Here is a 55,908-nt window from a genome sequence, read left to right as displayed (position 1 = left end):
GGAACAGGCCTGCTGGATCGGCGGCATCGGCCTGCTGATGGGTGCCGTGGCCAGCGCGCTGCTGCTGTGGGTGGCTTCGCGCTACGACGTGCCGGTGAGCATGAACTGGACCGTCGCCATCGGCTGCGCGGTGCTGGTGATGGGCCTGGCCGTGATTTCCGGACTGTTCGCCGTGCGCGGCCTCCAACGGGCCGAGCCGGCCATGCTGCTGCGATGAAAAGCCCGGCCCGTCCCCACGCCAGCCCCAGCCTGGAAGCTCGCCAGGTGAGCAAGTCCTTTCTCTCGGGCATGGTGCGCGTGCACGTGCTGCAGAGCCTGTCGATCGACATCTACGGCGGCGAACTGACGCTGATCTCCGGCCCTTCGGGCTGCGGCAAGAGCACGCTGCTGTCGCTGCTCAGCGGCCTGCAGTCGCCCGACGCCGGCCAGGCCTGGGCGCTGGGCGAAGACCTGGGCACCATGACCAAGCGCCAGCTCGAGCATTTCCGCCTGCAGCACACCGGCTTCGTGTTCCAGGGCTTCAACCTGTTCGCGGCGCTCACCGCCCACGAACAGGTGCAGCTGCCGCTGGGCTACCTGGGCCTGGACAAGCGCCGCTCGGCCGCGCTCGCGCTGCAGGCGCTCGACGAGGTCGGCATGGCGCACCGGGCCGGCGCCTACCCCGCGCAGATGTCGGGCGGCGAGAAGCAGCGCGTCGCCATCGCCCGCGCGCTGGCGAAAGAGCCGCAGCTGCTGTTCGCCGACGAACCCACCAGCGCCCTCGACGCCGAGAACGGCCAGAAGATCATCGACATCCTGCACCGCATCGCCCGCAACCACGGCACCACCGTGCTGTGCGTGAGCCATGACCCGCGCCTGGTGCGGCACGCCGACCGCGTGCTGACCATGGAAGACGGCCTGATACGCAACGACTGGCAGTCCGCCGGCACCCCTCTTTCCGCCGTGCCCACGGCAGTCTCCGCATGAAGTCCTCCCTGTCCCGATACGCCCTGCCGGCCTCGATGCTGGCCCTGGCCCTGGCCATCGCCGGCTGCTCGGACCACGGCAGCACCAGCGTGGCCGCCGCCGCGCCGGCCCCGGGCCCGCGCGACGTGGCCATGGCGCGCGGCAAGGTCGAGGTCCAGGGCGGCCTCCTCGATCTGCTGCCGCAGCAGGACGGCGTGGTCGAGAGCGTGGGCGTGCGCGAGGGCGACGAGGTCAAGCGCGGCCAGGTGCTGCTGAAGCTGGCCTCCGACCAGGCCCGGCTCGATGTGGACATGGCCCAAGCCGAACTGAAGCTGGTCCAGGCGCGCCAGCGCGCCCAGTCGGCCCGTCTGCCCGCGGCCCGCCAGCTGGCGCTGCGCACCGGCGAGGCCGCCAAGGCCGGCGCGCTCGACCCGCAGCGCGCCGACGAGGCGCTGCAGGCCCGCAGCGACATCGAATCCGCGGTCGCCGTGCTCGAGGCCGAGGCCGCGGTGGCACGCCAGAAGCTCGCGCAGGCCGAACGCGCGGTCCAGCGCCAGACGCTGACCGCGCCGATCGACGCCCGCGTGCTCCGGCTGCAGGTGCAGACCGGCTCGCGCGTGTCCTCGCAATCCACGCGGCCGGCGCTGGTGCTGCTGCCGCACCGGCCGCTGACCGTGCGCGCCGAGCTCAGCGAAGCCTATGTCGCCAACGTCAAGCCCGGCATGCGCGCCAGCGTGCGCCTCGACGGCGACACGCAGGGCGCCGCCGCGCAGGCCGCCTACCCCGCGCGCGTGCTGCGCGTCAGCCAGGCCTACGGCACCAGCCGGCTCGACGACGACGCGACCGCGCGCAACGTGCGGGTGGTGGAGTGTTTTCTGGAATTCGACCCGCCGGTGCCTGTGCTGCGCCTGGGTCAGAACGTGAGGGTGAGTTTTCATGAATAAGGTCATCAAGATCCGGCCATCGGCCACGACCCTGCATCGCAACGCCCCGTCCCCGGGCTGGACGGTGCAATGCGACTTCGACGGCACCATCGCCGTCGACGACGTCACCGACACGCTGCTGCAGCGCTTCGGCCGCCCCGGCTGGGAAGCGCTGGAAGCCGCCTGGGAAGCCGGCGAGATCGGCTCGCGCGAATGCATGAAGGGCCAGGTCGCGCTGCTCGACATGAGCGCCGCCGAACTCGACGCCCACCTCGACGCGCTGCCCATCGACCCGCATTTCGCCGCCTTCGTCGAAGCGGCCCAGCGCCGCGGCATGCCGGTGCAAGTGGTCAGCGACGGCATCGACTACGCGATCCGCCGCATCCTCGGCCACCATGGCCTGGGCACGCTGCCGGTGATGGCCAACCACCTGGTGCAGACCGGCGAGCGCAGCTGGCAGCTGCAGTCGCCCCACGCCAGCGCGGCCTGCGTGCGCGCCAGCGGCAATTGCAAGTGCGAGCGCCTGGCCGAGCAGCGCCCGGTGCACGGCAAGGTGCTGTTCGTGGGCGACGGCAGCTCCGACTTCTGCGTCTCGGGCAAGGCCGACTTCGTGCTGGCCAAGGCCCGCCTGATCACGTACTGCCAGGAACAGCACATCGCCCACGCGCCCTACGCGCATTTCGGCGAGGCCCTGGCGCTGATGGAAGACATCACGGCGCCGGCCCGCATGACGGCATAGCGGCAGGCGCGCGGCGCCGGGCCGGCCTCGCGCCCGCCCGCCCGTCCTGCGCCGCACGAAGGTATTTCCATGAGCCCGGACATCTGCATCACCCCCCACGAATTCTTCCTCCCCGGTCACGGCGCCCATGCGTCCACCGGGGTCCTGCTGGTGCACGGCCTGACCGGCACGCCCAACGAGATGCGACTGCTGGGCAAGGGCCTGCAACGCGCCGGCTTCACGGTCTACGGCGTGCAGCTGGCCGGCCACTGCGGCACGCAGGAGGACCTGGTGCGCACCCGCTGGCAGGACTGGGCCGCCACCGTGCACGCCGGCGCCGACCGGCTGCGCACGCAGGTCGATCGCCTGGTGGTGATGGGCCTGTCGATGGGCGCGGTGCTGGCGCTGGAGCTGGCCGAGGAACGGCCGGAAGTGGTCGATGGCGTGGGCGCGCTGTCCACCATGTTCTGGCACGACGGCTGGAGCATCCCCTTCTACACGCGGCTGTCCTTCCTGCTGCGGCCGTTCCGCGCGCTGGGCATCGGCCGCGACCGGCTGTTCATGGAGCAACCACCCTACGGCATCAAGGACGAAGCGCTGCGCAAGCGCGTGGTCGAGCAGATGCAGTCCGGCGACAGCGCCGCCGCGGGCCTGCCCGGCAACCCCTGGTACTCGATCATCGAGATGCGCGCGCTGTCGGACCAGGTGCGGCGCCAGCTGGGCCGCGTGCGCGCGCCCTGCCTGGTGGTGCACGCCACCCACGACGACATCTCGAGCCTGGCCAACGCCCGGCTGATCGAGCGCAAGGTCCAGGGCCCGGTCGAGATGGTGCTGCTGCAGGACAGCTACCACATGATCACCATCGACCGCGAACGGCGCACCGTGACCGCGCGGGCCGTGGACTTCGCCACCCGCATCGCCGCGGCGCGCGGCGCCACCCTGCCGCAGGCGGCCGACACCTACGCCCACGGCGCCAACGACGGCTCGCTGGCCACATGAGCAGCGAACTGACGCCGCTGGTGCTCACGCTCTGGGTGCTGAACGTGCTGGTCGACAGCGGGGGCCAGCTGGCCTTCAAGGCCGCCGCCGGCGACCCGCGCGCGGGCGACGGCCTCGCGCGCTGGGCCTTCATGGCGCGCCGCCCCTGGCTGTGGGTGGGCGTGGGCTGCTATGTGGCCGAGTTCGTGCTGTGGCTGGCCTTCCTGTCGCTGGTGCCGCTGTCCGAAGGCGTGCTGCTCGGCTCGATCAACATCGTCGCGATCATGATCGCCGGCCGCTACCTGTTCGCCGAGAAGCTCTCTCGCATGCGCGTCGCAGGCATCCTGCTGATTTCGATCGGCGTCACCATCGTCGGCTGGCACGGAGGCTGAAGTGGCTGACAAACGACGTTTCTATGTGATCGGCTTCCTGATGCTGATGGCCTTCGACACGCTGGCGCAGATCAGCTTCAAGGTCGCCGGCACCCAGGCCCTACCGCTGGAGTTCAGCGCCGACTGGCTGCTGCGGGTGTTCGGCCAGCCCTGGATCTACGGCGCCTTCATCGGCTACATCGGCGCCTTCTTCGCCTGGATGACGCTGCTCAAGCACGCGCCCATCGGCCCGGCCTTCGCCGCGTCGCACCTGGAGATCGTGTCTGTGCTGGCGCTGTCCTGGCTGCTGTTCGACGAGCGCATCGGCTGGCCGCAGATCACCGGCGGCCTGTTCATCATCGCGGGCATCGTCTGCTTGGCCTTCAGCGAAGAGCAGGACGCCGCGCCCGAGACCCTGCACGCGACGCCCCCGGACATCCTGGCCGGCGCCGCGCGCGGCCCGCATGGCTGAACGCCTGGCCGACGTACCGCCCACGGCGGGCCTGCCGCTGCGCGCGGGCGATCTCGCCTGGCCCGGCACCGACGCCGACCTGGCATCGGCGCTCGCCCGCTTCCTCGGCGTGCCGCAGGTGCAGATCGAATGCTCGGGCACGGCCTGCATGGTGGTGGCGCTGACCGCGCTGAAGCGGCTGGCGCCCACGCGCACCGAGGTGGTCGTGCCGGCCTACACCTGCCCGCTGGTGGCGCTGGCGGTCGCGCATTGCGGCCTGCAGCTGCGGGTGTGCGACCTGCAACCCGGCACGCTGGACCTGGACCCCGTGCACCTGCGCCAGCTCTGCGGCCCGCACACACTGGCGGTGGTGCCCACGCACCTGGGCGGACGCCTCACCGATGTGGCCACGGCCCAGGCCTGCGCGCGCGCGGTCGGCGCCTGGACGCTCGAGGACGCGGCGCAGGCGCTGGGCGCGCGCGTCGGCGACCGGAGCGTGGGCGCCCACAGCGACATGGTCTTCTTCAGCCTGGCCGTGGGCAAGGGCCTGACGCTGTTCGAGGGCGGCGCACTGGTGGTGCACGACCCTGCCTTGCGGCAGGCCTGCGCGCAGGCCAGCGCCGAGACCGTGCCACGGCATCGGGGCTGGGAACTGCGCCGCTCGATCGAACTGCTGGGCTATGCGCTGTGCTACCGGCCCGCCGGCCTGGGCCTGGTCTATGGGCGCCCGCTGCGCCAGGCGCTGAAGCGCGGCGACTGGGTGGCGGCCGCGGGCGACGATTTCGATCCGGAGATCCCGCTGCACCGCGTGGGCCGCTGGCGCCAGGCGGTGGGCGTGCGCGCGCTGGCACGCCTGCCCGATTTCCTGGCCCAGGGCACGGCGCGCGCGCTGCGGCGCCGTGCACAGCTGACGCGCATCACCGGCCTGCCGGTGCTGGGCGACAGCCCTTCGGTGCCCGGCGCGGCCGGCACCTGGCCGGTGCTGATGGTGTGGATGCCGAGCACCGCGCAGCGCGACGCGGCCATCCGCGCGCTCTGGGGCGCGGGCTGCGGCCTGAGCCTGCCCTTCGTGCACGCCCTGCCCGACTACCCCCGCTATGCCCGCGTGGTGCCGGCCGCCGAAACTGGGGCGCTGCCCCATGCACGCGCGCTCGCGGGCCGCCTGCTGGCCATCAGCAACAGCCCCTGGCTCGACGATGCGCGCTTCGAACAGGTGTGCGCGGCGCTGGCCCGCTTCAGCCGCTGAGCGCGGCCTCGCGCGCGCGCAACGCGGCCTTGCGTTCCTCGATGTAGTTGCGCGTCAGGGGCACGGCCTCCTGCCGGCGCGCCAGCTGGATCTGGAAGATCGCGATGTCCTGGTAGCGGAAGGCGGTCTCCGACATCGAAAGATAGAACTCCCACATGCGGCAGAAGCGCTCGTCGTAGAGCGCCAGCGCCTCGTCGCGCCGGGCCATGAAACGTTCGCGCCACAGCCGCAGCGTGCGCGCGTAGTGCAGCCGCAGCACCTCGATGTCGGTCACCACCAGGCCCGCGCGCTCGATGGCCGGCGTGCACTCCGACAGCGAGGGCAGGCTGCCGCCGGGAAAGATGTACTTCTCGATCCACGGGTTGTTGAAGTCCGGCACGTCGGAGTTGCCGATGAAGTGCAGCAGCATCACGCCGTCCTCGGTCAGCAGCTCGCGGCACTGCCGGAAGAAGGCGTCGTGGTTGCCCCGGCCCACGTGCTCGAACATGCCCACCGAGACGATGCGCTCGAAGGGCCCCTGGGTGGCGCGGTAGTCCTCGAGCCGGTAGTCGAGCGCGGCGGCCGCGGGCGACGCGGCGCCCAGCCGCTGCGCGGCCTCGAGCTGTTCGGTCGACAGCGTGACGCCGCTCACATGGCCCGCGCCGGCCACCTCCGCCAGGTAGCGCGCCAGGCCGCCCCAGCCGCAGCCGATGTCGAGCACGCGCTGGCCGGGCTCGACCAGCAGCTTGGCCGCGATGTGTCGTTTCTTGGCCAGCTGCGCGGCCTCGAGGCTCTCGTCGCCGGTCTCGAAATAGGCGCAGGAGTACTGCCGGTCGCTGTCGAGGAACAGGCGGTAGAGCCGGTCGTCGAGGTCGTAGTGATGGGCCACGTTGGCGCGCGACCGGTTCGGCCGGTTGCGCTGCAGCAGCGGGCGCAACGCCATGCGCCAGCGATCGAGCAGCTGCACGAAGGGGCCGGGCGGTACGCCCTTGGCGTCGCGCAGGAACAGCTCCAGCACGTCGTAGACCGTGCCCTCCTCCACCTGCAGCCGTCCCTGCATGAACAGCTCGCCAAACTGCAGGTCGGGGTCGCGCAGCAGGGCCCAGACGGCGCGCCGTTCGGTGAAGCGGACGCCGGCGCGGGGCAGGCCCCCGTCGCCGAAGACCAGCGTCTGGCCGTCCGGCAGTCGCACGCTCAGGTGGCCTCGGCGCACCAGCGGGCCGAAGGCCCGGCGCAACAGGGCCGCGGTCGATCGATCGAACATGAATGCCTCCCGATGTCTGGGGTGGAGGATGCCACCGCGCCGGCTCCGGGCCGGCATTCTTCGCAAAGCCTACCCGACGCGCGCCATGTGCTCCAGCAGACGCTGGTTGAACGCATGCTGGCCGGCCTGCCAGTCCGCGAGCTGCACCGGGTCGATGGCCGTGTCCTGACCGTCCTGCGCGCTGAGCCAGCGCTTCCAGGCCGTGCGGTAGCGGTAGGCCGAGACCTCGCCGGTGACGTCGCTGCCCACGATCTGCCCGCCCAGGGCCTCGAGGATGCGCAGGGCCTGCGATTCCAGCAGCCGCCCCTGGTCCCAGTTGGTCCGCACGACCTCGGGGGCGAACACGTCCTTGTCGATCGAGAGATAGGTCGGTGCGGGCTGCTCGCGCAGATGCCGCGCCAGCGCCTCGCTCAGGGCTTCGGTGTCGGCGAAGGTGCGGAAGGCGGCGCCCAGGCCCAGCCAGCGCGACCAGCCGGTGTCCACGCCCACGCTCCAGTACTGCAGCTTGCCGGCGCGCAGCGGCTTGAGCTGGTTCTCCCACGCATGGCGCCAGCCGATGTCGCCCGAGGTGATGCCCACCACCAGCACCTGGCGGACCTCGGGCAGCAGCGCCACGCGCCGCACCCAGGAGCCGCAGTGCACGCCGAAGGGGAAGCGCATGTTGTCGGGATGGTTGTCGAACACCACCACCCGCAGGCTCCCGCGCTCGCGGCCGCGCGCGCTGCGCGCCACCAGCGGCCAGCTCAGGTGGTGGAAGTCGCCGCTGCCCATGAACACCGTGCCGTGACGCTCGAAGGCCGGCAGCCGCGCGTCGAGCGTCTCGGCCAGCCCGCGCATCACGCCCAGGCCGCAGCCGAAGCGCAGCGCCTCCTGCCGCTCCTGCAGGGGAATGCGCAGCTCGCCGGCCAGCGGGCCGATCGAGTCGTCGAGGTCCAGCACCACGGGCGGCAGTGCATTCATGGCGTGCCCTCGTGCCATTGGCGGTCGCTTTCGAAGTGCCCCGCGAAGCGCTTCGCGAGCCGGCGCAGCAGCGGGTTGCGCACGTACACCGCATGGCGGGTGAAGGTGAAGCGCGCGCCGAGCTGGGCCTTGACCTCGGGATCGGTCCAGCCCGCGACGTAGTGCGTGAGACCGCGCTCGATCGCGTATTCGAGGTTGACCATCCAGCTCACGAAGTACAGGTTGCACTCGCGCGCCGCCGGGTAGGAAAAGCCGATGTACTTGTCGACCAGCTTGCCGCCGGCCTCGAAGCAGAGGTTCCAGCCGACCAGCACGCCGGCCTGCCGGTATTCGAACACGATGCCGCCGGCCGACGCGTCACGCAGCACGCGCGCGAAGAAGGCGCGCGTGAGTCGGTCGAAATGCACTTCGCTCTGGGCGTAGACGGCTTCGTAGAGCCGGTAGTAGTCATCGATCGCGGCCTCGCTCTCGAAGGCCGCGCCGCCCGTGGGCAGGCGGCGAATCTCCAGACCGGCGCGGCTGCGCAGCTTGCGCCGCAGGTTCTGCCGCCGGCTCGACGAGAGCCGTCCGAGGTAGGCATTGATATCGGGAAAGTCGATGGGCACATAGGCCAGCGCCTGCCCTTCGACCAGCACGCAGCCGGCCGCCACGCAGACCTGCACCAGCGCCTCGGCCTGCCGGTTCTCGGCCTCGTCGAGCAGCGGCGATGCGGCCGGGATGTCCTTGACGATCAGCAGGCGGTAGCGCGAGCCCCAGCGTTGCAGCAGGCCGATCAGCCAGGCGGCCGGCGCCGCGTCGCGCGGCACCAGCGCGTACTCCGACACCGTGGTGCCGACGAAGACCGTCCGGATGCGCAGCCAGCGCGACCAGAAGCGAAACAGCGGCAGCCCCTTGGCGCGCTGCTTGAGCGCATCGTCGGCGGTGGTCAGCAGGTCGAAGGCGGCGGTGAACACCGGCGCCTGCGGCACGCTCTCGACCACCGCGAAGCCTTCGGGCGGATGCGCGGCGAAGGCCGCGATCAGTGCGTCGGGTTCGAGTTGATGGGCGAACTGCACAGGCGCCGGAAACCCGTCAACTGCGCTTGGCGCGCGTCAGCAGCTGGTCGAGCAGCACCATGGCCTGGTCGATCTCGGCGCGCGAGATCTCGAGCGAAGGCGCGAAGGTGATCACGTTCTTGTAGTAGCCGCCCACGTCCAGCACCAGGCCCATCTTGCGGCCTTCGAATTCCAGGTCGCCCGACAGGCCGATGTCGACCATCTTGTCGAGCAGCGCGCGGTTGGGCGTGAAGCCGTCCTCGGTGCAGATCTCGGCGCGCAGCGCCAGGCCCATGCCGTCGACGTCGCCGATTTCCTTGTGGCGCTTCTGCAGCTCCTTCAGGCCTTCGAGGAAGTAGGCGCCGCTGTCGCAGACCTGCTTGCCGTAGTCGATCTCGGCCGTCATGCGCAGCACTTCCAGGCCCAGCGCCGTGCCCAGCGGATTGGCGGCGAAGGTGGAGTGCGTCGAGCCCGGCGGGAACACCTGCGGGTTGATCAGCTCTTCGCGCGCCCACAGGCCGCTGAGCGCGTTCAGGCCGTTGGTCAGCGCCTTGGCGAAGACCAGCACGTCGGGCTGCACGCCGAAGTTCTCGATCGCCCAGAGCTTGCCGGTGCGCCAGAAGCCCATCTGGATCTCGTCGACCACCAGCAGGATGCCGTGCTCGTCGAGCACCTTCTTCAGGCCCTTGTAGAAGTTCGGCGGCGGCACGACGTAGCCGCCCGTGCCCTGGATCGGTTCGACATAGAAGGCCGCGTATTCGCACTGGCCGGTCTTCGGGTCCCAGACCGCGTGGTACTCGTTCTCGAACTTGCGCGCGAACTCGCGCACGATCGAATCCGAGTACTCCTCGGCCGTCATGCCCTTGGGGCGGCGGAAGGGGTACGGGAAGGGGATGAACTGCGCGCGGTCACCGAAGTGGCCGAAGCGGCGGCGGTAGCGGTAGCTGGAGGTGATGCTCGAGGCGCCCAGCGTGCGGCCGTGGTAGCCGCCCTCGAAGGCGAACATCAGGCTCTTGCCGTTGCTGGCGTTGCGCACCACCTTGAGCGAGTCCTCGATGGCCTGCGCGCCGCCGACGTTGAAGTGCACGCGGCCGGCGCGGCCCCACTTCTTCTCGGCGTCCTGCGCGATCCACTTCGCCAGTTCGATCTTGGTCGGGTGCAGGTACTGGCTGGCCACCTGCGGCAGCGTCTCGAGCTGGCGCTTCATCACGTCTTCGAGGCGCTTGTTCTTGTAGCCGAAGTTCACGGCCGAGTACCACATCTGCAGGTCGAGGTAGGGCGTGCCCTCGGCGTCGTACATGTAGCTGCCATCGCAGCCGGAGAAGATCTTGGGCGGGTTCACGTAGTGAACGGTATCGCCAAAAGAACAATATTTCGCCTCGTCAGCCAGCAGCTGTGCACTCATGGAAAAGGAACTCCAGAACTCGGAACATTCGGCGGCGGTGTCACGGCCCATGCCGTGGCGCCGAACGCCGTCAGGCCATTCCGGGCGGGACGCACCGGTGATGGATGACGGGAGTCTGCGCGGGCAACCTTGAAGGACTGTTGCGCGTTTGTGTGCGGCTTGTGGAGAGGCTCAGCCGGCCGCCGCCTGCAGCGCGTCGAAGGACTCGATCTCGATGCGCCCGTAGCCCACCGTGAGCACGCCCTGCCCGGCCAGCGCGTGCAGCTCCTTCGACAGCGTCTGGCGGGTCACGCCCAGCATCATCGCGATCGCCTCCTGCGGCAGCGCGATCTCCCGGCGCATCTGCGGCGACTGGGTCACATCGCCCCGGGCCAGCGCCAGCAGCCGACGCGCCACGCGCGAGCGCAGGTCGCGCAGCGTGGCGTTCTCCATCAGGTCGTAGAGGCCGCGCACGCGGTGGGCCAGCAGCAAGGCCATCGCCTGGGCGAAGGCCAGCTCGCGCATCTGGCGATCGAAGGCGGCGCGCGGCACCACCAGCACCTCGGCGTCGGCCAGCGCCGTGGCGTCGTGGGAGCGCAGCGAGCCGTCGATCAGCGCGATCTCGCCGAACCAGTTGCCGGGTTCGAGCAGCGCGAGGATCGCCTCGCGGCCGTCCTGGCGCAGGGTCGAGACCTTGATGAAGCCGCTGGCCAGCCCGTAGAAGCCGCCCGAGAGGCCGTCGCCGCCGTCGCCCTGCCGGTAGAGCATGGCGCCGCGCGCCAGGTGGTGCACCTCGGCCACGGACAGCAGGGCGTCGCGCTGCGCGCGCGGCAGCGCGGCGAACCAGGGGTTGGCCTCCATCGCGTCGCGGTGGGCGGCGGTCACGTGGGTCGGGGCGCGCATGGCCATGGTGGCGGGGCGGTGGGGTGCCGCCCGGGGGTAAACGAGAGGGTCAATTGTTCTCCATTTGACAGTTGAATGGCACCCGCCTGCCTAAAGTGAGCCTCGGCCCCCACGGCCCCAAGGAGACATACGAATGAATCAACGAGCGACCTTCGTCCGCATGCAGGACAGCACGCGCGAAGACTGGCAGACCATCGGCGGCGAATTCATGCAGTTCGCGGGCAGCCTGCCGCAGCGCGTGGTGCGGCACCTGCAGATCCTGCAGGGCGACTACGGCGGCTTCCCGGTCGACCGCTACACCCACTCGCTGCAGACCGCCACCCGCGCGCTGCGCGACGGCCGCGACGAGGAGTACGTGGTGTGCGCGCTGCTGCACGACATCGGCGACACGCTGGGCACCTTCAACCACCCGGACATCGCGGCCGCGATCCTGCAGCCCTTCGTGAGCGAGGCCAACCACTGGATGGTGCAGCACCACGGCATCTTCCAGGGCCACTACTTCTTCCACCACCTGGGCATGGACCGCGACCTGCGCGAGCGCTACCGGCAGAGCCCGCACTACGAGCGCACGGCCGAGTTCTGCGAGCTCTACGACAACCCCGCCTTCGACCCGCAGGGCGAAACGCTGCCGATCGAGGAATTCATGCCCATGCTGCAACGCCTGATGGCGCAGCCGCGCCAGAGCATCTACAAGTCGGTGCTGCAGAAGCCCGCCGACGCCATCGCCTGAACCCGCACGTAGGAACCCACCATGAACGCCACCACCCCCTCCGAAATCCAGCAGCTCGTGTCCGCCGAGGAATGGCAGCTGCGCGTCGACCTCGCCGCCTGCTACCGCCTGGTCGCGCTGTACGGCTGGAGCGACCTGGTCTTCACCCACATCAGCGCGCGCGTGCCCGGCCCCGAGCACCACTTCCTGATCAACCCCTACGGCCTGATGTTCGACGAGATCACGGCCTCCAGCCTGGTCAAGGTCGACCAGCAGTGCAACAAGGTGATCGAGTCGCCCTATCCGGTCAACCCGGCCGGCTTCGTGATCCACAGCGCGGTGCACGCGGTGCGCGAGGACGCGCAGTGCGTGCTGCACACCCACACCCGCGCCGGCATCGCGGTCAGCGCGCAGAAGAACGGCGTGCTGCCGATCAGCCAGCAGTCGACCTTCGTGCTGGCCTCGCTGGCCTACCACGGCTACGAGGGCGTGGCGATCCGCGACGACGAGAAGGCGCGGCTGCAGGCCAACCTGGGCGAAGCCAATTTCCTGATGCTGCGCAACCACGGCCTGCTGACCATCGGCAAGAGCGTGGCCGATGCCTTCCTCTCGATGTACACCTTCGAGAACACCTGCCAGATCCAGATCGCCGCGCAATCGGGCGGTGGCGAGCTCACCCAGGTCGACCCGCGCATCGTCGAGGGCGTGGGCCACGCGATGAAGGTGCAGACCGGCGGGCTCGGCGGCGCCTTCGTCTGGCCCTCGCTGATCCGCAAGCTCGACCGCATCGACCCCGGCTACCGGAACTGAGCGCCGCATGGACGGCACCGTCGTCATCACCCGCGCGCTGTTCGGCGCGCTGGCGCTGGTCATGTTCGGCCTGGGCCTGTCGCTGTCGCTGGCCGATTTCCGGTGGCTCGCGCAGCACCCCAAGGCGGTGGCCATCGCGCTGCTGCTGCAGGTGGTGGGCCTGCCGCTGGCCTGCTACGCCATCGTGCTCGCCTTCGGCATGCCGCCGGTGTTCGCGGTCGGCCTGATGCTGCTGGCCGCCTCGCCGGGCGGCATTTCGGCCAACCTGTTCTCGCACCTGTTCGGCGGCAACGTGGCGATGAACATCTCGCTCACCGCGGCCAACACGGTGCTGTCGATCTTCACGCTGCCGCTGATCGCCAACTGGGCCATCGCGCACTTCATCCAGAGCGGCCAGCTGGTACCCATGCAGACCGGCAAGCTGCTGGAGGTGGTCGCGATCGTGCTGGTGCCGGTGCTGATCGGGATGGCGGTCGCCTCGCGCCGGCCCGCTTTCGCGGCCCGCATGGAGAAGCCGTTCAAGGTGTTCAGCGCCGGGGTGCTGGCAGTGGTCGCGGTGCTGGCCATCGCCAAGGAATGGAGTTCGATCTCGGTCGCCTTTGCCCAGATCGGCCCGGCCGTGCTGCTGTTCAACCTGCTGAGCCTGGGTGCGGGCTACGGCCTGAGCCGCGCGGCCGGGCTCGACCGGCCGCTGGCCACCGCCATCAGCTACGAGATCGGCATCCACAACTCGACGCTCGCGATCTTCGTCGCGCTCAGCGTGCTGGGCAGCTACCAGCTCGCGCTGCCGGCCGCGATCTACTCGGTCGTGATGTACCTGACGGCGCCGCTGTTCGGTCTGCTGCTGCGGCGCGGCGCACGCGCGGCGCGAACGGCCCCGGCGGCGGTCGCGCCGAACTGAGCCGCCGTTTCAGCGGTACAGCGGCGAGACCGTCTCCTCGTTCGGGATGCCCTCGATGGGCGCCTCGGCCGTACCGACCGTGCGGCGGGTGAAGGACTCGACCTTCTCGCGCGCGCCCTGCGGGTCGGCAATCCACTCCGCATAGAACGCATAGGGGCAATCGGCTACGCCCTGGTCGCCCTCGTGCGAGTTGATCAGCCCGGTGTAGCCGCGGTGCAGCAGCTTGAAGAGGTGGTTCTCCGACTGGCCGTGCCGGCGGAAATCACGGATCAGCGACTTGCTCAGCGCGGCGTACTGCACGCCCATCTCCTCCTCGCCGCATTCGCCCAGCGTGCGGCCGTCGAAGCCGATCAGCGCCGAGTGGCCGAAGTACGAGTACACGCCGTCGAAGCCGGCCGCATTGGCCACCGCGACGTAGCTGTTGTTGGCGAAGGCCATGGCTTTCGACATCAGGATCTGCTGCTCCTTGGCCGGGTACATGTAGCCCTGGCAACGCACGATGAGCTCGGCCCCCTTCATCGCGCAGTCGCGCCAGATCTCGGGATAGTTGCCGTCGTCGCAGATGATGAGGCTGATCTTCAGCCCCTTGGGGCCCTCGCTCACGTAGGTGCGGTCGCCCGGGTACCAGCCCTCGATCGGCACCCACGGCATGATCTTGCGGTACTTCTGGACGATCTCGCCCTGGTCGTTCATCAGGATCAGCGTGTTGTACGGCGCCTTGTGCGGGTGCTCTTCATGGCGCTCGCCGGTCAGCGAGAACACGCCCCACACCTTGGCCTCGCGGCAGGCCGCGGCGAAGATCTCGGTCTCGGCGCCGGGCACGGTGGCCGCGTTCTCGAACATCTCCGCGCGGTCGTACATGATCCCGTGCGTGCTGTATTCCGGGAAGATCACCAGGTCCATTCCGGGCAGCCCGGACTTCATGCCCACCACCATCCTGGCGATGGCGCGGCAGTTGTCGAGCACTTCGGCCCTGGTATGGAGGCGCGGCATCCTGTAGTTGACGACCGCGACACCGACGGTGTCCTTGCTGCTGGAAATGTCGCCGTGGATCATGGCGTGGCTCCTGTGGATGGATCGGGTGCTGCTGCGATGCGCCGATTCTGCGAAGCGGTCCCGCCGGCTTGAATACGTCGATTGACGTAGCGCTGCAGGGACTTGGGGCCTGTCCTAAGCTCGGGCGGTTCGTCAATTTCTTTGCGCAACCGCCTGCGCACACGGAGCATCCACACGTGACCGATCCATCCGAATACAGTCCGCCCAAAGTCTGGACCTGGGACAAGGCCAGCGGCGGCAAGTTCGCCAACATCAACCGCCCGATCGCCGGGCCGACGCACGACAAGGAACTGCCCGTCGGCCGGCATCCCCTGCAGCTCTACTCGCTGGCCACGCCCAACGGCGTCAAGGTCACGGTGATGCTGGAAGAACTGCTCGCGCTCGGGCATGCGGGCGCGGAGTACGACGCCTGGCTCATCAGGATCGGCGAAGGCGACCAGTTCGGCAGCGGCTTCGTCGGCGTCAATCCCAATTCGAAGATCCCGGCGCTGCTGGACCGCAGCGGACCGGCGCCGGTCCGCGTGTTCGAGTCGGGCGCGATCCTGGTCTACCTGGCCGAGAAGTTCGGCGGTGCCTTGCTGCCGACCGAGTCCGCGAAGCGGGCCGAATGCCTGTCTTGGCTGTTCTGGCAGATGGGCAGCGCGCCCTACCTCGGCGGCGGCTTCGGCCATTTCTACGCCTACGCGCCGACGAAGATCGAATACGCGATCGACCGCTTCGCGATGGAGGTCAAGCGCCAGCTCGACGTGCTCGACCGGCGCCTGGCCGAATCGCCCTATCTGGCGGGCGAGGACTACACCATCGCCGACATCGCGGTGTGGTCCTGGTACGGCGCGCTCGCCAAGGGCCTGCTCTACGAGGCGGGCGAGTTCCTGCAGGTGCAGGCGTACACCCATGTGCAGCGCTGGACCGAGGCCATCGCCGCACGGCCCGCGGTGCAGCGCGGCCGGCGCGTCAACCGCACCTGGGGCGATGCGGCCAGCCAGCTGCCCGAGCGGCACGCGGCCAGCGATTTCGACGCCCCGCCGCCGCAGGCCTGAGCGCCGCGCGCCGGCTCAGGCCCGGCGCTTGAACAGGGCCGACGCCCCGCTCGCCAGCGCGAGTTCGTGGGTGGTGCGCAGCAGGGCCGGCCCGAGTTCGAGCATGCGCGCCTCGCTCAGGCGCACCAGCGGCCCGGCGATGGTCACCACGCCGATCACGGCACCGTTGCCGCTGCGGATGGGCGCGGCCATCGCGGTCATGGCCGGTGCGAACACCTCGACGATCATGCTGAAGCCGCGCTGCCGTGCGGCCTTCAGGAAGCCGAGCAGGGCCTTCACGGTGGTGGGCGCCTTCGGTCCGAAATCCTCCGGCTTGCCGAAGCCCTGCTTCGAGACCAGGGCCAGCGCCTCTTCGTCGCTCAGCGTCGACAGCCAGGCGTGGCCGGCCGAACTGCAGGACAGGTTGACCGACAGGCCCATGTCCGGGTCGTAGCGCAGCCCGCGCATCGCGCCCTGCGCCTTCGCGACGAAGGTGAGCTCGTCGCCGTCGACGACCGCGAGCCGCACGAGCTCGCCGGACTCCGCCGCCAGCCGGTCCAGCAGCGGCTGCGCGATGTCCACGATGCCGCTGGTGCTGAGGAAGCCGAGCCCCAGCGAGACCAGCTTGATGGTCAGCATGTAGTCGCCGTGGCTCTGGTCCTGCCGCACGTAGCCGCAGCGCACCAGCTCCGCGAGCAGGCGGTGCGTGGCGCTCAGCGGCATGTCCAGCTCGGAGGCCAGGGCCGACAGCGGCTTGCCTTCGGGATGCTTCGCCAGGTGCTCCAGGACGTTGAAGCTGCGTTCGAGGATGCTGCTCATGGGCGGTTCGGGTGGTCGGTGAGAGAAGGGCCGGGTGCCCGCGACTCCCGGAATCTACCAAATTTCGCCAAAGGGTTTCCACTATGGAAATGATTTCCACTTTTTAAATAGCATCCATCGGTCGGCGCCCTGCGGGTCGTCACGTCCTGTTCGCCTTTTGATGGAGATCCCCGTGAAGCCCACCGCCCGTATCCTGGCCGCCGCCGGCCTGTGCCTGCTCCTCGCCCTGCCCGCCGCCGCCCAGCAGGAGCGCGTCATCCGCTTCGGCCACCTCAACAACGCCGACCATCCGGTGAGCTTCGGCGTCAAGCGCTTCGCCGAGCTGCTGGCCGCCAAGAGCGGCGGCAAGCTCAAGGTGCAGGAGTTCCCGGCCTCGCAGCTGGGCAACGAGATGCAGCAGCAATCGGCCCTGCAGGGCGGCGTGCAGCAGATGTCGGCACCGGCCACCACCTCGCTGGCGGGCATCGTGAAGGAATTCGGGCTGGTGGACTTCCCCTTCGCCGTCGGCAGCTTCGCGCAGGCCGACGCCCTGCTCGACGGGCCGCTGGGCCAGGCGCTGATCGCCAAGCTGCCCGAGAAGGGCCTGGTGGCGCTGGGCTACTGGGACCTGGGCTTTCGCAACGTGACCAACAGCAAGCGCCCGATCACCAGGGCCGAGGATTTCGACGGGCTCAAGCTGCGCGTGATCCCGAACCCGGTGTTCCTCGAGACCTTCAAGGCCTTCAAGGCCAACCCGGTGCCGATGCCCTTCGCCGAGCTGTACGGCGCGCTGGAAGCCAAGGCGGTCGACGGCCAGGAGAACCCCTTCGCCGTGATCCTGTCGAACAAGTTCTTCGAGGTGCAGAAGTTCCTGAGCGCGACCAACCACGTGTATGCCGCGAACATCGTGCTGGTCAGCAAGAAGTTCTGGGATTCGCTCACGCCCGCCGAACAGAAGATGATGAACGACGCCGCCAACGAGGCGCGCGGCTACCAGCGCCAGGTGAGCCGCGCCGCGGCGCAGCGCTCGGTCGGCGACCTGCAGGCCAAGGGCATGCAGTTCAACGAGGTGGCGCCCGCCGAGCAGGCGCGCATGCGCCAGATCGCCAAGCCGGTCATCGACAAGTTCTCGGCCAGCTACGACCCCGCGATCGTGAAGCTCTACAACGACGAACTCGCGCGCATCCGCAAGTGATGCGGGCCCAGGCGAACACCACCATGCGCATCCTCGTCCTCCACGGCCCGAACCTCAACCTCTTCGGCCGCCGCGAACCCCACATCTACGGCAGGACCACGCTGCCCGAAATCAACGCCCGCCTCGAGGCGCTGGCCGCCGAGCTGCAGGTCGAGCTGGCCACCGTGCAGTCGAACCACGAAGGCACGCTGATCGACTTCCTGCACGAGCACATCGACAGCGCCCAGGGCGCCCTGGTCAACCCCGCCGGGCTGACGCAGCACGGCGTGCCGCTGCACGACGCGATCAAGGCCATGCCTTTCCCGGTGATCGAGGTGCACATGTCGAACATCGCGGCCCGCGAGGCCTGGCGCGCGCACTCGATCATCTCGCCGGCCGTTAAGGCCACGGTGCAGGGCTTCGGTCCGCACTCCTATCTCGCGGCGCTGCGCGCGCTGGTCGAGAGCCTGCGCGAGAGCGCGCCCGAGCACGGCGCGAGCCGGCCATGAACCGCTGGCTCGACGGCATCTGCCGCGGCATCGAGGCGCTCATCGCCTTCATGCTCGCGGTGATGGTGGTGCTGGTGTTCGGCAACGTGGTGCTGCGCTACGGCTTCAACTCCGGCATCACGGTGTCGGAGGAAGTGTCGCGCTGGCTCTTCATCTGGATGACCTTCCTGGGCGCGGTCGTCGCGCTCAAGGAGCACGGCCACCTGGGCGTCGACATGGTGGTGCAGAAGCTGCCGCCGGCCGGCAAGAAGGCCTGCCTGGCGCTGAGCCATGCGGTGATGCTCTACATCGTCTGGCTGCTGTTCGAAGGCAGCCTCGCGCAGGCGCGCATCAACTGGGACGTGAGCGCGCCCACCACCGGCGCCTCGATGGCGATCGTCTATGCCTCGGGCATCGTGTTCTCGGTCTGCGCGGCCTTCATCCTCGCGCTCGACCTGTACCGGTTGTTGACCGGAAAGATCGCCGACGAGCATTTGGTCATGGTGCAGGAGTCCGAAGAGGCGGTGCAGCTGCAGCAGATCCTCGGCGCGGCGCGCGAGCCCGGGAGCCGGACATGACCATCGCCGTCTTCGTCGGCTCGCTGCTGCTGGCCATGGCGGCCGGCATCCCGATCGCGTTCTCGCTGCTGGCCAGCGGCGTCGCGCTGATGTGGCACCTGGACCTCTTCGATGCGCAGATCCTGGCGCAGAACGTGATCGGCGGCGCCGACAGCTTCCCGCTGCTCGCCGTGCCCTTCTTCATGCTGGCCGGCGAGATCATGAACGTCGGCGGCCTGTCCAAGCGCATCGTCGACTTCGCGCTCGCGCTGGTCGGCCATGTCAAGGGCGGCCTGGGCTACGTGACCATCATGGCGGGCTGCCTGCTCTCGGCCCTGTCGGGTTCGGCGGTGGCCGATGCGGCAGCGCTCACCGCCCTGCTGCTGCCGATGATGGTCAAGGCCGGCCACGACAAGGCGCGCGCCGGCGGGCTGATCGCGGCCACGGGCGTGATCGGTCCGGTGATCCCGCCCAGCATCGGGCTGGTGATCTTCGGCGTGGCCGCCAACGTCTCGATCTCGAAGCTGTTCCTGGCCGCCATCGTGCCGGGCATCCTCATCGGCGCGGCGCTGTGGCTCACCTGGGCCTACCTGGTGCGGCGCGAGAAGATCGTGCCGCCGCCGCGCAAGTCGGCGGCCGAGATCGCCACTGCCTTCCGCAAGGCGCTGTGGGCGCTGATGCTGCCGGTCATCATCCTCGTGGGCCTGCGCATGGGCGTCTTCACGCCGACCGAGGCCGCGGTGGTGGCGGCGGTGTATGCGCTCTTCGTGTCGACCGTGATCTACCGCGAGATCAGCTGGGCCGACCTCTACGGCATCTTCGTCGCGGCCGCCAAGACCAGCGCGATCGTGATGTTCCTGATCGCCGCGGCGATGGTGAGCGCCTGGCTCATCACCGTGGCCGACCTGCCGTCCAAGGTGATCGGCCTGCTCGAGCCTTTCATGGGCAACAAGATCCTGCTGATGGCCGCGATCATGGTGCTGGTGATGGTGGTCGGCACCGCGATGGACATGACGCCGACCATCCTGATCCTCACGCCGGTGCTGATGCCGGTGGTGCGCGCGGCGGAGATCGACCCGGTCTACTTCGGCGTGATGTTCATCATCAACAACTCGATCGGGCTGGTGACACCGCCGGTGGGCACGGTGCTCAACGTGGTGGCGGGCGTCGGGCGGATCTCGATGGACGACGTGACCAAGGGCGTCGTGCCTTTCATGATCGCCGAGTTCGCGATCATGTTCGTGATGGTGCTCTTCCCCTGGCTCGTGACCTGGCCGGCCAAGCTGTTCCATGGTTGACACACAAAAGAAGGAGACCTCATGACCGCATCCCTCGTTCGACAGCTCACCGTCGCGGCCCTCGCTGCGCTCGCCATGCTCGGCGCCCAGGCGCAGGTCAAGGAGCGCACGCTCAAGTTCGCGTTCCAGAACCAGGCCGGCCACCCGCAGGCGCAGGGGGCGCAGAAGTTCGCCGACCTGGTGGCGGAGAAATCCGGCAGGAAGATCACGATCAAGCTCTTCCCCGGCGGCGCGCTGGGCGGCGACCTGCAGACGGTCTCCGCGCTGCAGGGCGGCACGGTCGAGATGACGGTGCTGAACGCCGGCATCCTGAGCGCGCAGGTCAAGGAGTTCGCGGCCTACGACCTGCCCTTCCTGTTCGCCAACGCGCAGGAAGCCGACGCCGTCACCGACGGCGCCTTCGGCAGGAAGCTGCTCGCCCGGCTGGAAGAGAAGAGCCTGCACGGGCTGGGCTACTGGGACCTGGGCTTCCGCAACCTGACCAACAGCAAGCGCCCCATCGCAAAGGCCGAGGACATCGCCGGGCTCAAGATCCGCGTGATCCAGTCGCCGCTGTACATCGACCTGTTCAGCACGCTTGGCGCGAACGCCACGCCGCTGCCCTTCCCGGAACTCTACGCCGCGCTGGACCAGAAGGCGGTCGACGGCCAGGAGAACCCCAACACCACCATCCTGGCCTCGAAGTTCGCCGAGGTGCAGAAGTACATCACCCAGACGCGCCACATCTACAACCCGCAGGCGCTGCTCATCGGCCGCAAGACCTGGGACGGCATGAGCGCGGAGGAACGCAGGATCATCGAGGACGCGGCGCGCGAAGCGACGCAGTTCCAGCGCGGCGTGTCCAGGGGCGAAGCCGACAAGGCGCTCGAAGCGCTCAAGGCCGCCGGCATGGTGGTGTCGGAACTGCCGCCGGCCGAGATGGCGAAGCTGCGCGAGAAGGTGAAGCCGGTGGTCGAGAAGTACGCGGCCGCGGTCGGCGCCGAGACGGTCAAGGAACTGAACGCCGAGATCGCCCGGGCGCGCAAGTAGCGGCCCCCGGGCGCCCGTCGCTCAGTGGCTGATCATCCAGGGCCGGCGCCCCGGCGCGCTCTTCGCGCCGTTGGGCGCGGTCACCGTGGCGCCCCGCTTGGCGCCGCTGCAGCAGCCGCAGCCCGAGGGATGCTTCAGCCGCGCATAGTCGCCCGAGCGCACCGGCTCGTGCGCCGCGCGCTCGTTGCCCGCGATGGCGCGGCGCGTGCCGTCGGCCATCAGCGCCAGGCGCGGCGCGCCCGACATCACGCGCGGTGCATCGGCGCCGCAGTCGGGGCAGATCGCCGGCACATCGCGCTGGCTCACGCTGCGGATGGCATCGAAGCCGCCGCAGCCGGCGCATCGGTAGTCGTAGGTCGGCATCGCGGCGCGGCCTTCAGCGCAGGTCCGGCGACAGCGGCATGTCGATGCTGCCGTCGATGAACTTCGTCGGCCCGCTGGCGTTCGGGTTGATGTCGAAGTCGAAGATCTCGGTCGGCAGCCACAGCGTGGCGCAGGAGTTGGGCACGTCGACCACGCCGCTGATGTGGCCCTGCACCGGGGCCGTGCCCAGGATCGAATAGGCCTGCGCGCCCGAGTAGCCGAACTTCTTCAGGTACTCGATGGCGTTCAGGCAGGCCTGGCGGTAGGCCACGTTGACGTCCAGGTAGTGCTGCTTGCCCGACTCGTCGACCGAGATGCCTTCGAAGATCAGGAAGTCCTTGTAGTTGGGCGTCATCACGCTGGGCTTGAAGATCGGGTTCTTGATGCCGTACTTGGCCATGCCGCCCTTGATCAGCGTGACCTTCATGTGCACCCAGCCGGCCATCTCGATCGCGCCGCAGAAGGTGATCTCGCCGTCGCCCTGGCTGAAGTGCAGGTCGCCCACCGAGAGGCCCGCGCCGTCGACGTAGACCGGGAAGAACACCTTGGAGCCGCGCGACAGGTCCTTGATGTCGCAGTTGCCGCCATGCTCGCGCGGCGGCACCGTGCGCGCGCCCTCGGCCGCGGCCTTGGCGCGGGCCTCGCCGGTCATCTTGCCCATGTGGGCGGTGCCGGCCGAGGGCGGGTTGGCCAGGCCGGGCACGCGGTGCGGGTCGGTGTCGATGAGCTTCTGCTCGCGCTCGTTCCACATGTCGAGCATGGGCTTGTCGGGCAGGCAGCCGATCAGGCCCGGATGGATCAGGCCCGCGAAGTTCACGCCCGGGATGTGGCGCGAGCTGGTGAACATGCCCTTGAAGTCCCAGATCGACTTCTGCGCCTGCGGGAAGTGGTCGGTCAGGAAGCCGCCGCCGTTCTTCTTGGAGAAGAAGCCGTTGAAGCCCCAGAGCGAATCCTGCTTGGCGCCGATGTCGAGCAGGTCGACCACCAGCAGGTCGCCCGGCTCGGCGCCCTTCACGCCCACCGGGCCCGACAGGTAGTGCACCGTCGTCAGGTCGATGTCGCGCACGTCGTCGGCGCTGTCGTTGTTCTGGATGAAGCCGCCGGTCCAGTCGAAGGTCTCGAGGATGAAGTCGTCGCCCGGGTTGACCCAGCAGGCCATCGGAATGTCCGGGTGCCAGCGGTTGTGGATCATCTCGTTCTCGGTGGGCGACTTCGTCAGGTCGACCTTGATCAGCGTGTCTGTCATTTGCAATGGCTCCTGGAGTGGTGGTTAAACGGAGAGATAGGTCTTGATGTGGGCTACGTCCGTCTTGTCGCGCGCGGTCTCGTGCACCAGACGGCCGCCCTCGATCACGAACAGCCGGTCGGCCACGTCCATGGCGAAGCTCAACACCTGCTCCGACACGACGATCGTGATGCCGCGCATCTTGCGGATCTCGTTGAGCGCCTTGGCGATGTCCTTGATGATCGAAGGCTGGATGCCCTCGGTGGGCTCGTCGAGCAGCAGCACCTTGGGGTCGGTGACCAGTGCGCGCGCGATGGCCAGCTGCTGCTGCTGGCCGCCCGACAGGTTGCCGCCCTTGCGCCGCTTCATGTCCCAGAGCACCGGGAACAGCGCGTAGATTTCCTCTGGGATGCGCTTGGCCTTGGCGTTCTCCAGGCCGGTCTGGATGTTCTCTTCCACCGTCAGCGTGGGGAAGATCATCCGGCCCTGCGGCACATAGGCGATGCCCTTGGCCACGCGCCTGAAGCTCTCGTCGTGCGACACGTCCTGGCCCGCGACGCTGATGCGGCCGCTCCTGATCGGCAGCACGCCCATCAGGCTCTTGAACAGCGTGGTCTTGCCCATGCCGTTGCGGCCCATGATGGCGACCGTCTCGTTGGGCCTGGCCTCGAAGGAGATGCCGTGCAGCGCCTCGCTCTGGCCGTAGGCGGTGTGCAGGTCGGTGACTTTCAACATGTCGTGGGTTCCTTGGAGGCGGCTGAATACGGACTTCCGGACGCAGAGGACGCAGAGGTTTCGCAGAAGACGCCAAAGAAAACATCCAAAAGATCCGGTACTTTCTTCGCGTTTCTTTTTGGCGTCCTTTGCGAAATCTCTGCGTCCTCTGCGTCCGGTGTTGGTCTTGGTCTTCCAAACTCGCTCATGGTCAATGCCCCAGATACACGTCGATGACGCGTTCATCCGCCTGCACCTTGTCCATCGGCCCTTCGGCCAGGATCTTTCCCTGGTGCATCACCGTGACCTTGTGCGCGATCTGCTTGACGAATTCCATGTCGTGCTCGATCACGATCACCGCACGGTCGGTGCAGATGCGCTGGAGCAGTTCGGCCGTGAGCTCGCGCTCGCGCGCGCTCATGCCGGCGATGGGCTCGTCGAGCATCAGCAGTTCGGGCTCCTGCATCAGCAGCATGCCGATCTCCAGCCACTGCTTCTGGCCGTGCGACAGCAGGCCGGCCTCGGTGTCGAGCCGGTCGGCCAGGCGCACGTCGGTCGCGACTTCCTGCACCTTGGCCTTCACCGCCTCGGTGCACTGGAAGGCCAGCGCGCCGAACACCGAGCGGCCCGCGGGGTAGGACACTTCGAGGTTCTGGAACACGCTGAGGTTCTCGTAGATCGAGGGTGTCTGGAACTTGCGGCCGATGCCCAGGCGCACCCGCTTGTGCTCGGCCATGCGGGTGAGCTCGGTGTTCTTGAACTTGATGCTGCCGCCGCTGGCCTTGGTCTTGCCGCAGATCAGGTCGAGCAGCGTGGTCTTGCCGGCGCCGTTGGGCCCGATGATCACGCGCAGTTCGTTCCTGTCGATGTAGAGCGTCAGCTTGTCGATGGCCTTGAAGCCGTCGAAGGAGACCGTGAGGTCTTCCACGGCGAGGGCGAAGTCGGTGTTGCTCATGGCGTGCTTCCCTGGTTCAGATGCGCTGGCTGCTCACGCCTTCGGGCAGGCTGGCCTCGTCGGCGCGAGCCGCAGCGACCGGTGCGGCCGGTGCCGGCGCGGCGGCCTCGCGCAGCGCCTGCCGGCGGCCTTTCCACCAGGGCACGATGTGGCTCTCCCACAGGCCGGCCAGCCCCATCGGGAAGGCCATGGTCACGCCAATGAACAGCGCCGCCATCAGGAACAGCCAGAGATCGGGGAAGCTTTCGGAGAACAGCGTCTTGCCCGCGTTCACCAGCAGCGTGCCGTAGACCGCGCCGACCAGGCTCATGCGCCCGCCCACCGCGGCGAAGATCACCATCTCGATCGAGGGCACGATGCCCACGAAGCTGGGCGACATGAACCCCACCTGCAGCGAGAACAGCGCGCCGCCGATGCCCGAGAGCGCGGCCGCCAGGCAGAAGGTGAAGACCTTGAAGTTCGACACGTCGTAGCCCGAGAAGCGCACCCGGTCTTCCTTGTCGCGCATGGCCAGCAGCAGCGTGCCCAGCTTGCTGACCTGGATCCAGCGGCACAGCAGGATGCTGGCCACCAGCAGCGCGACGCAGACGTAGTAGAGGATGTACTTGGCGCTGTCGGTGCGCGTGTCCCAGCCGGCCAGGGTCTTGAGGTCGGTCATGCCGTTGACGCCGCCGGTGTAGCCCTGCTGGCCGATGATCAGCACCGTCACGATCAGCGCCACCGCCTGCGTGATGATCGCGAAGTACACGCCGCCCACGCGCCGCTTGAACATCGCGTAGCTGATGATCCAGGCCAGCAGCGTCGGCACCGCGATCACCAGGATCAGCGTGAGCGTGAGGCTCTTGAAGGGCAGCCACATCAGCGGCAGCGCGGTGATCTGGTTCCAGTCCATGAAGTCGGGGATGCCCGGCGTCGACTGGATCTTGGTGGTGACGGGGTCCGAGGCCTCGAGCTTGAGGAACATCGCCATCGCGTAGCCGCCCAGGCCGAAGAACACGCCCTGCCCCAGGCTCAGCACGCCGCCGTAGCCCCATACCATCACCAGCCCGACGGCGACGAAGGCGTAGGTGAGGTACTTGCCCACCAGGTTGAGGCGGAAGATGTCGAGCGTGAGCGGCAGCACCACGGCCAGCAGCAGCACCAGCAGCGCGAGGCTCCAGAGCTTGTAGCGCAGGATCGAGGCCTTGATGAAATTCATCGATGACTCCAAAGCAGACAGAGGAAGTTGAAGGTGTGCAGCAGGTTCATGCGTGCCTTCAACGGCGGACCTTGGAGGCGAACAAGCCCTGCGGCCGCATCATCAGGATCAACACGATCAGCGACAGCGTCAGCACCTTGGCCATCGAGCCGGTCATGAAGAACTCCGCGATCGACTGCGTCTGGGCGATGCCGAAGGCCGAGACCACGGTGCCCAGCAGGCTGGCCGCGCCGCCGAAGGTGACGACCAGGAAGGCGTCGACGATGTAGAGCTGGCCCGAGGTCGGCCCGGTCGAGCCGATGGTGGTGAAGGCCGCGCCCGCCATGCCCGCGATGCCGCAGCCGATGGCGAAGGTCAGACGGTCGGTTTTCTTGGTGTCGATGCCGGTGGCGTTGGCCATCACGCGGTTGGCGACCGTGGCGCGCACCCGCAGGCCCCAGCGGCTGTGGTGCAGCGCCAGCAGCACGGCGGCGGTGGTGAAGAGCGTCAGTGCCAGCACGAACAGGCCGTTGATCGGAATGTCCAGCCCTTCGGCCGGCGACCACGAACCCATCAGCCACTCGGGCAGCGTGGGGCTCACCTCCTTCGGCCCGATGAAGGTGCGGAAGATCTGCTGCAGCCCGAGGCTGATGCCGAAGGTGGCCAGCAAGGTGTCGAGCGGCCGCTTGTAGAGGTGCCGGATCAGCGCCCACTCCACGCCCCAGCCGACGATGAACGCGAACAGGAAGGCCAGCCCGATCGCGAAAGGAAAGTAATAGGGCATCCACGTGGGCGCGAGGCTTTCGGTCAGCCGCGCCGCCATGTAGATGGTGTAGGCCCCGATGGTCATGAACTCGCCATGCGCCATGTTGATGACGCCCATCTGGCCGAAGATGATGGCCAGGCCCAGGCCCATCAGCAGCAGCACCGCGAACAGGCTCAGCCCCGCGAAGCCCTGCATCAGGCCGATGTTCCACATGTCTGAAATGCTCATGAGCAAGGCTCCTTGGGTGTTGCGCCTTCCCCCTCTGGGGGAAGGTTGGGATGGGGGCCAGCGCCGCACGGTGGCGCCGCGTGCCCCACCCCTGCCCTCCCCCGGAGGGGGAGGGAGTCAGATCACTGGTAGCCTTTGGGGAACGGATCAGGCTTGATCAGCTCGGCCGATTCCGCCACCACCTTGAACGTGCCATCCAGCTGCCCCTGCCCGATGCGCGCCTTGCTCCACAGATGGTGGTTGGCGTCCAGCTTCACGTAGCCTTCGGGCGCGGTCTTGAGCTCGATGCCCGGCGAGGCGGCCACCACCTTGTCGATGTCGAAGCTGCCGGCCTTCTCGACCGCGGCCTTCCAGAGCCAGGGGCCCAGGTAGCCGGCCTGCGTCACGTCGCCGATCACCGCGTCCTTGCCGTACTTGGCCTTGAAGGCCTCGACGAACTTCTTGTTGTTCGCGTTGTCCAGCGACTGGAAGTACTTCATCGACGAATAGAAGCCGGCGAAGTTCTCGCCGCCCACGCCGGTCATCTCGTCCTCGGTCACGGCCAGCGTCAGCAGGAACTGCTTGTCGCCGGTGATGCCCGCGGCCTTGAGCTGCTTGTAGAAGGCCACGTTGGAGCCGCCCACCACGGCCGCGAAGATGCAGTCCGGCTTGGCGACCTTGATCTTGTTGATCAGCGAGTTGAAGTTGGTGTGGCCCAGCGGGTAGTACTCCTCGCCCTTCACCGTGCCCAGCTTGCCCACGGTCTCGATGTGCTTGCGCGCGATCTTCATCGAGGTGCGCGGCCAGATGTAGTCGGAGCCGACCAGGAAGAAGGTCTTGGCCTTCTTCTCCTTCGCGCCCCAGTCCAGGCCCCAGATGATCTGCTGGGTGGCTTCCTGGCCGGTGTAGATCACGTTCTTGCTCTGCTCCAGGCCTTCGTAGAAGGTCGGGTAGTACAGGAGGCCGTTCTCCTTCTCGAAGATCGGCAGCACCGCCTTGCGCGAGGCGCTGGTCCAGCAGCCGAAGACCGCGGCGCAGTGGTCGTTGACCAGCAGCTTCTTCGACTTCTCGGCGAAGGTGGGCCAGTCGGAGGCGCCGTCCTCCTTGATCACCTTGATCTTGCGGCCCAGGATGCCGCCCATGGCGTTGATCTGGTCGATGGCGAGCTGCTCGGCCTGGATCGAGCCGGTCTCGGAGATCGCCATGGTGCCGCTGGACGAATGCAGCTGGCCGACCGTGACCTCGGTGTCGGTCACCGCCAGCTTGGTCGTGTTGACCTTGGCGGTGGGGAACTGCTGGCCGAAGCTCAGGCCGCTCAGGCCCATCACCGGCAGCACGGCCGCGCCCTGCAGCAGGCGGCGGCGGCGCAGCGCGAGCTGCTGCTGCGGCAGCATCGAATCGAGGGACGGGTCTTGGTCGCGGTCATGGGCCATTGAGGATCTCCAGTCAAGGATGGAAGGGTGGAAGGACGAACGGGCCACGGGGCGGCGGTGCACCAACGCTGTGCGGCGCTTGGCACACCGAGCACCATGGCCGTGACTGTAGGAAGGCAGGCCGCATCGCCGAATACGTCAATCAACGTAGCCGAGCCGCGGCCCACAGCGGCGAGACTGGCCGACCGGTTTTCCATCGCCGGACGGACAAGGAGCGCTTCTTGCAACGTGACGGCCATTCCCCCTTCCCGAAAGAACGGAACATGCCGCCCGTCACCGGTCAGAAGATCTTTCGCATCCGCCGCGAATACAACACCTGGGTCGCCAACGAGACGCTGGAGGACTACGCGTTGCGCTACACGCCGCGCAGCTTCCGCAAGTGGTCGGAGTTCCGCGTGGCCAACGCGGCCTTCGGCGCCACCTCCTTCCTCGCACTGGAGGCCATCGGCGGCGCCATCGCGCTGAGCTACGGCTTCGAGAACGCGCTGTGGGCGATCCTGGTGGTGGGGCTGATCACCTTTCTCACCGGGCTGCCGATCTGCTTCTACGCCGCCAAGTACGGCGTGGACATGGACCTGCTCACGCGCGGCGCCGGCTTCGGCTACCTGGGCTCCACCCTCACCTCGCTGATCTACGCCAGCTTCACCTTCCTCTTCTTCGCGCTCGAGGCCGCGATCCTGGCGCTGGCGCTGCAGATGTACTTCGACTGGTCGCTGGCGGTGTGCTACCTGGTGTCGTCGATCGTCATCATCCCGCTGGTGATGCGCGGCGTCACCATGATCTCGGCGCTGCAGCTGTGGACCCAGCCGGTCTGGCTGCTGCTGTTCGTCTGCCCCTTCGTGGCGGTGCTGTGGAAGAACCCGCAGGCCTTCGTCGACTTCACCGGCCTGGTCGGCCGCCTCTCGGGCAGCAACACCTTCGACCCGCTGATGTTCGGCGCCGGCGCCACCGTGGCCTTCGCGCTGGTGGTGCAGATCGGCGAGCAGGTCGACTACCTGCGCTTCCTGCCCGAGAAGACCGCCGCCAACCGCGGCCGCTGGTGGGCCGCGGTGCTGGTGGCCGGGCCGGGCTGGATCGTGCCGGGCATGCTCAAGATGATGGGCGGCGCCTTCCTGGCCTTCCTGGCGCTGCAGCACGAGATCCCGGCGCTGCACGCGATCGAACCGACCCGCATGTACCTAGCCGGCTTCGCCTACGTCTTCAGCGACCCGGCCTGGGTGCTGGGCATCACCACGCTGTTCGTGGTGATCTCGCAGATGAAGATCAACCTGACCAACGCCTACGCGGGCTCGCTGGCCTGGTCGAACTTCTTTGCCCGGCTGACCCACAGCCACCCGGGGCGCGTGGTGTGGCTGGTGTTCAACGTGCTGATCGCGCTGCTGCTGATGACGCTGGGCGTGTTCGCGGCGCTGGAGAAGGTGCTGGGCCTCTACAGCAACATCGCGATCGCCTGGGTCGGTGCGCTGGTGGCCGACCTGGTGATCAACAAGCCGCTGGGCTGGAGCCCCAAGTCGATCGAGTTCAAGCGCGCCCATCTCTACGACATCAATCCGGTGGGGCTGGTGTCGATGCTGGTCGCGGCCACGGTCGCGATGGTGGCCTACGCCGGGCTGCTGGGGCGCTGGGCCGAGGCCTTCGCCCCCTTCATCGCGCTGCTGACCGCGCTGCTCGTGTCGCCCCTTCTGGCCTGGAAGACGAAGGGCCGCTACTACCTGGCGCGCACCGACATCCGCCAGTGGCAGCCCGGCGAGATGGTGCGCTGCTCGGTCTGCGACAACCGCTTCGAGTCGGAGGACATGGCGCACTGCCCGGCCTACGGCGCGCCGATCTGCTCGCTGTGCTGCACGCTCGAATCGCGCTGCCACGACGGCTGCAAGAAGGACTCGCGCGCCTCGCAGCAGATCGGCCTGTGGCTCAAGGCGCTGCTGCCGCCGGCGCTGGCGCTGCGGCTGAACTTCCGGGTGGCGCACTACATGCTGGTGGCGGCCTCGCTGGTCGCGCTGCTGGCCACGGTGATGGGCATCGTGTTCGCGCAGGAAGGGCTGCTGGACGCGCAGGCCGCCCACCTTTACCTGCGCGCGCCCTTCCTCAAGGTGTTCGCGCTGCTCGCCATGGTGGCGGCGGTGGCGGCCTGGTGGGTGGTGCTGGGCAGCGAGAGCCGCAAGATGGCGCAGGAGGAATCGAACCGCCACAACCACCTGCTCACGCTGGAGATCGAGGCCCACCGCCGCACCGACGCCGCGCTGCAGAGCGCCAAGGAGGCGGCCGAGGCGGCCAACCAGGCCAAGACCCGCTACGTGGCCGGCATGGCGCACGAGCTGCGCACGCCGCTCAACAGCATCCTGGGCTATTCGCAGATCCTGCTGAAGAACGACCACGCCACCCACCCGCCGCGCGCCGCGGTCCAGACCATCCACAAGAGCGGCGAGCACATGCTGGGGCTGATCGACGGCCTGCTCGACCTGGCCCGCATCGAGGCCGGCCGGCTGCAGCTGGAACCGATGCCGCTGGCCCTCCCCGGCTTCCTCGACGAGGTGGTGCGCATGGTCCGGCCGCAGGCCGAGGGCAAGGGCCTGGCCTTCGTCTACACCCACAGCGGGCGCCTGCCGGCCTGGGTGCATGCCGACGCCAAGCGGCTGCGCCAGATCCTGATCAACCTGCTGACCAACGGCGTGCGCTTCACCGAGGCCGGCACCGTGACCCTGCATGTCGATGCCCGGCGCGAGGTGCTGCGCTTCGACGTGGTCGACACCGGCATCGGCGTGGCGCCGCAGGACCACCAGCGCATCTTCCTGCCCTTCGAGCGCGGCGCGGCCGGCCGCCGCCACGGCGAGCCGGGCACCGGGCTGGGCCTGACCATCACCGGCCTGCTGACCTCGCTGATGGGCGGCGAGCTGCGCCTGAGCGCGACCTCCGCCCAGGGCAGCACCTTCAGCGTGCGGGTCTACCTGCGCGAGGTGGCCGACCCCGGTCCGCAGGCCGAGCCGCAGCGCCCGATCTCGGGCTACTTCGGCCCGCGCCGCACGCTGCTGGTGGTCGACGACCAGCCGGTGCAGCGCCAGATGCTGGCCGGCATGCTGATGCCGCTGGGCTTCGACGTGCGCGAGGCCGCCAGCGGCACCGAGTGCCTCGACAGTTTGCGCGAGCACGTGCCGGCCGCGATCCTGCTCGACATCAGCATGGACGACATGGACGGCTGGGAGACCGCCACCCGGGTGCGGGCCGCCGGCTTCGAGCAGGTGCCGATCGTGATCGTGTCGGCCAACGTGTTCGAGAACCAGGCCGAGCGCCTGCGCGCCACCGGCTGCCAGGCCTTCGTCGGCAAGCCGGTGATCGAGTCGCAGCTGATCGCCACGCTGGAACGCCACCTGGGCCTGCAGTGGCTGCAGCACGCGCCGCCGCCGGTCGCGCACGACGCAGCGCCGCCGGCGGCCGAACCGGTCGCACTGCCCGAGGAGGCGCGGCTGGAGCTGATGCGGCTGGTGCAGGTGGGCCATGTGCGCGGGCTGCAGCAGGCCCTCGACCGAATCGGCGCGGGCGACCCGGCGCTGGCAGCCGCCTGCACCCGGCTGCGCGGCATGCTGACCCGCTTCGAACTCGAGGATTTCAAGAACGCGCTCGCGGAGGATGCCGATGCACCCAGTGCCTGAGAACGACCGCCCGGTGGTGCTGGTGGTCGACGACGCGCCCAGCAGCCTGGGCATGCTGTGCGACACGCTGGAGGCCAGCGGCTACACCGTGCTGGTGGCGGCCGACGGCGAATCGGCGCTGCAGCGGCTGGAGCTGGTGGTGCCAGATGCGATCCTGCTCGACGGCATCATGCCCGGCCTCTCGGGCTTCGAGACCTGCCGCCGGATCAAGGCCAACCCGGCGCTGGCCCACATCCCGGTGCTGTTCATGACCGGCCTGTCCGAAACCCAGGACGTGGTCGAGGGCTTCGCCTGCGGCGGCGTCGACTACGTGGTCAAGCCGATCCGCGCCCAGGAGGTGCTGGCGCGGCTGCACACCCACGCGCGCAACGCCCGCATCACGCGCATGGCGCGCGACGCGGTCGACGTGGCGGGCATGGGCGTGGTCTTCGTCGACACCCGTGGCCGGTTGGCCTGGCGCTCGCCCCAGGCCGCGCTGTGGCTGCACGCGCTGGGGGAGCCGGCCGCGCCGGGACAGCTGCCGGCCGTGCTCGACGCGGCGCTGGTGGCCGGCGGCAGCGTGCTGGTGCGCACCGCCGCCGGCACCCGGCTGTCGGTGCGCAACCTGGGCTCGGCCACGCTGGGCGAGACCATGCTGCTGCTGGCGGTGCAGCGCGAGGGCCCGGCGGCCGCGGCCCGGGTCAGCGAGGCGGCACTCACCCCGCGCGAGACCGAGGTGCTGTCCTGGCTGGCCAAGGGCAAGACCAACCGCGACATCGGCGACATCCTGGGCATGAGCCCGCGCACGGTGAACAAGCACGCCGAGCACATCTTCGAGAAGCTGGGCGTGGAGACCCGCTCGGCCGCGGCCGCGCTGGCCAGCGGCCACCTGGTCTGAGGCCGCGCGCTCAGCCGTGCGCCGCGTGGCGCTTGCGCGTGGCCGCGGCCTTCTTCGCCGAGGCCGAGCGCGCCGCCGCCGGGCGCGCCGCCGCCGCCGCGCCGCCCACCTGGCCGCCCTTGCGCGCGGCTTCGTGGTTCTCGGGCTGGCCGCGGCCCGAGCCGCTCTGCTTGCCGCCGCCCGATTCCTTGTTCACCGTGGCCCAGGCGCGGCGCTCGGCCTCCGCCTTGGCCACGCCGCGGTCTTCGTAGCCTTCCTCGATGTGTTCGGCCTTCCGCTTCTGCTTGTCCGTATAGGAAGACTTGTCGCCTTGAGGCATGGCAATGCTCCTGTGAAGTGGCAAGGCCGCCATTGCCGCGCGATGGCCGGGCGGCGCAGGTAGGAAAAGGCAGCATGCGCCCGTCGGTCGCGCACGGTGCGTGCACCGACAGCCGGCGTCGGCGCGGGCCCACAGCCGCCGCCCGCCGGGCGGCCGCAAGCTGGTCCTTTGACGACATGCCGCAGGAGAAATGACATGGCCACGAGCAGCGCCGCAGGCGCCCCCAGCACCCATCCCGTCCAGCCGGACGACGACACCCGCCTGCTCGGCCCGAGCGACAGCTCGGACAGCGGCAGCGACACCCTCGGCCAGCGCGCCGACCTGGCACCGCCGGAGGACAGCCTGACCGGCACCACGCTTGAGCCGCTGGACGGCGGCAGCGACAGCGCCGGCACGGGCGAGCGCGCCGATGCCGAGGGCGACCTGCCGCCCGACGGCGCGGACATCCTGCCCGACCGCATCATCGGCCCGGGCGGCCGGCGCCTCGACCCGGCGGAGGTCCATTCGCTGGGTGGCAGCTGGGCCGCGGAGGATGGCACCGACAGCGACGATCCGGCGGATGACGCGGACGACGCCTGAGCGGGTCCGACGCCTCCTACGGCGATTGCAGGCGGCGCCGACACCGCGTGCGTCGCCGAGGAATAAGGTGTAGAAAGTATTACTTCGAAAGCGAGGCATGCCATGCCCCACACCCGCAAATCGCTGGCTGAAGCCGGCGACCACCCTCACGCCCCGGACTTGAAGAAGGGTCTGTTCCAGGGCACGCCCGAAGAAGTGGGCCGCGCACTCAAGCGCTCGGCCGAGCGCAACCCGAAGCGCAAAGGCGATCCGTTCCCCTCGGCCATGTCGATGCTGAACTTCTACCTCAACCGGGCCGGCCACCAGCTGACCGCCGCGCGCCGCAGCCAGCTCGAAGCGGCCAAGGACGTGCTGCGCGAACTGTTCCACCGGCCGCCGCACCACCCCCTGTCCTGAGCCTGCGCCGGGCGCGCGCGGCCGCATAAACTGGCGGCTTCCCAAGCTTTGCGCCCCGGTGCGCCCGATGCCATGGACCGTCCGCCTCTCTCCTCCGCCGCGATGCGCGCGGCCTTCGCGCCCACCGGCACGCTGCGCGCGTCGATCAACCTGGGCAACCCGATCCTCGCCGCGCGCGATGCGGCCAGCGGCGAGCCCACCGGCGTCTCGGTCGACCTGGCGCGGGCCCTGGCGCAGCGCCTCGATCTGCCGCTCGAATGCCTGGTGTTCGACAAGGCGGCCCAGTCGGTGGACACTTTGCGCAATGAGCGCGCCGACATCGGCTTCTTCGCCATCGATCCGGCACGCGGCGAGGGGCTGGGCTTCACCGCGCCCTATGTGCTGATCGAAGGCAGCTACCTGGTGCCGGCCGGCGCGGCGCTGCAGGACAACGCCGAGGTCGACCGTGCCGGGCTGCGCGTGGGCGTGGGCTCGGGCAGCGCCTACGACCTGTTCCTCACGCGCGAACTCCGGGCCGCGCACATCGAGCGCCTGTTCAATGCCGAAGCCGTGATCGAGGCGCTGCGCGCCGGGCGCGTCGAGGTCGCGGCCGGCATTCGCAAGCAGTTGCAGACCCTGGCCCAGGCCGACGCGGGCCTGCGCCTGCTGCCCGGCCGCTTCATGGTGATCCAGCAGGCGATGGGCCTGCCGGCCAGCCGGGGCGCGGACGCCCGGGCCGCGCTGGCCGCCTTCGTCGAGGAGATGAAGGCCAGCGGCTTCGTGGCCGAGGCGCTGGCGCGCCACCGCATCGACGGCGGCACGGTCGCGCCGGCGGCCTGAACGCGGGCGCTACAGCAGGTCTTCGGGCAGCAGCTTGAGCAGCAGCCAGTCCTTGAAGCTGCCGAGCCAGCTTGCACCGGGCTCGTCGGTGATCCGCTTCTGGCTGCCATCGGGGTCGTGCTCGATCCACTCGACCTTCTCGCCGTCGTCGCCTCGCAGGCGCAGCTCGTAGGCGCCCATCGAGCGCAGCGTCATGAGCTTGCCGAACTGCTCGGCCAGCGCGGGGCTGTCGACCAGGATGCCGATCTCGGTGTTGAGCCGCGCCGAGCGGCCGTCGAGGTTCATCGAGCCCAGGAAGATCCGGCGCCGGTCCACCAGCGCCACCTTGGCGTGCAGCCGGCCGGAGGAGCTGCGGAAGTCGCCCAGCCCGGCCTGGCGCGGCGCGAGCTTGGCGCCCAGCTCGAACACGCGCACGCCCGCCTTGAGCATGCGGTAGCGGTACTTGGCATAGCCGGCGTACACCAGCGATTCGTCGGTCGCGTCGAGCGAGTTGGTCAGCACGATCACCTGCACCTGGTTGTCGACCGCCATCTGCAGCAGCTTGACCCCCTCCTCGCCCGGAATGAAATAGGGCGAGACCATCACCACCTCGGAGCGCGCGCCGCTGAGCATGGCGATGGTGCGCTGGGTCACGCTGTCTGCGAAGCTGGCCTCGGGGTCGTCCATCGCGACCTTCTTGGGCGTGTCGGCGATCGCCCTGCCGTCGCCCGGGATCTGCGCGAGGCGGCCGGCCTGCAGCTGGCGTTCGATGGGCGCATGGCCGAGCACGTCGGTCTCGCGTTCGGTGGTGGCGGGCGCGGCGCCGGCCAGCCGGGCCTGCAGCCAGCCGCGCGTGACCTCGCTGTCGGCCGGGACCCGCATCAGGTTGTCGATCGGACGGGTCTGCGCGCTGTTCCAGAAGTCGTCGAAGGTGTCGGACAGCTCGGGCACCACCGGCCCGCTGACCAGCACGTCGAGGTCGATGAAGTTCGCGACGTCGCTGCGCATGAAGTACTCGTCGGCGATGTTGCGCCCGCCGGTGATGGCCAGGCTGTTGTCGGCCACGAAGAGCTTGTTGTGCATGCGCCGGTTGAAGCGGCGGAAATCTCCCAGCGACAGGGCCAGCCGCAGGCCGAGCGGCCCGCTGCGCACGGCCAGCGGATTGAACAGCCGCAGCTCGAAGTTGGGCTGCGAGGCCAGCGCGGCGAAGAGCTCGTCCTTGCCCGCGGTATAGAAGTCGTCGACCAGCAGCCGCACGCGCACGCCGCGCCGCGCGGCGTCGAGCAGCGCGCCCAGGAACTGCTTGCCGCTGGCGTCGTCCTGCAGGATGTAGTACTGGGCGTCGAGCGTCTTCTGGGCCGCGCGCGCCAGCGCCAGGCGCGCGTTGAAGGCGGTCGGCCCCTCGGGCATCAGCTGGAAGCCGGAGAAGCCGGTGGGCATGTCCTGCCCGCTGGCCAGCGCGATCTGCGCCAGCCGGGTGTCGGCGACGTCGGTGCGCGCCGCCGAGAAGCGTTCGGGCTGCGGTGGCGGCAGGCTGGCACAGCCGGCCACCACCACCGCAGCGAGCAGGGTCGCGGCACGGAGGCGTCGCTGGAGCTTCAGCGCCATCGCGTCACCACGCCCGTTCAGACCCGTTCGGCCACCCAGCCCTGGACCGAGGCCAGCGCGGCCGCGAGGCCGCTGGGGTCGGTGCCGCCGGCCATCGCCATGTCGGGCTTGCCGCCGCCCTTGCCGCCGACCTGCTGGGCCACGAAGTTGACCAGCTCGCCGGCCTTGACCTTGGCCAGCGCGTCGGCGGTCACGCCCGCCGCCAACTGCACCTTGGCGCCCTCGGCGATCGCCAGCACGATGACCGCGCTCTTGAGCTTGTCCTTGAGCTTGTCCATGGTGTCGCGCAGCGTCTTGGCGTCGCCGCCGTCGAGCTGGGCCACCAGCAGCTTGAGGCCGCCGAGGTCGATCGCCTGCGCGATCAGTTCGTCGCCCTTCGACGACGCCAGCTTGCCCTTGAGCGTGCCGACCTCGCGTTCGAGCACCTTCATCTGGTCGAGCAGCTGGGCCAGGCGCGCCTGCACCTCGGCCGGGGTCGACTTGAGCGTCTGGGCCGCGGTCTGCACCGCCGACTCGAGCTCCTGCAGGTAGGCCAGCGCATTGGCGCCGGTGATCGCCTCGATGCGGCGCACGCCCGCGGCCACACCGCTCTCGCTGGTGATCTTGAACAGGCCGATGTCGCCGGTGCGGCTCACGTGGGTGCCGCCGCAGAGTTCGCGGCTGGAGCCGATGTCGAGCACGCGCACGGTCTCGCCGTACTTCTCGCCGAACAGCATCATCGCGCCGGTCTTCTGCGCCGACTCGATGTCCATCACGCGCGCCTGCGTGGCCGCGTTGCCCAGGATCTCGGCGTTCACGCGCTTCTCGATCTCGAGGATCTGCTCGCGCGTGACCGCAGCGTTGTGCGCGAAGTCGAAACGCGTCTTGTCGGCATCGACCAGCGAGCCTTTCTGCTGCACGTGCGTGCCCAGCACCTCGCGCAGCGCCTTGTGCATCAGGTGGGTCACGCTGTGGTTGCGCATGGTCGCGTGGCGGCGTTCGCCGTCGACCGCGGCCTTGACCACATCGCCGACCTTGAGCGTGCCCTGGGTCTGCGTGCCGTGGTGGCCGAACACGTCGGCCTTGATCTTCTGCGTGTCGTCGACGCCGAACTGCACGCCCTCGGCGCTCAGCGCGCCCTGGTCGCCGACCTGGCCGCCGCTCTCGGAATAGAAGGGCGTGGTGTCGAGCACCACGATGCCGGGCTGGCCTTCCTTCAGTTCCTGCACGGCCGCGCCTTCGAAGTACAGCGCCTGCACGGTGGCCTGCGCCTCGAGGTGCTCGTAGCCGGTGAAGGTGTTGCCCGCGCCGGCGTACTCGACGTTGCGGTCCATCTTGAACTTGCCGGCCGCGCGGCCCGCGGCCTTCTGCTTTTCCATGGCGGCGTTGAAGCCGGCCTCGTCGACGCTCACGCCGCGCTCGCGGCAGACGTCGGCCGAGAGGTCGAGCGGGAAGCCGAAGGTGTCGTGCAGCTTGAACGCGACTTCACCTGGCAGCGTGGTGCCACCGCCGGCCAGCGCCGTGTCGAGGATGTCCATGCCGTTGGCCAGGGTCTCGAAGAAGCGTTCTTCCTCGGCCTTGAGCGTGTCGGTGATGTGCTTCTGCTCGGCCACCAGCTTCGGATAGGCCTCGCCCATGATGGCCACCAGGTCGGCCACCAGCTTGTGGAAGAAGGGCTTCTTCTGGCCCAGCAGGTAGCCGTGGCGGATGGCGCGGCGGATGATCCGGCGCTGCACGTAGCCGCGGCCCTCGTTCGAGGGGATCACGCCGTCGGTCACCAGGAAGGCGGTGGCGCGGATGTGGTCGGCGATCACGCGCAGGCTCTTGTGGTCGAGGTCGGTGGTGTGCGTCTCGCGCGCGGCCGCCTTCACCAGTTTGTCGAACAGGTCGATCTCGTAGTTGCTGTGCACGTGCTGCAGGATCGCGGCCAGCCGCTCCAGGCCCATGCCGGTGTCGACGCAGGGCGCGGGCAGTTTCTTGACCGAGCCGTCGGGCTGCATGTCGAACTGCATGAACACGTTGTTCCAGATCTCGATGTAGCGGTCGCCGTCTTCGTCCGGCGAGCCGGGCGGGCCGCCCGCGATCTCGGGGCCGTGGTCGTAGAAGATCTCGGAGCACGGGCCGCAGGGGCCGGTGTCCGCCATCATCCAGAAGTTGTCGGACATGTAGCGGCCGCCCTTGTTGTCGCCGATGCGCACCACGCGCTCGGGCGGCAGGCCGATCTCCTTGGTCCAGATGTCGTAGGCCTCGTCGTCCTCGATGTAGACCGTGGCCCAGAGCTTCTCGGCCGGCAGCTTGTAGACCTGGGTCAGCAGCTCGAAGGCCCACTGGAGCGATTCGCGCTTGAAGTAGTCGCCGAAGCTCCAGTTGCCCAGCATCTCGAAGAAGGTGTGGTGGCGCGCGGTGTAGCCCACGTTCTCCAGGTCGTTGTGCTTGCCGCCGGCGCGCAGGCAGGCCTGCACCGAGGTCGCGCGCTGGTAGGGGCGCTTGTCCTCGCCGAGGAACACGTCCTTGAACTGCACCATGCCCGAGTTGGTGAACATCAGGGTCGGGTCGTTGCCCGGCACCAGCGGGCTGGACGGCACGATGGTGTGGCCCTTCGAGGCGAAGAAATCGAGGAAGGTCTTGCGGATGTCCGCGACCGTGAAGGTGGGCTGGCTCATGGGATGAAAAGGCTGGCGCAGCGGAACAGTGCTCCCGCTAACTGCTTGATTTGATTGGCCATTCGATTATAGGTTTGGGACCACCCCCGCACCCGCGTGGGCCCATGCCCTTCGCCGCGCCGCCCGCGCCCGCCAGGCGCTACTTCAGGTCCATGAAGTTGCTCTCGATCCAGACCCGGCCTTCCTCGTTGAGCGCGAGGTCGAGCGCCTGGTCCTTGGAGATCTTCTTTTCCTTGATCGCCACCGACAGCGGGTTCTCGAAGGAATCGTCCTTGCGGTGGTTGTAGATGCGCTCGTTGCCCTCGGGATCGCTGTAGATGTAGGACACGCTGATGCCGTCGAGATCGGCGAAGGGCTGCAGGAACTCCATGAACTGCGAGGCGGTGATGCCTTCGGCCTTGATCGCCTGCCAGTGCTTGAAATAGATCGACTGGCCCAGCACCTGCTCGCGGCGCTGGATCTGCTGGGCGAGCTGCGGATCGGCTTCGGGCGCCCGGCGTGGCCATTCGCGCGGCGCGCCACAGCCGCCGCAGGCGATCGATCACAGGGAGCCCGCTTGGGTCCGCTCGTTGGCCGCCAGGCGGGCCACGGTCGGATCCGACAGGATCAGCACGGCGCGGTAGGCCGCGCGGCCGGCCAGCTTGGCGTCCTCGGCCAGCTGCTTCCAGCTGCGCTCCTGCTCCTGCGGCGACAGCGCCGCCGACTGGCGCAGCAGGGTGCGGCTGATCTCCAGCAGCGCCTGCGCCGAGGTCAGGCAGAAATGCACGGCCGACAGTTCGGGCCGCTCCCGGTAGTGCGCCATTTCCGTCTGGCGTACATCGACCTGGTCTTCCGCCGACAGCATGCCGAAGTCGGTCGACCGGCAGAACGGCACGCTGCCGAAGGCGCCGCCGAAGCCCTGCATCGCAGCCTCGATGGCGGCCGAGGCTTCGTCGACGAGGACGGCCTCCCGCTCCCTCAAATCCATAAGTGTCTTCCGTACGATTGCATGTATCCCCCACGAAGGAAGGCGTCTGGATCCGGGCCTCACCGGGCCGCCCAGCGGGGGCCGGGCGAGGCACGCGGATGGGGCCGGATGCTACCGTGCACCCCCGCTGGCGCCCGCAAACGAAAGAATGAATTCGGTGCCAGTAGTGCTTAAAGTAACAAATTATGTGAGAAAGTGGTGGATTGTCACCACACTGTTAACTGATACCGGCCGGCGTCAGGGAAGCGCAAGAAACTTCCCGCCGGCAGCGGCTCTCAGCGCGCGCAGTCTCGCGCCGTCTCGAGCGCCGGCTGCCCCCGCATGTCGTGGTATTCGGGCGGCAGCGTCTGCACTTCACGCAGCGTCACGCGGTGGCCGGCCCTGCTCAGCGCGTCGGCGAAGCGGCGCTGCAGCACGAAGGGCGTGACGTTGTCCGCAGGGTTGCCCAGCACGAAGAGTTGGCGCCGGTCGTCGCGCACCACCGCGCCGATGTGCGCCAGCGGGTCGTACATGCCCTGCACCGCGGCCAGGGCGCGCGCGCTCGGCGGCCCCTCCCCCGCCATCTCCAGGCGCAGCCGCACCCGCTCCTCGTAGGCGAAGGCGGCCGAGGTCATCACCACGCAGCGCAGGTCGGTGCGCCCCAGCGTGAGCATGGCGGCCGCCGCGGTCGCACCACCGCTGTGGCCCACCAGCACGAACTGCGCGATGCCGTGGCGGCGCTTGAGCGCTTCGAGGGCGGCATCGATGGGCGCGAACTCCTCGGCCAGGCGCCGGCGCCGGCCGTGATCGCCCGAGGAGCCATAGGTGCCGGGGCGCGCCATGAAGATCCACGGCACGCCCGCGCGCTCGCGGTTGCGTTGCGCATCGCGCGTGCGCAGGGCCTCGGTGTTGCCGGCAATGCGCGTGGGCGGCTGGTCCATCACGTCGTCGCGGTCGCCGGAGAACTGCACGATGGCGATGCGCGCGCCGTCAATGCCGTCGCTCGCGAAATAGCGGATGCAGGCCGGTCCCGCGGCGGGCTGCACCCACAGGTAGCCGGCGCGGTCGGGGCAGTCGGCGCGCACCGCGGGCTGGTTCCAGCGCAGCGCCGCCTCCGCGGAACCGGTGAATGGCGCGGACACCTCGGTGCCGCTGCGCTGCGCGCAGGCGGCCTGCGCCAGGGCCAGCAGCAGGAACGCGAAGCGGGCATGCCGCCGGAGGGCGCGCGCCGCCGTCACAGCTTTTCCAGCAGCACCGACACGTTGCCGAAGTCGGACTGCTGGCGGTCGCCCTTCACCAGCACCAGGTCGCCGTCGCGCAGGATGCCGCCGAGGTAGCCCGCGAGCTGCACCGCATCGTCGAAGTGCGGGCCGAGCAGTTCGGCCGGCACCTCTTCGCGCAGCCAGCGCATCTCGTCGCCATGCGTCACCACATGCTGGATGCCCGAAGCCAGCAGCGGCGCCGCCAAGCTGCGGTGCATGGCCTCGGCCTCGGCGCCCAGGTTGATGATGCGGCCCAGCACGCCGATCTTGCGCGCCACCGGCCCGGCCGGCGCGTGCCCGTAGGTGCGCACGAAGTCCATGGCGTTGCGCATCGACATGACCTCGGCGTTCCAGCTGTCGTCGATCAGCGTGGCCTGCACGCCGCCTTGCGTGCGCAGCGCGCGCACCTGCATCACAGAGGCGGGCAGCCGAACATGCGGCATGCGCGCGCAGGCGGCCTCGCCGTCGAAGCCCATGGCCAGCAGCGCGGCGAAGGCCAGGGCCGAGTTGCGCACCAGGCCCGCGCTCTCGATGGGGAAGACATATTCGAAGGTGCGCGCCGCCGTCGCGATGCGCACGCGGCAGCCGCCGCCGGGCTCGGGCCGGGTGTCGAGCACGCGGATGTTGGCGTCGGGCCCGCGGCCCACCACCCAGATCGCGCCCGCGGTGCGCGCGGCCGCCTGCACCACTTGCGCCAGGCAGGGGATGTGGTCGGCCACGATGGCCACGCCGCCGGGCTCCAGCCCCAGGAAGATGCGCGACTTGTACTCGGCCGTGAGCTCCAGCGTCGAGGCCTGGCGGGTCTGGGACAGGCCGATCTCGGTGACGATGGCCACGTGCGGCCGCGCCATCAGCGCGATCGGCCCGCGGTCCATCCAGAGCCCGCTCTGCGCCATCTCGAGGATGCAGACGTCGGCATCGGCCGCCAGGTTGGCCAGCATGGCCGGCACGCCGACGCGCGAGTTGTAGTTGTCGATGGTGGTGTGCACGCGCGCGGCCTGGGGCAGCAGGTCGCGCAGCATGGCGATGGTGGACGACTTGCCGACCGTGCCGGTCACGCCCACCACCAGGCCCTGGTAGCGCGCCCGTGCGGCCGCGCCGAGCGCGAGCATGGCGCGGATCGGGTCCTCCACCTGCAGCAGCGGGAAGCCGGGGGCGAGCCCGTCCACCGGATGCGCGACCAGGGCGCCGGCCAGTGCATGCTGCAGCCGCGGCAGCTCGAGGTGGCGGTCCCAGTTGTCCGGGCGCGGCTTGCTGTAGCTCTCGTGCACGGCCAGCGTGCGGTAGTCGGAGGCCACGAAGAGCGCCGGCGGCGGCAGCATCGACATGTGGAGGGGCCCGCGCACCACCGAGTTCACGCACCAGCCCGGCGGCGGCTCGACCAGCCAGCGGCCGCCTGTGACCTGCTGCAGTTGCGCCGCCGTCCAGACCGGCCCGGCCTTCGGGCCGGCGCCGGGGCGCGAGGCGGCCAGCACCGGTGCCGGGCGCTCGGGCAGCGGCACCGGGAAACCGGGCACGCGCAGGCCGCACCACACGGGCAGCAGGTGCGCCGACAGGCCCGGCGCGTCGCCGCGCACGCGCACCTCGAGCCGCAGCACATCGCTCTCGAGCAGGCCGGGCCGCGGCGGGCGCAGGCCGTAGCGGTCGCGGTAGATGCGGCCGGGCTCCCAGCGGCTGGTGGGCCACATCCAGTCGCAGGGATCGTGGTCCATGCCCTCGCCCCAGGCCGGCATGGTGGTGCTGCGCATCGGCAGCGCGCGGAACTGCAGGCGCAGGTCGGCCGCCACGGGCGCGTCGACGGTCCAGAAGGACTCGACCCACAGGATGCGACGCCCGACGATCTGGCGCGGCGCGCAGCGCAGGCCCAGCAGGCGCATCGGGCCGATCTGCAGCGGCGTCATGCGGGCGTCGGCGGGCACGGCATCGACCGTCCATTCGGGGCGCGGCGCGCGCAGCGGGCCGACGGTCGAAGCCAAGGCGGCCACCGAGGCGATGGCTGCATCCGTTGCCGGTACGACGAGCGGCCGCTCGGGCGGCGACAGGCGCAGGACGCAACGCCCGCCGGGCATCGGCGTCATCTCGGTGCCGAGGGCCCGGCACTGCGCGGCGAAGCGCGCGCTGGCCGCTTCGGCCGGCTCGCCCTCCACCTGCTTCGAGACACCGAAGCCGACCCCAATCGGCGTGAACAGCACCTGCTCGACGCCGTGCAGACCCAGCGTCAGCGAGAACACGCCCGAGTCGCCGAAGTCGTTGCGCACGGCGTCGAACAGCAGGTCGCCCGCGTCGTGCAGGATCGGCCGGCCGCGATGGACTTCGAGGCCCTGCAGCACATGCGCCGAGGTGCCGAGCACCGCATCGGCGCCCGCATCGACGATGGCATGGCCGACCGCGATCTCGGCGCGCGAAGGCTCCGTCTCGAGGTTGGCGCCCCAGTGCACCGCCACCAGCACCACGTCGGCCTCGCGGCGCGCGGCCTCGATGCGCGGCGCGAGCGTGGCCGTCCAGGCGGCCGGGTCGTCCAGCGACAGCCAGGCCGCGCCGGGCTTCCGGGCGGTGGCGGCGAAGCGCGGCTGCGTGGCGTCGAGCGAGAACAGCGCCACGCGCACCCCGCCCGCGCGGCCGAAGGCCGGACGCAGCGCGGCCTCCAGCGTGCGGCCGGTGCCCGCGTGCGCGATGCCCGCGGCGTCCAGCAGTCCCTGCTGTTCGATGAGCGCCTCGGGGCCGTAGTCGCCGCTGTGGTTGTTGGCGGTGGCGACCATGTCGATGCCCGCCTCGGTCAGCACGGCCAGCATCTCGGGCCGGGCACGGTAGTAGTAGGGGCCGGCCTCGTCCTTCTCGACGCCCTGCTCGCCGGTGGTCGCGACCACGCATTCGAGGTTGACGATGCGCAGGTCGGCCTCGCGCAGCGCGGCGATGCCGCCGAGCACCTGCCGCGGCCCGCCCAGCTCGCGCGTGCGGTAGTGCTGGCGGCGTGCCAGGTTGACGTCGCCGCCCCAGGCGACCACGCCGGATGCGGCGCCCGTGACCGCCCGCTGCGGCAAGGGCGCCACCTCGGCCGGCATCGCTTCACGCGCCTTCAGCAGGCGGTGGTAGGCCACGTAGCCCGACAGGTAGTGCTCCACGTCGTCGATGCGCACGCGGAAGCTGTGGTGCTGGATGAAGAAGCCGCCGAGGATGCGCCCCGGGTTCTTGAAGAACATCGCCAGCTCGGGCCAGAAGTGGCCGTTGAGCAGGTAGCGCGCGCGGTAGGCCAGCGCGCGCTCGAACTTGGCGAGATCGAAGCCGTCGAGCAGGTGCACGAACACAGGATCGGCCTGCAGCCGCGTGACCATCTTCTGCGCCGCCATCATCAGCTCGAGCAGCGTCGGGTAGGTCGTGATGCGCTCGAGCACGAAGTCGAGGTAGCCGCGCACGTTGTCCAGGCCGAAGCGGTAGTAGCGCTCCTCGGGCCGGTAGAGCGTGAGCTCGTTGATGCAGTAGCTCAACCAGTGGTCGTGCGCGCGCCAGTGCTCGGCCTCGATGAAGTACGCCACTGCCTTCTCCACGGTCTGCAGCCAGCGCGGGTCGCGCGTGAGGCCGTAGAGACGCATCAGGCCGAAGGCCGCCTCGCCGTCGTAGTAGATGGTGCGGTGCGCGGCCTTGAGGCTGAGATCGGGATGCAGCAGCACGTGCACGAAGCGGCCGGTCGCCGGGTCCTGCATGTGCACGATGCCGATCGCCAATTCGGCCAGCAGCGGCAGGTACTGTTCGTCGCCCGTGAGTTCGGTGTACTTCACGAAGGCCAGCAGGCAGACCGCGTTGCCGCCCAGCTTGATCTCGTCGCCGAGGTCGACCAGGAAGGCCGCGCGCTGGCCGTCGGGCAGGTCGACGTGCCGGATCAGCGTGCCGCGCAGGTAGGCCAGCGCGGACTGGATCGCGGCCATCTGCGAGGCACGGAGCGCCGCATCCTGCGTGAGCTCCCAGCCTTCGAGCAGCGCATAGGTCGAACTCGCATGGCGCAGCGCGTTGTAGGTCGGGATCGGCCGGTCGAAGCAGGGGAACCAGCCGTAGTGGTACTCGCCCGAAGGTTTGACCTGCGCCGCCAGGTAGGCGGTGCTGGTGTGCACCACCTCGCGCACCGCCTCGGCATCCCAGCGCGGCAGCTGGCGGTAGCCGTGGTTTGGCGCCTGCTGCTCGATCACGTGCGCCTGCGCGCCATCGGTGAAGACCGCCCGGGTGCTGAAGATCCACACCCGCTGGCCCGGTTCCGTCGGCCATTGCAGGGCCCGGCCGAAGCGGCGCTGGCCGTAGCCCGCGAGGTTGATGGCGTTGGGCGTTGCCGACTCCACCGCGTTGTCGTAGAGCAAGGCGTTGGCGCCAATCTCCGGCGCCAGCATCGCGATCGAGAGGTCGGCCTCAAGCGCGATGCCGAAGCGGAAATAGTTGCGCTTGACCGCGGCGAAGATCGCCTGCAGCGCGTCCCAGCGCAAGGCCTCCACCACGTCGACCGCATCGACCCGCAACCAGATCGGTGCCTGCGCCTGTGCTTCGGCCCATTCGCTCGCGAGACGCTCTCCTTCGCGCCAGGCCTGCGCCAGATCCGCACCCGTCGCGCGCAGCACGTGCGCGCGCGCATCGGCGTTGCCGAGCGAGAAGAAAAGCGTGCAGGCCGGACGGTCGCCAGTCGCTGAAGAGGCATCGCGCGCCTGCCCTGTCGTTTCCAGCGCGGACTTTGCCAGCCTCAGTAGATCGTTCGTATTCATATCTTGCGGGGACCCTTGGATCGCAGCCGCGAGAAGATCGCCGGCCGGCGCCGCCGATTCTGAATGCATTCTTCCTGATGTGAAGCGTCAGACCGACACCCCGGAAACCTGTGAAGGTTGCCATGGGGTCGAGTCGCTACAAGGTCTCCTCCCGCTCAGGAAGATTTCCCCGCAGGGCCTGTGTCAGTGGCCTCATCGGCCAGGCGCGTGTTGATCGCGCTGCCGTTGAACTGCGGTGGCAGCGTGCTGTTGAAAAACGCGATCGGGTTGAGGTTCTGATTGGCCGCGTGCGCGGCTTCGACAGCCTCGCGTTGCACGATCGCGCGGTCGGTCGGCGTCTGCAACGCAGGCGCGACGCCCGACGAACCGCCTTCTTCGTACGGGTTTGGGGTGGCCGCGGCGGCGATCGCCTCCAGCACGACGTCGGCACGTACGCGTTCGTTTGTCAGCGGCTGCACGCCTTCATATGTTTCAGCGACAACTGCGCCAGCACAGAGGACAACGACGGCGGCCATGAGGTTTCGAAGGGAGTTCATGATGGTTCCTTGGACGTAAAGATGGAGGAGAAAGGCTGCCCGGCCCTGAGGCCGTTCAACAGACATGCCGGATTGCCTGCCTGTGCTTGCACTGTCCTCTTCGCGTCGCCGCAAATCCTTCAGCGTTGTGAAGGGTTCCAAAGAATTGCTAAAGCCTTCGGCGACACCGCACCTCGGCGTGGGTGAGAGAGCCCGGACGTAGTACACCTGTAACGTGCGAATCAGATGTCCCAGAGCATCGGCACGACAGGCGGTGGCGACCCAGGGGCGAGCGCATCTTCCAGGAGCCGGGCCAGCGCGGCCTCGTCGGCCTGCCGGCCTTGGGCCGCCCAGAACGCCGCGTCCGTGGAGTCCAGCGTGACCTCCAGCCCTCGCAGCGTTTCGACCCGGGCATGCAGGCTGACGCGATCTCTACGAGTCTCGCCCTGTTCGTGAAACCGATCGGTGGCGCCCATCACCTGTGCTGCCACCTGCGGATACCCGCTGGCGAGCGCCAGCCACGAAAAGATGTCGCCGCGCGCCAGCAGCATCCCGCTCGCACGCAACGCATCGATCGTGCGCGAGGCGCCGGCGCGCGCCTCCTCCAGGCGCCCGGCGGCCGTGAGCGATGCTGTCAGGCCAGCGAGCGCATAGGCGCGTGTCAGACCCTCGCGGGGGCTCGGTTCGATGAGGCGCAGCAGATCCTGCAATTGGGCCGCAGCCGCGTTCGGTCGGTCCATGCGCAACTCGACCCATGCCATGTCTGCCATCAACATCAGTCGGTAGCGATGGATGCGCTGGGCCTCGGCGATGACCAGTGCCTGCTGCGCCAGTTGCAAGGCCGCGGGATGGTCGCCGGCGGCATCCGCGAGCAGCCCGGCGATGCGCAGGCGGCGCATCCGGTCGGCCGGCGCCGAAGTCTGGCTTTCCAGGCGTTCGGCGTATTCCAGCTGTTCGGTCGCGGACGCCAGGTCGCCCGTGCGCATGAAGGCCTCGGCAATCATTCGATGACAGGCATGGACATGCCGATGTTCGCCCAGCGCCCTGAACATCGACGCCGCTCGCTCCAGCGCCTCGATGCACTGTGAGCTCGGCATGCGCCCGTCGATGCCCAATCGACCCATCCATTGCCAATAGCGCGCTGCCAGGGCGGGCGGCGTCTCTGCATCCAGCAGGTGCCGCACGCGCATCAGGTGCTGCATTGCTTCGGGCACCGGACCGGCGGTGGCGAGCAGCACCGCGATGTGCGTGGCGATCGTCACGGCTACGATACCTTCGCCGGGCCTGCCGACGGCCCAGGCCAGGGCGACGCGCGCGTTGTTCATCTCTGCCCAGAGCCACGCGCTATCGCGCTGACGGACCGCCAGACTGCAGATCTCGCTCATTGCATGTGCGTGCCGTCGTGCGGCCGCCTCGGCTTCCCCCGCAGCCTCGAGTTGCTCGAGTGCGAACAGCCGCATTGACTCCAGCATGCGATATCGAGGCCGCGCACCGGGCTCGATGGTCAGCAAAGAGCGGTCCACCAGCAGGCCCAACTGCTCGATGACGTCGGTCTTCTCTCCGTCCACGCTCCCTGCCATGCATTGCGCGCCTTCAAGGCTGAATCCACCGGTGAATACGCCCAGGCAGCGCAGCATCGACTGTGTTGCCGGCGCCATCAGCTGATAGCTCCAGGCCAGCGCCGCATGCAGCGTCTGGTGGCGGTCCAGTGCGATGCGCGCTCCGCGTGTCAGCAAATGCAGGCGCTCGCCGAGTCGGCTTCGTACTCCCGTCACACCGAGCAGAGGCACACGCGCTGCAGCCAACTCGAGCGCCAACGGGATGCCGTCGAGGTGCCTGCAGATTTCAACCACTTCGGCGAGCTCGGCGCCGGCTGGACAGAATCCGGCCTGCAACGCGCGCACCCGCTCAATGAACAGGTGAACAGCACCGAAGCGCTCGGCGGTCGCGAGTTCGGTCGGTGCCGGCACGGAGAGCGGCGCGAGCCGATGCACGTTCTCGCCGACGACCCGCAGCGGCTCCTGGCTCGTGGCAAGAAGGTGAACACCCGGCGCGACGCGAAGCAGCAGATGCGCGAGCGGCGCCACGGCGGCCAACATGTGCTCGCAGTTGTCCAGCACAAGTAGCAACTGGCGGGTCTGCAGGGCATTGGTCAGCTCCTGCAATGCCGTGGCATGGCCCGGCAGCGCAATAGACAGACACTCCGCGACGGCAGGTACCACCATGGCCGGATCGCGTACCGCCGCGAGTTCTACGATCCATCCGCCATGCAGATATCGAGGAGCGAGACTGCGTGCGACCGCAGCGGCCAGGCTGGTCTTGCCAATGCCACCGGCACCGCAGAGCGTGACCAGCCGAGCGCCATCGCACGCAGCGACGAGCGCGGCAGCGTCGTCAGCACGGCCATACAACGGCGGCAATGCGGCGACCAGATTGCCAGGTACTTTCGAGCGCCCCGTCGCCGCTGTTGCCACCGCTGCGGATGCGCCTGCCCCTTCACGCACCATTCGCTCTGCCGTAAAGCGATAGCCACGTCCGGGAACCGTAGCGATGGCCTCGGCGCCCAGCAGCTTGCGCAAGCTGGACACCTGGACAGTGAGGTTGTTGTCTTCGACCACCAAGCCCGGCCATGCCGCCGCGATCAATTCATCTTTGCCCACCACGCGATCGCGGCGCTGCACCAGTGCCAGCAGCACGTCGAACGCGCGCGCGCCCACGGGCACGGCTCGCCCGTCCATCCACAGTTGTCGCTCGTCAGCGCGAAGCTCGAAACGCCCGAAGAGGAAGGATTCCATGCCGTTCCGCACCACCTTTCATTGCGTCACCATCAGTTGGGTGAAGGAACGGAAATACGGATCTGACAGCCATGGCGGCTGCGCCTTGGAAACCAATCGCAAGCTTGGAAAGCGTGCCAGCAGGGTCTCGAAGGCCAGCGGCAACACCTGTGCCTGCAACGGTAAGCCGATGCAGGCATGCGGACCGCGACCGAGCGCAAGTTGCGCCTGACCCGAGGCCGGCTTCGCACGCCGGATGTCGAAGATTTCCGAACCGGCACCAAACACGGTCTCATCGTGGTTGGCGGAACCGATCAGGCCGATCAGGCGATCGCCTGCCTTCAAGTCGACGCCGTCCAGTGTCTGATCATCGGCCACGAAACGCTCGATCACGCCCAGCGGCGCATCGAAGCGCCGCATCTCCTCGATGGCGTCGGGCAAAAGACTCGGCTGCTGCGCGACATCGCGCCAATCTCGAGCGTCATCCAGCAACAGGTTGCGCGTGCCCGTACACAGCAGGAACTCCATCGACAGGTATCCTCCCAGCGTAAATTGCAGAAGCGTCATACCGGCTTCAATGATCGTCAACTTGCTCCAGTCCAGCAACGTGATCTTCGCGATCTCATGCAGCAAAGTGCCCTGAAACTGGCCCTGGAAGGCGGCGCGCGCCATCAGCAGGCCCAGCGCCATGATGAGTTGCGCCGCAGCCATCTTGCCGATGAAACGGTTCAACGGATCGAGCGTGTGATCGGCATGCATCATCACCGTGCGCGCTAACCGATCGATGTTGGCGCGCTCAACCTGAGGAACCCCAAGGACATCGAAGAAAACCTCACGCGGCACACGGCGCCCGAAATGCTCGACGAAGTCGAAACAGTCCGCAGGCATGCGTGCGATGTCGTCTGCCGCCGCCATGGACTGAGCGAGCGCCTTCGCCTCAGCACCCTGCATCGCCTGATGGAAGGCCGCGTCGAGCCAGACACGAACCTGCCGATGGCGTGGGGGATCCATCGTGAACAATCCACGTGGCCCGCTGGCGCCCTTTGGGCGCTTGAGAAAGCGACTCTCGTCCTGAAGCAAGGCCTCGACCTGCACGTAGCGGAAAACCCAGTAGGCATCGTGCTCCGGCACATAGCGTACCGGGCAAGTCTGGCGGAACCGGGCGAATGTCGGATACGGATTCGCCAGGAAACCTCTGTCACGGGGATCGAAGGCGTCCATGCCGCACCTTGCATGTTGACCGGCCCGCACAGCCGTTGACGCCTCGCCAGTCGACAGTGGCGCCATCACGGATTCGGCCATTGCCTCCAGAACGGTCTTCGTCAGGACATTGTGGATCTGGCGCTCGCAGTACTCGAGATCGAACGACGTGCTTGGACCGACATTCCGCAACGACGCTGCATGGGGCACCAGGGAATCCAGGTTGCGCAAGGCGTCCAGTCCAGGGAAGAAGAGATAGAGGCTGCCGCGCGTCGTCACCAAACGGGGCAACGTGAGCGTCGCACCTGCGTTGTCGATACCCATGCCGGGCAGATTGAACACGCCGCAGTCGGTCGCGGCGCCGGCGATCGGATCCCGCGTGCCGCGAACTCCGGGGCTGAAGATGTCACCGTTGATCCACTGTTGCTGGATGAATTCGAACTGCCGCTCCAGGCTGCCGCAAAAGAACAGTCCGAACAGGCCCACTTCGGCCGATGCACTGCCAGTGACCGGCAGCGCGTAAGGCATTCCACGGCGCAACAGGCGCCGGCTGTAGCGCACGCCGGTCGTGCGCGAGGTGCGCGGATTGGCGCGCCGAATGTGCGCCCCGATCGGGCAACGCTGGCCTTCTTGGTCATCGGTGGTCATTGGGAATTCGTAGGAGGGCGCATAGTCGAACGCGTTCGTTCGCCACTTGTCCTTGGGGGCCTTCTTGATCGCCTCGTCGTCGGGGTATAGGGAAACGGGATGACCGTCAAACCAGCGACCGAGCAGCTTGGCAGCCACCAATTCGCGCGACACGCCCAAGGCACTGGCGCCCTCGTCGAGGGCTTGATGGAACGCCCTAACGTCCTGCGCCAACATGCGCATGGCGCAGAAAGTGCCGTTCTGAGCGAGCGCCGGTGGCAGTTTTCCGATCGACGGACCGCCGTAGATGTCCTGGTATCCCGAACCGAGCAGGAACTCGCCCGGACTCGCTGCAGGCTGGAGATCGGTATCGGCACTGTCTGCAGGCAATGTCCCGTCGCAGGGTGTCGCGATGCGAGGCTGGCCCATGCCTTCGCGGTAGCCGAAGTGATCGCGGCCGTCACCCAACGCCTTGGCTTCCACCTGGTGCACGAGGCGAACGCCCTGGTCGACCGAATTGCAGGCGCCAATGGCCAATGCAGCCGCATCGAAGGCAGGCGACTCCCCTGCAGCGCCGTAGAGCGAGAGCATCACGTGAATCGACGCGCCCGGTTGCCCCAAACACCAATGGATGGGTGCGCTATCGTCCACGTCACCGTTCGCTACCGCCCGCGAAGGCTCGGCAGGTCCTTCCATGAAGGCCTTGGGGAAATCCGCAAGCAGACCCGGTTCGATGTCGAGGGCCTTCAGCCCTGCGAAGGTGAGCCCCACGTTGAGCATCGTGGCAGGTTTGGCCGCGCCCCATGGCTGCGCACTTGTCACCACCAGAGAGGCCAGCCATGCGCGGGCACGCGCCGGGTCGGCGATCTGATAAAAAAAGTGACGCGCGACTTCGGCGTTGTACGAAAGCAGGATGTTTCCCTGCACATCGGCGCTGTCGATAGAAGTTGGTGCGCGATCGGAGGCCGGAGGTGGCAATTGCCGACGCGGACCTGTGATCTCGAGCACTGTGCGCTGCGGATAGGCACTGAAGAGCGGATAGTCCTCCGGGATGGGCAGCGAAGGCACGCGCACTCGATTGTTGCGCTGGATGAAGTCCCAGAACTCGTCAGGGTGCTGCTGCACCGGAAAGGCGGTATACCCATCGACATAGCTCAGTATGAGACTAAAGACGTCGCCCAATTGAATGGCGAAGTCCATCACGTAGGGTTCGAGCGGGCCGTCGAATTCGGTGATCACCAGCAGCGCGGACTGGTCGGGCAAGGGCACGAAGCGCGCGAAGTGGACGAAGCCCAGTTCGTCCAACGCCAACGAGATCTCTGCCTGACGCAAGCGGATCTCGACCAGCAGTCGGGCCATTGTCCATGGATGCCTCAATTTCAGGACGAGGTTCAGGCCATGGCTGACCTGTGGGGCCCCGGACTTTGATTCGGAAAAAGCCAGATCAAACTCGTCCACGTCTTGCCCCTTGTGATGGTGAAGACCGGCCGTAGCATAAACATACAACCTTTGTTTCTATCCATCGTTTAGAACCGCATGGCAACGAAGTGTTTCTTGAGCGAAAAATTTGCCGGTGGAACTGCTCGACCCCTCCCGAAGAAATCGATGCAATCGGAGGCTCCGGAGAATGTCGGCTTTCAAAGTCCGCGCGTAAGCTCGCCTGGACAGAACGGTGGGGCCACTCTCCACCAATGATTTCACCCCCCCTTTTTTCGTCCGCCCTTACACCATGCTCAAGATCCACCACCTCGGCCACTCCCAGTCGGAACGCATCGTCTGGCTCTGCGAAGAACTCGCTGTCCCCTATGCGCTCGAGCACCATGCGCGCGACGCCGTCACCAAGCTCTCGCCGCCCGAGATCAGGGCGCTGCATCCGCTGGGCGCCGCGCCGCTGATCGAGGACGGCGCGCTGCTGCTGGGCGAGTCGGCCGCCATCGTCGAATACATCATCGTGAAGCACGGCGGCGGCCGCCTGAAGCCCGGGCCCGAGCATCCGGACTACGCGGCCTTCCTCTACTGGTTCCACTTCGCCAACGGCAACCTGCAGCCGGTGATGGGCCGCATGATGATGGTGAGCCGGGCCCAGCTCCCGCCGGAGCATCCGGTGCTGGCCGGCGTGCAGGATCGTCTGGACCGCGTGCTGGCGCTGATCGAAGCGCGGCTGGGCACTGTGCCCTATCTGGCGGGCAGCGAGTTCACGGCGGCCGACATCATGAGCGTGTTTTCGCTCACCACGATGCGCCTGTTCCAGCCGCTCGACCTCGCGCCCTACCCGCACATCCGCGCGTACCTGCAACGCATCGGCGAACGGCCGGCTTATCGCAGGGCGATGGCGAAGGGGGATCCGGATCTGGTGCCGATGCTCGGATGAAGTGGAGCGGGTGAAGGGAATCGAACCCTCGTCAGTTGCTTGGGAAGCAACAGCTCTGCCATTGAGCTACACCCGCGTCGGGGGCGGATTCTACCGTCTGTCCCGATGGTCACGCCCAGCGTCAAGGCCAGCGTGGGACGACTTCCATGACGGTTCAACGGTCTTGAACGGATCGAGAGCGATCAGAGCGGTCTCGCAGCGGTCAAGAGCGGTCGAACACGGTGTGACGACTACAGGGGGTGGTTGGTGTCGCATCGTGCTCACGAACCACCTCACCGACTCAACTTCAGCCCGGCATTGCACCGGGCCGCTACCCAGTTCAGGGACCGAAGATCTTCCGAACGATCGACGGTCCGAGCAGTCCCGTCAGAAACGGATGGCGCTCGACGATCTTCTTGCCTTGTGCATACGCGCTGGACTCCTCGACCCTGTCGCCAAGCTCTTGCAGACCGTTGAGAAGCTCCCGTTGACGGTCGTCCTCGCGCTCCATCCGCCGGCTGTCTGCCTTGACGACGGCGTCGATGCCTTGCCTGATCGACCACTCGGTTTCCATCTCGACCTTGGTCTGGTCTGAGACGAGACGTTCGAACTCAGGATGGTCACGGCCGTGGTTCCGCTCGACATGCTCCTCGGCCTTCGTCTTGGCCTCCTCTGTATAGCTCTCCTCCATCTCCTCGTAATCCATCAGGTAGTTGAGCCGCTCCTCATAGAGATCGAACTCCTTGTTCGACATCTTGTAGCCCTTCACCAACTCGACGAGTTCCGGGTACGTTTGGCACATCATGACCGCCTGCTGGAACGGCACGCCGTTGATCATGTTCATTTCGCGGTTCCCACATCAGTGATTCGGTTTTTCACGATCGGATTCATCGGGTCCATCGAACACACCACCACGCGAGATACCGACTTGAACTCGCCACCGAGTACGAGCGGTTGCCTCTTCTTCTGCCCGGGCTGCAGCCCTGCAAGGTCAGTGATCGCGTAGTTGGTCAGTTCCGCACCGTCTTTGTTGTAGCCCCACGCACGCGGGTAACCAGACAGGACTCGTTGTGTCGTGTTCTCGAAGGTGCAGTACGGGTTGACTGACTCGACCTTGCAGTCGGACATGCGAAGTGGTTCCGGACACATCGCGATCTCGTAGTTCGGCTTGGACGCTTGGAAGCACCCTGCAAGCATGAGGACGCCGACGGCGGATGCCACAGCACAGATAGTTCTCTTGGAAATGATGTTCTCCTCGATTCGTTGACTTGAAGATGAGTTCGACCCGAGGGTTACCCTCGCGTCAAAGCCGCGACCTACTGGTTGCGATGCCGTTCAAGCAGCCGGCTCCCTCACTTTCCCGGCGTTCTTCGATACATTCAACGACAATCGCGGTACATGGACCGTGGCCCCATATGCATCATATCCGTAACGATCAAGGGGTGCCCAACCTCTCCAGTCACCGTCAAGATCCACAGCTCGTGGCCCTTGGCATGGCTATCCGGCGCTTGCGTCAGGCGAACGAGATCTCGCAGGAAAAACTCGCCCTGACGGCTGAACTCGACCGAAGCTATGTCGGACGTGTGGAGCGAGGAGACAACAACGTGGCGATGCTCACGTTGTCTCGGATCGCCACAGCGCTGGGCGTCACGATGAGTGAGCTACTGGTCGAAGCAGGCCTCTAGAAGCACTTTTTCAAAGGCAGTGATGAGCAACAACGCGAAGAAGAATGCAGTACCTCAAAAAGCTGCCAAGCGAAATGCACCGGCTTCACCGAAGAGGTCCACAGCGTCCGCTCGTACAAATTCTCCATCCGTAAAAACGGCGTCAAGCGGCGCAAAGCCTCGCAGCAAAGCTGCGTCTAGTCCGCACAACCGATTCGGGATACAAGAAGCGGTCAACGTTTTAAGCGTTGCCAGCGCCCTCGTTACGCTGATTGACGGCTATCAGAAGTACGGCCCGCTGGTTACTAAAGCCGTCCAAGGATTGTTTGGCACTTCGTTCATGACCACTCTCCGCGACGTTCAAGCGCAAAGTGTCGAGGAGCAGGAGCGTGCAACGATCCTATTGGGAATAATCGCGAAGGTCCTTCGCGAACTTCGAACCGCTCCGCTTCCCGATATGGACTACAGCGATCCTTATGTGCTAAGCACGCTGGACGAGGCTTTGAGCAGCATGGCGCAGCAGGAAAGCTATGAGCCGTTGCTACCCACTCTGCGGATTGCGGAGCTTCACCAGAAGCTCATGAAGAAGCTGCCACCGAAGAAAACCACACGACGAGCGAAGGTTGTTAAGGTTTAGGTCACCTCGTCCTGAGTCGTCACACCGTGTTCGACCGCTCTTGACCGCTGCGAGACCGCTCTGATCGCTCTCGATCCGTTCAAGACCGTTGAACCGTCATGGAAGTCGTCCCACGCTGGCCTTGACGCTGGGCGTGACCATCGGGACAGACGGTAGAATCCGCCCCCGACGCGGGTGTAGCTCAATGGCAGAGCTGTTGCTTCCCAACGCATGCCTTCGGGCCGACGATTCGACTCGTCATCACATGCTCCGCATGTGAACTCATCTCACCGTCGAAACCTCCCTCACCTCGTCCATTTCGCAGTACCGTGTCCGGTCAAGAACTCATCTCACCGTCGAAACCTCCCTCACCTCGTCCATTTCGGGGACCAGTACCGTGTCCGGTCAAGACCTCATCTGAAGGTCCTCATCGGCATCAAGACACGACGATCCAGACCTTCATAACCACAGGTTTTTTGACCCTGTTTTCACGGTGGGTCGGTCCGGG

The 55,908-nt window shown here is 68.1% G+C and carries 51 protein-coding genes and 1 tRNA gene (1 of these 52 only partly in view); 25 read left to right on the top strand and 27 right to left on the bottom strand.

The genetic code is table 11. The features are described from left to right. The 8 genes from A9977_RS22080 to A9977_RS22045 form a co-directional block, all read left to right on the top strand. On the top strand, positions 1-217 hold the final stretch of the coding sequence (locus A9977_RS22080) for an ABC transporter permease (protein WP_183027038.1). The gene continues 917 nt to the left of window position 1, outside the view; 217 of the gene's 1,134 nt are visible here — the last part of the coding sequence; the start codon falls outside the window, past its left edge; it ends in the stop codon at positions 215-217. Beyond that, complete coding sequence (locus A9977_RS22075; RefSeq protein ID WP_183027037.1) at positions 214-966, top strand: ABC transporter ATP-binding protein; 753 nt, start codon at positions 214-216, stop codon at positions 964-966. The genes A9977_RS22080 and A9977_RS22075 overlap by 4 nt, the downstream gene beginning before the upstream one ends. After that, positions 963-1,889, top strand: a complete 927-nt coding sequence (locus A9977_RS22070; protein ID WP_183027036.1) for an efflux RND transporter periplasmic adaptor subunit — start codon at positions 963-965, stop codon at positions 1,887-1,889. The genes A9977_RS22075 and A9977_RS22070 overlap by 4 nt, the downstream gene beginning before the upstream one ends. Beyond that, positions 1,882-2,607, top strand: coding sequence for an MtnX-like HAD-IB family phosphatase (locus A9977_RS22065; RefSeq protein ID WP_183027035.1), 726 nt, complete (start codon positions 1,882-1,884; stop codon positions 2,605-2,607). Before A9977_RS22070 ends, A9977_RS22065 begins: the two co-directional genes overlap by 8 nt. Positions 2,608-2,676: 69 nt before the next feature. Then, the gene (locus A9977_RS22060; RefSeq protein ID WP_183027034.1) at positions 2,677-3,585 is read left to right on the top strand and encodes a carboxylesterase; all 909 of its coding nucleotides are present in this window, start codon (positions 2,677-2,679) and stop codon (positions 3,583-3,585) included. Continuing rightward, on the top strand, positions 3,582-3,956 hold the full coding sequence (locus tag A9977_RS22055) for an EamA family transporter (RefSeq protein WP_183027033.1): 375 nt from the start codon (positions 3,582-3,584) through the stop codon (positions 3,954-3,956). The genes A9977_RS22060 and A9977_RS22055 overlap by 4 nt, the downstream gene beginning before the upstream one ends. A gap of 1 nt (position 3,957) precedes the next feature. Further along, a complete protein-coding gene (locus A9977_RS22050; RefSeq protein ID WP_310936180.1) occupies positions 3,958-4,407 on the top strand; it encodes an EamA family transporter in 450 nt (149 codons plus the stop codon). Continuing rightward, positions 4,400-5,632: a DegT/DnrJ/EryC1/StrS family aminotransferase gene (locus A9977_RS22045; protein ID WP_183027032.1), complete on the top strand. Its 1,233-nt coding sequence runs from the start codon at positions 4,400-4,402 to the stop codon at positions 5,630-5,632. Before A9977_RS22050 ends, A9977_RS22045 begins: the two co-directional genes overlap by 8 nt. Here A9977_RS22045 and A9977_RS22040 read toward each other — a convergent pair. The 5 genes from A9977_RS22040 to A9977_RS22020 form a co-directional block, all read right to left on the bottom strand. Continuing rightward, positions 5,622-6,875, bottom strand: coding sequence for a cyclopropane-fatty-acyl-phospholipid synthase family protein (locus A9977_RS22040; RefSeq protein ID WP_183027031.1), 1,254 nt, complete (start codon positions 6,873-6,875; stop codon positions 5,622-5,624). The genes A9977_RS22045 and A9977_RS22040 overlap by 11 nt on opposite strands. Before the next feature lie 69 nt (positions 6,876-6,944). Then, positions 6,945-7,835, bottom strand: a complete 891-nt coding sequence (locus A9977_RS22035) for a hypothetical protein (RefSeq protein WP_405054700.1) — start codon at positions 7,833-7,835, stop codon at positions 6,945-6,947. Continuing rightward, complete coding sequence (locus A9977_RS22030; RefSeq protein WP_183027029.1) at positions 7,832-8,890, bottom strand: GNAT family N-acetyltransferase; 1,059 nt, start codon at positions 8,888-8,890, stop codon at positions 7,832-7,834. Before A9977_RS22030 ends, A9977_RS22035 begins: the two co-directional genes overlap by 4 nt. 16 nt (positions 8,891-8,906) lie before the next feature. After that, the gene (locus tag A9977_RS22025; RefSeq protein ID WP_183027028.1) at positions 8,907-10,274 is read right to left on the bottom strand and encodes an aspartate aminotransferase family protein; all 1,368 of its coding nucleotides are present in this window, start codon (positions 10,272-10,274) and stop codon (positions 8,907-8,909) included. 171 nt (positions 10,275-10,445) lie between these two features. Further along, positions 10,446-11,162, bottom strand: a complete 717-nt coding sequence (locus A9977_RS22020) for a Crp/Fnr family transcriptional regulator (RefSeq protein ID WP_183027027.1) — start codon at positions 11,160-11,162, stop codon at positions 10,446-10,448. Between the two features lie 127 nt (positions 11,163-11,289). Between A9977_RS22020 and A9977_RS22015 the strand changes: the two genes are divergently transcribed. From A9977_RS22015 to A9977_RS22005, 3 genes are read left to right on the top strand one after another with little or no spacing between them, the layout of a single operon-like run. Next, complete coding sequence (locus A9977_RS22015) at positions 11,290-11,886, top strand: HD domain-containing protein (RefSeq protein WP_183027026.1); 597 nt, start codon at positions 11,290-11,292, stop codon at positions 11,884-11,886. Between the two features lie 21 nt (positions 11,887-11,907). Next, positions 11,908-12,675: a class II aldolase/adducin family protein gene (locus A9977_RS22010; protein ID WP_183027025.1), complete on the top strand. Its 768-nt coding sequence runs from the start codon at positions 11,908-11,910 to the stop codon at positions 12,673-12,675. Positions 12,676-12,682: 7 nt separating this feature from the next. Beyond that, a complete protein-coding gene (locus A9977_RS22005; RefSeq protein ID WP_183027024.1) occupies positions 12,683-13,576 on the top strand; it encodes a bile acid:sodium symporter family protein in 894 nt (297 codons plus the stop codon). 9 nt (positions 13,577-13,585) lie between these two features. Here A9977_RS22005 and A9977_RS22000 read toward each other — a convergent pair whose 3' ends face one another. Next, positions 13,586-14,632, bottom strand: coding sequence for an aliphatic amidase (locus tag A9977_RS22000; RefSeq protein WP_183027023.1), 1,047 nt, complete (start codon positions 14,630-14,632; stop codon positions 13,586-13,588). Between the two features lie 176 nt (positions 14,633-14,808). Here A9977_RS22000 and yghU point away from each other — a divergent pair, with 176 nt between their 5' ends. Next, the gene (gene yghU, locus A9977_RS21995) at positions 14,809-15,672 is read left to right on the top strand and encodes a glutathione-dependent disulfide-bond oxidoreductase (protein ID WP_183027022.1); all 864 of its coding nucleotides are present in this window, start codon (positions 14,809-14,811) and stop codon (positions 15,670-15,672) included. A 15-nt stretch (positions 15,673-15,687) separates the two neighbouring features. Here yghU and A9977_RS21990 read toward each other — a convergent pair whose 3' ends face one another. Beyond that, a complete protein-coding gene (locus A9977_RS21990; protein WP_183027021.1) occupies positions 15,688-16,470 on the bottom strand; it encodes an IclR family transcriptional regulator in 783 nt (260 codons plus the stop codon). Between the two features lie 172 nt (positions 16,471-16,642). Between A9977_RS21990 and A9977_RS21985 the strand changes: the two genes are divergently transcribed. From A9977_RS21985 to A9977_RS21965, 5 genes are read left to right on the top strand one after another with little or no spacing between them, the layout of a single operon-like run. Then, complete coding sequence (locus A9977_RS21985; RefSeq protein ID WP_310936179.1) at positions 16,643-17,644, top strand: TRAP transporter substrate-binding protein; 1,002 nt, start codon at positions 16,643-16,645, stop codon at positions 17,642-17,644. A 23-nt stretch (positions 17,645-17,667) separates the two neighbouring features. After that, positions 17,668-18,132: a type II 3-dehydroquinate dehydratase gene (locus A9977_RS21980; RefSeq protein ID WP_183027019.1), complete on the top strand. Its 465-nt coding sequence runs from the start codon at positions 17,668-17,670 to the stop codon at positions 18,130-18,132. Further along, on the top strand, positions 18,129-18,689 hold the full coding sequence (locus A9977_RS21975; protein WP_183027018.1) for a TRAP transporter small permease: 561 nt from the start codon (positions 18,129-18,131) through the stop codon (positions 18,687-18,689). Before A9977_RS21980 ends, A9977_RS21975 begins: the two co-directional genes overlap by 4 nt. Continuing rightward, positions 18,686-19,966, top strand: a complete 1,281-nt coding sequence (locus A9977_RS21970) for a TRAP transporter large permease (RefSeq protein WP_183027017.1) — start codon at positions 18,686-18,688, stop codon at positions 19,964-19,966. The genes A9977_RS21975 and A9977_RS21970 overlap by 4 nt, the downstream gene beginning before the upstream one ends. Positions 19,967-19,987: 21 nt before the next feature. Beyond that, the gene (locus A9977_RS21965) at positions 19,988-20,995 is read left to right on the top strand and encodes a TRAP transporter substrate-binding protein (RefSeq protein WP_183027016.1); all 1,008 of its coding nucleotides are present in this window, start codon (positions 19,988-19,990) and stop codon (positions 20,993-20,995) included. 21 nt (positions 20,996-21,016) lie between these two features. On the opposite strand, the gene A9977_RS21960 is transcribed toward A9977_RS21965, so the two are convergent. From A9977_RS21960 to urtA, 7 genes are all read right to left on the bottom strand, one after another. Beyond that, positions 21,017-21,358 (bottom strand): zinc ribbon domain-containing protein, encoded by a 342-nt coding sequence (locus A9977_RS21960; RefSeq protein WP_183027015.1) that lies wholly within the window; start codon positions 21,356-21,358, stop codon positions 21,017-21,019. Positions 21,359-21,371: 13 nt separating this feature from the next. Then, positions 21,372-22,604 (bottom strand): formamidase, encoded by a 1,233-nt coding sequence (gene fmdA, locus A9977_RS21955; protein WP_183027014.1) that lies wholly within the window; start codon positions 22,602-22,604, stop codon positions 21,372-21,374. Positions 22,605-22,628: 24 nt separating this feature from the next. Further along, entirely contained in the window at positions 22,629-23,318 is a 690-nt protein-coding gene (gene urtE / locus A9977_RS21950; RefSeq protein ID WP_183027013.1) for an urea ABC transporter ATP-binding subunit UrtE, read from the bottom strand. Positions 23,319-23,508: 190 nt separating this feature from the next. Then, positions 23,509-24,252 carry an urea ABC transporter ATP-binding protein UrtD gene (gene urtD, locus A9977_RS21945; protein ID WP_183027012.1) on the bottom strand — a complete coding sequence of 248 codons (744 nt, stop codon included), beginning with the start codon at positions 24,250-24,252 and terminating at the stop codon, positions 23,509-23,511. A 16-nt stretch (positions 24,253-24,268) separates the two neighbouring features. Beyond that, the gene (gene urtC / locus A9977_RS21940; RefSeq protein WP_183027011.1) at positions 24,269-25,450 is read right to left on the bottom strand and encodes an urea ABC transporter permease subunit UrtC; all 1,182 of its coding nucleotides are present in this window, start codon (positions 25,448-25,450) and stop codon (positions 24,269-24,271) included. A gap of 58 nt (positions 25,451-25,508) precedes the next feature. Then, complete coding sequence (gene urtB / locus A9977_RS21935) at positions 25,509-26,423, bottom strand: urea ABC transporter permease subunit UrtB (protein ID WP_183027010.1); 915 nt, start codon at positions 26,421-26,423, stop codon at positions 25,509-25,511. 122 nt (positions 26,424-26,545) lie between these two features. Beyond that, positions 26,546-27,835 carry an urea ABC transporter substrate-binding protein gene (urtA, locus tag A9977_RS21930; RefSeq protein WP_220811996.1) on the bottom strand — a complete coding sequence of 430 codons (1,290 nt, stop codon included), beginning with the start codon at positions 27,833-27,835 and terminating at the stop codon, positions 26,546-26,548. Between the two features lie 263 nt (positions 27,836-28,098). Between urtA and A9977_RS21925 the strand changes: the two genes are divergently transcribed. Next, complete coding sequence (locus A9977_RS21925) at positions 28,099-31,485, top strand: ATP-binding protein (protein ID WP_183027009.1); 3,387 nt, start codon at positions 28,099-28,101, stop codon at positions 31,483-31,485. Continuing rightward, positions 31,463-32,362 (top strand): response regulator transcription factor, encoded by a 900-nt coding sequence (locus tag A9977_RS21920; protein ID WP_183027008.1) that lies wholly within the window; start codon positions 31,463-31,465, stop codon positions 32,360-32,362. The genes A9977_RS21925 and A9977_RS21920 overlap by 23 nt, the downstream gene beginning before the upstream one ends. Before the next feature lie 10 nt (positions 32,363-32,372). Here A9977_RS21920 and A9977_RS21915 read toward each other — a convergent pair whose 3' ends face one another. Continuing rightward, positions 32,373-32,681, bottom strand: a complete 309-nt coding sequence (locus tag A9977_RS21915; RefSeq protein WP_183027007.1) for a plasmid stabilization protein — start codon at positions 32,679-32,681, stop codon at positions 32,373-32,375. A 195-nt stretch (positions 32,682-32,876) separates the two neighbouring features. Between A9977_RS21915 and A9977_RS21910 the strand changes: the two genes are divergently transcribed. The 3 genes from A9977_RS21910 to A9977_RS21900 all read left to right on the top strand — a co-directional run bounded on the left by A9977_RS21910 (position 32,877) and on the right by A9977_RS21900 (position 34,475). Next, the gene (locus A9977_RS21910; protein WP_183027006.1) at positions 32,877-33,260 is read left to right on the top strand and encodes a hypothetical protein; all 384 of its coding nucleotides are present in this window, start codon (positions 32,877-32,879) and stop codon (positions 33,258-33,260) included. A gap of 102 nt (positions 33,261-33,362) precedes the next feature. Then, the gene (locus tag A9977_RS21905) at positions 33,363-33,656 is read left to right on the top strand and encodes a DUF3175 domain-containing protein (RefSeq protein WP_183027005.1); all 294 of its coding nucleotides are present in this window, start codon (positions 33,363-33,365) and stop codon (positions 33,654-33,656) included. 72 nt (positions 33,657-33,728) lie between these two features. Next, positions 33,729-34,475 (top strand): transporter substrate-binding domain-containing protein, encoded by a 747-nt coding sequence (locus A9977_RS21900; protein WP_183027004.1) that lies wholly within the window; start codon positions 33,729-33,731, stop codon positions 34,473-34,475. Positions 34,476-34,484: 9 nt separating this feature from the next. Here A9977_RS21900 and A9977_RS21895 read toward each other — a convergent pair whose 3' ends face one another. The 9 genes from A9977_RS21895 to A9977_RS34665 form a co-directional block, all read right to left on the bottom strand. Then, entirely contained in the window at positions 34,485-36,062 is a 1,578-nt protein-coding gene (locus A9977_RS21895) for a phosphatidylserine/phosphatidylglycerophosphate/cardiolipin synthase family protein (protein ID WP_183027003.1), read from the bottom strand. A 17-nt stretch (positions 36,063-36,079) separates the two neighbouring features. Beyond that, positions 36,080-38,704 carry an alanine--tRNA ligase gene (alaS, locus tag A9977_RS21890; protein ID WP_183027002.1) on the bottom strand — a complete coding sequence of 875 codons (2,625 nt, stop codon included), beginning with the start codon at positions 38,702-38,704 and terminating at the stop codon, positions 36,080-36,082. A gap of 139 nt (positions 38,705-38,843) precedes the next feature. Beyond that, entirely contained in the window at positions 38,844-39,146 is a 303-nt protein-coding gene (locus A9977_RS21885; protein ID WP_183027001.1) for a hypothetical protein, read from the bottom strand. 99 nt (positions 39,147-39,245) lie between these two features. Beyond that, on the bottom strand, positions 39,246-39,671 hold the full coding sequence (locus A9977_RS21880) for a hypothetical protein (RefSeq protein ID WP_183027000.1): 426 nt from the start codon (positions 39,669-39,671) through the stop codon (positions 39,246-39,248). 275 nt (positions 39,672-39,946) lie between these two features. Next, positions 39,947-40,888: an alpha/beta hydrolase gene (locus tag A9977_RS21875; protein WP_183026999.1), complete on the bottom strand. Its 942-nt coding sequence runs from the start codon at positions 40,886-40,888 to the stop codon at positions 39,947-39,949. Beyond that, the gene (locus A9977_RS21870; RefSeq protein WP_183026998.1) at positions 40,885-45,654 is read right to left on the bottom strand and encodes a CapA family protein; all 4,770 of its coding nucleotides are present in this window, start codon (positions 45,652-45,654) and stop codon (positions 40,885-40,887) included. Before A9977_RS21870 ends, A9977_RS21875 begins: the two co-directional genes overlap by 4 nt. A 155-nt stretch (positions 45,655-45,809) precedes the next feature. Continuing rightward, on the bottom strand, positions 45,810-46,190 hold the full coding sequence (locus A9977_RS21865; protein WP_183026997.1) for an alpha/beta hydrolase: 381 nt from the start codon (positions 46,188-46,190) through the stop codon (positions 45,810-45,812). Positions 46,191-46,411: 221 nt separating this feature from the next. Further along, the gene (locus A9977_RS21860; RefSeq protein WP_183026996.1) at positions 46,412-48,964 is read right to left on the bottom strand and encodes a winged helix-turn-helix domain-containing protein; all 2,553 of its coding nucleotides are present in this window, start codon (positions 48,962-48,964) and stop codon (positions 46,412-46,414) included. A gap of 18 nt (positions 48,965-48,982) precedes the next feature. Continuing rightward, positions 48,983-52,228, bottom strand: coding sequence for a cytochrome P450 (locus A9977_RS34665; protein WP_183026995.1), 3,246 nt, complete (start codon positions 52,226-52,228; stop codon positions 48,983-48,985). 271 nt (positions 52,229-52,499) lie between these two features. Between A9977_RS34665 and A9977_RS21850 the strand changes: the two genes are divergently transcribed. Beyond that, positions 52,500-53,141, top strand: coding sequence for a glutathione S-transferase family protein (locus A9977_RS21850; RefSeq protein WP_183026994.1), 642 nt, complete (start codon positions 52,500-52,502; stop codon positions 53,139-53,141). 2 nt (positions 53,142-53,143) lie between these two features. On the opposite strand, the gene A9977_RS21845 is transcribed toward A9977_RS21850, so the two are convergent. From A9977_RS21845 to A9977_RS21835, 3 genes are all read right to left on the bottom strand, one after another. Further along, positions 53,144-53,217 (bottom strand) — tRNA-Gly (locus A9977_RS21845). A 243-nt stretch (positions 53,218-53,460) separates the two neighbouring features. Further along, the gene (locus tag A9977_RS21840) at positions 53,461-53,964 is read right to left on the bottom strand and encodes a hypothetical protein (RefSeq protein ID WP_183026993.1); all 504 of its coding nucleotides are present in this window, start codon (positions 53,962-53,964) and stop codon (positions 53,461-53,463) included. Next, positions 53,961-54,248 (bottom strand): hypothetical protein, encoded by a 288-nt coding sequence (locus A9977_RS21835; RefSeq protein WP_183026992.1) that lies wholly within the window; start codon positions 54,246-54,248, stop codon positions 53,961-53,963. The genes A9977_RS21840 and A9977_RS21835 overlap by 4 nt, the downstream gene beginning before the upstream one ends. 287 nt (positions 54,249-54,535) lie before the next feature. Here A9977_RS21835 and A9977_RS21830 point away from each other — a divergent pair, with 287 nt between their 5' ends. Together A9977_RS21830 and A9977_RS21825 are read left to right on the top strand one after the other, a co-directional pair. Beyond that, positions 54,536-54,805 carry a helix-turn-helix domain-containing protein gene (locus A9977_RS21830; protein ID WP_183026991.1) on the top strand — a complete coding sequence of 90 codons (270 nt, stop codon included), beginning with the start codon at positions 54,536-54,538 and terminating at the stop codon, positions 54,803-54,805. 22 nt (positions 54,806-54,827) lie between these two features. After that, a complete protein-coding gene (locus tag A9977_RS21825; protein WP_183026990.1) occupies positions 54,828-55,421 on the top strand; it encodes a hypothetical protein in 594 nt (197 codons plus the stop codon). Positions 55,422-55,908: the final 487 nt, after the last annotated feature.

It is taken from the genome of Variovorax sp. UMC13 (assembly GCF_014170375.1).
GTDB lineage: Bacteria > Pseudomonadota > Gammaproteobacteria > Burkholderiales > Burkholderiaceae_C > Variovorax.
The sequence above is the reverse complement of the archived record's forward strand: the minus strand, read 5'-3'. Positions and strand labels throughout refer to the sequence as shown.

What these genes read in the sequence shown, in the direction of transcription:
- A9977_RS22075 (WP_183027037.1), top strand. Translation starts at nt 214, where the DNA reads ATGAAAAGCCCGGCCCGTCCCCACGCCAGCCCCAGCCTGGAAGCTCGC.
- A9977_RS22070 (WP_183027036.1), top strand. Translation starts at nt 963, where the DNA reads ATGAAGTCCTCCCTGTCCCGATACGCCCTGCCGGCCTCGATGCTGGCC.
- A9977_RS22065 (WP_183027035.1), top strand. Translation starts at nt 1,882, where the DNA reads ATGAATAAGGTCATCAAGATCCGGCCATCGGCCACGACCCTGCATCGC.
- A9977_RS22060 (WP_183027034.1), top strand. Translation starts at nt 2,677, where the DNA reads ATGAGCCCGGACATCTGCATCACCCCCCACGAATTCTTCCTCCCCGGT.
- A9977_RS22055 (WP_183027033.1), top strand. Translation starts at nt 3,582, where the DNA reads ATGAGCAGCGAACTGACGCCGCTGGTGCTCACGCTCTGGGTGCTGAAC.
- A9977_RS22045 (WP_183027032.1), top strand. Translation starts at nt 4,400, where the DNA reads ATGGCTGAACGCCTGGCCGACGTACCGCCCACGGCGGGCCTGCCGCTG.
- A9977_RS22040 (WP_183027031.1), bottom strand. Translation starts at nt 6,875, where the DNA reads ATGTTCGATCGATCGACCGCGGCCCTGTTGCGCCGGGCCTTCGGCCCG.
- A9977_RS22035 (WP_405054700.1), bottom strand. Translation starts at nt 7,835, where the DNA reads ATGAATGCACTGCCGCCCGTGGTGCTGGACCTCGACGACTCGATCGGC.
- A9977_RS22025 (WP_183027028.1), bottom strand. Translation starts at nt 10,274, where the DNA reads ATGAGTGCACAGCTGCTGGCTGACGAGGCGAAATATTGTTCTTTTGGC.
- A9977_RS22020 (WP_183027027.1), bottom strand. Translation starts at nt 11,162, where the DNA reads ATGGCCATGCGCGCCCCGACCCACGTGACCGCCGCCCACCGCGACGCG.
- A9977_RS22015 (WP_183027026.1), top strand. Translation starts at nt 11,290, where the DNA reads ATGAATCAACGAGCGACCTTCGTCCGCATGCAGGACAGCACGCGCGAA.
- A9977_RS22010 (WP_183027025.1), top strand. Translation starts at nt 11,908, where the DNA reads ATGAACGCCACCACCCCCTCCGAAATCCAGCAGCTCGTGTCCGCCGAG.
- A9977_RS22005 (WP_183027024.1), top strand. Translation starts at nt 12,683, where the DNA reads ATGGACGGCACCGTCGTCATCACCCGCGCGCTGTTCGGCGCGCTGGCG.
- A9977_RS22000 (WP_183027023.1), bottom strand. Translation starts at nt 14,632, where the DNA reads ATGATCCACGGCGACATTTCCAGCAGCAAGGACACCGTCGGTGTCGCG.
- A9977_RS21990 (WP_183027021.1), bottom strand. Translation starts at nt 16,470, where the DNA reads ATGAGCAGCATCCTCGAACGCAGCTTCAACGTCCTGGAGCACCTGGCG.
- A9977_RS21980 (WP_183027019.1), top strand. Translation starts at nt 17,668, where the DNA reads ATGCGCATCCTCGTCCTCCACGGCCCGAACCTCAACCTCTTCGGCCGC.
- A9977_RS21975 (WP_183027018.1), top strand. Translation starts at nt 18,129, where the DNA reads ATGAACCGCTGGCTCGACGGCATCTGCCGCGGCATCGAGGCGCTCATC.
- A9977_RS21970 (WP_183027017.1), top strand. Translation starts at nt 18,686, where the DNA reads ATGACCATCGCCGTCTTCGTCGGCTCGCTGCTGCTGGCCATGGCGGCC.
- A9977_RS21965 (WP_183027016.1), top strand. Translation starts at nt 19,988, where the DNA reads ATGACCGCATCCCTCGTTCGACAGCTCACCGTCGCGGCCCTCGCTGCG.
- A9977_RS21960 (WP_183027015.1), bottom strand. Translation starts at nt 21,358, where the DNA reads ATGCCGACCTACGACTACCGATGCGCCGGCTGCGGCGGCTTCGATGCC.
- fmdA (WP_183027014.1), bottom strand. Translation starts at nt 22,604, where the DNA reads ATGACAGACACGCTGATCAAGGTCGACCTGACGAAGTCGCCCACCGAG.
- urtE (WP_183027013.1), bottom strand. Translation starts at nt 23,318, where the DNA reads ATGTTGAAAGTCACCGACCTGCACACCGCCTACGGCCAGAGCGAGGCG.
- urtD (WP_183027012.1), bottom strand. Translation starts at nt 24,252, where the DNA reads ATGAGCAACACCGACTTCGCCCTCGCCGTGGAAGACCTCACGGTCTCC.
- urtC (WP_183027011.1), bottom strand. Translation starts at nt 25,450, where the DNA reads ATGAATTTCATCAAGGCCTCGATCCTGCGCTACAAGCTCTGGAGCCTC.
- urtB (WP_183027010.1), bottom strand. Translation starts at nt 26,423, where the DNA reads ATGAGCATTTCAGACATGTGGAACATCGGCCTGATGCAGGGCTTCGCG.
- urtA (WP_220811996.1), bottom strand. Translation starts at nt 27,835, where the DNA reads ATGGCCCATGACCGCGACCAAGACCCGTCCCTCGATTCGATGCTGCCG.
- A9977_RS21925 (WP_183027009.1), top strand. Translation starts at nt 28,099, where the DNA reads ATGCCGCCCGTCACCGGTCAGAAGATCTTTCGCATCCGCCGCGAATAC.
- A9977_RS21920 (WP_183027008.1), top strand. Translation starts at nt 31,463, where the DNA reads ATGCCGATGCACCCAGTGCCTGAGAACGACCGCCCGGTGGTGCTGGTG.
- A9977_RS21915 (WP_183027007.1), bottom strand. Translation starts at nt 32,681, where the DNA reads ATGCCTCAAGGCGACAAGTCTTCCTATACGGACAAGCAGAAGCGGAAG.
- A9977_RS21910 (WP_183027006.1), top strand. Translation starts at nt 32,877, where the DNA reads ATGGCCACGAGCAGCGCCGCAGGCGCCCCCAGCACCCATCCCGTCCAG.
- A9977_RS21905 (WP_183027005.1), top strand. Translation starts at nt 33,363, where the DNA reads ATGCCCCACACCCGCAAATCGCTGGCTGAAGCCGGCGACCACCCTCAC.
- A9977_RS21900 (WP_183027004.1), top strand. Translation starts at nt 33,729, where the DNA reads ATGGACCGTCCGCCTCTCTCCTCCGCCGCGATGCGCGCGGCCTTCGCG.
- A9977_RS21895 (WP_183027003.1), bottom strand. Translation starts at nt 36,062, where the DNA reads ATGGCGCTGAAGCTCCAGCGACGCCTCCGTGCCGCGACCCTGCTCGCT.
- alaS (WP_183027002.1), bottom strand. Translation starts at nt 38,704, where the DNA reads ATGAGCCAGCCCACCTTCACGGTCGCGGACATCCGCAAGACCTTCCTC.
- A9977_RS21880 (WP_183027000.1), bottom strand. Translation starts at nt 39,671, where the DNA reads ATGGATTTGAGGGAGCGGGAGGCCGTCCTCGTCGACGAAGCCTCGGCC.
- A9977_RS21870 (WP_183026998.1), bottom strand. Translation starts at nt 45,654, where the DNA reads ATGAATACGAACGATCTACTGAGGCTGGCAAAGTCCGCGCTGGAAACG.
- A9977_RS21865 (WP_183026997.1), bottom strand. Translation starts at nt 46,190, where the DNA reads ATGAACTCCCTTCGAAACCTCATGGCCGCCGTCGTTGTCCTCTGTGCT.
- A9977_RS21860 (WP_183026996.1), bottom strand. Translation starts at nt 48,964, where the DNA reads ATGGAATCCTTCCTCTTCGGGCGTTTCGAGCTTCGCGCTGACGAGCGA.
- A9977_RS21850 (WP_183026994.1), top strand. Translation starts at nt 52,500, where the DNA reads ATGCTCAAGATCCACCACCTCGGCCACTCCCAGTCGGAACGCATCGTC.
- A9977_RS21840 (WP_183026993.1), bottom strand. Translation starts at nt 53,964, where the DNA reads ATGAACATGATCAACGGCGTGCCGTTCCAGCAGGCGGTCATGATGTGC.
- A9977_RS21835 (WP_183026992.1), bottom strand. Translation starts at nt 54,248, where the DNA reads ATGTCCGACTGCAAGGTCGAGTCAGTCAACCCGTACTGCACCTTCGAG.
- A9977_RS21830 (WP_183026991.1), top strand. Translation starts at nt 54,536, where the DNA reads ATGCATCATATCCGTAACGATCAAGGGGTGCCCAACCTCTCCAGTCAC.
- A9977_RS21825 (WP_183026990.1), top strand. Translation starts at nt 54,828, where the DNA reads ATGAGCAACAACGCGAAGAAGAATGCAGTACCTCAAAAAGCTGCCAAG.